The organism is Formosa undariae (assembly GCF_042427615.1).
In the GTDB taxonomy this organism is placed as follows: Bacteria; Bacteroidota; Bacteroidia; order Flavobacteriales; family Flavobacteriaceae; genus Formosa; species Formosa undariae.
Map to the genome: position 1 here is coordinate 346,029 of NZ_JBHMEZ010000011.1, position 57,671 is coordinate 403,699.

Here is a 57,671-nt window from a genome sequence, read left to right on the forward strand (position 1 = left end):
TCGCATCAAAATATAAGATCTCAAATTCGTGAGCAATTAGATTTTGCATCCATTTTATATCATAAAGGATTATATAAACAGAGTTTAAAGATTCTTGATAAGTCGAAAGAACTGGCCATTCAAAATGAAGAAAAAAATCTAGCTTTTGAAATTGTTGAATTCGAAAAATTAATCGAATCTCAATACATTACAAGAAGTATTGGAGGCCGTGCAGACGAGCTTACTATTCAAGCAAAAGAACTAAGTGCATTAAACGTGGTGGCTAGTAAATTATCTAATTTATCACTGCAGTTATATGGTCTTTATCTAAAAACAGGTTCTGTCAGAAATAAACAGGAGGGCGAATTGGTTGCCACTTATTTCTATAAAAGATTACCAAAATATGATATTAAAGATTTAGGGTTTCGAGAAAAGTTATGGTTGTATAATGCCTATTTGTGGTATAGTTTTTTAACTCAAGATTTTAAGAATTGTTATAAATACGCTTCTAAGTGGGTGGATTTGTTTTATGAAAATCCAACGATGATTAACTTAAACCCTGTCTTTTTTTTAAAAGGGAAAAACTATCTTTTGGAAGCCTTATTTTTTATTAGAAGTAGAAATAAGTATGAAGATGCATTGTTACGTTTAGAAAAAACACTGAATGATAAAACCTTTTTAAAGGATGAAAATGTTGAAGCTTTGGCGTTTTTATATTTAAACATACATAAAGTGAATTTGCATTTTATTGATGGTTCTTTCGAAGATGGTTTAGAATTAATTCCTAAAATTGAATTGGGCTTAAAGAAATATTCTAATAGAATAGACGAGCATCACGCGATGATTTTCTATTACAAATTTGCAAGTTTATATTTCGGAGCTGGAGAAAATAAAAAATGCATCGTCTATTTAGATAAAATTATTTCGAATAAAAGTTTATCGATGCGAGAGGATTTATTATGCTTCTCAAGAGTGTTAAATTTGGTCGCGCATTACGAGGCGGGCTTAGATTATCATATTGATGCCTTATTAAAAAGCACGTATAAATTCTTAATTAAGATGAATGACTTGCACGAAGTGCAAAAAGAAATGATAAAGTTTATAAAAGGCCTTCAAGATGTTTATCCGCAGGATATTAAAAAGGCATTTATTAAGTTAAGAGATACGCTAAAAACGTATGAAGATCATCCGTTCGAAAAGCGTGCATTTTTGTATTTAGATATTATTTCTTGGTTAGAAAGCAAGATTGAAAATAGACCTGTAGGGCAAATTATAAAAGATAAATATTTGGCTAAAAATAAAGGTCTGAAAAGATAATTTCATAAAAATGTTCTAAATAATTTGGAAAATCAACTTTTCTAACTGAATATTGTGCACTCACAAAGTTCAATAACTTATTGAAATGTTATCAAGAAAGGTGGAGGGATTAGACCCGCTGAAACCTTAGCAACCCTTTAACTTATAAAGAAGGTGCTAAATTCTACTTAAAAACCGATTCATTTATCGGTGATTTGGATAGATAACTAAACGAAATTACTTTCAGGGTAATTTGTATTAATTTCTTTTTAACATTTTTCTATTAAGTACGCCTCGTAAAAGGGTGCATTTGACTTTTAGTTTTAATTTATTAACTCAAAAAGAAAGAAAAATGAGTACACAAAAATTCGCAACAAAAGCGTTGCATGCAGGACACGATGTTACAAAAAATGGCGGAACACGAGCAGTGCCAATTTATCAAACGTCATCGTATGTTTTTAACAATTCAGATCACGCAGCAAATGTATTTGCATTAACAGAACCTGGTTACATTTACACGAGATTAAACAATCCTACAAACGATATTTTAGAACAGCGTTTGGCAGCGATTGAAGGTGGATTAGCAGCAGTGGTTACTGCTTCAGGAACTGCAGCCATTTCAACAACTTTACTTACACTTTTAAGAACTGGCGATCATATTGTGGCGTCTAGTAGTTTGTATGGTGGGACGTATAATTTATTAGCAGTTACATTGCCAAGACACGGCATTACAACCACTTTTGTAGATCCTTCAGATGCTGAAAACTTTCAAGCTGCAGTTCAAGATAATACAAGAGCGGTGTTTATTGAATCTTTAGGGAATCCGAAATTAGATGTTTTAGATATCGAAGCCATTGCTAAAGTCTCTAAAGCAAACGATATTCCATTAATTGTAGATAATACGGTGGCTTCACCAGCATTATTAAATCCAATTCAATACGGTGCAAATCTTGTCATTCATTCTCTTACAAAATACATTAACGGAAACGGAACGAGTTTAGGTGGTGTTATCGTAGATGCTGGAACATTTAATTGGGCAAACGGAAAGTTTCCTGAATTTACAGAGCCTTCTGCAGGATATCACGGATTAATTTATAGTGAAGTTTTAAAAGAAGCCGCATTTATAGCCAAGGTTAGAATTGAAGGGTTACGTGATTATGGTAGTGCTTTAAGTCCGTTTAATGCTTTTCAAATCATTCAAGGTTTAGAAACCTTAGAATTACGTATTAAAAAGCATAGTGAAAACGCACTGGCATTAGCAAAATGGTTAGAAACGCAGGAGGAAGTTGCTTGGGTAAATTATCCTGGATTAGAAAGTAGTGCTTATAAAACTCTAGCCGATAAATACCTTCCTAAAGGACAAAGTGGAATGGTTACTTTTGGACATAAAGGCGGTTTTGCTGCTGCAAAAATAATTGCCGATAATACACAGATATTTTCTCTTTTAGCAAATATAGGAGATACTAAATCTTTAATTATTCACCCATCAAGTACAACGCATCAACAGTTAGACGAAGCGGCTCAAGCGGCTTCAGGAGTAACGAAAGATTTAGTGCGTTTGTCTGTTGGTATAGAGGATTTAGAAGATTTAAAATCTGACTTAACACAAGCCTTCGAAGCTGTTAAAAACGCCTAACAGTTTCTTCCCATTTAAGCCCTTTTAATTACTAGCTTTTATATATTGCGACATGAAAAATTTACAATTTATTTCTTTAGATTCTTATAAAACCATTAGTGGTGTAGAGTTGCCAATTAAACTTTCTTACGAAGTGTTTGGACAACCGTTGCACGAAGCACCAATTGTTTTAGTAAATCACGCCTTAACAGGTAACAGTAATGTTGCTGGTGAAGGCGGTTGGTGGACCGATCTTATAGGTGATAATAAAATTATAGATACTAAGAAATTTACTGTTATATCTTTTAATATTCCAGGGAATGGATATGACGGATTTGTAATAGAAAATTATAAAGATTTCGTAGCTCGCGATATGGCAAATATCTTTTTAAAAGGGCTTAAAATATTAAAAATTGAGTCTGTTTTTGCTATGATTGGTGGCTCTCTAGGAGGAGGGATTGCGTGGGAAATGGCTGTTATTCATCCAAATTTAGCAGAACATTTAATTTTAGTTGCAACCGATTGGAAATCGACCGATTGGCTAATCGCTAATTGTCAAATTCAAGAACAATTTTTAACTAATTCTAATAATCCTGTTCACGATGCGCGTATGCACGCGATGTTATGCTACAGAACGCCAAAATCGTTTAAAGAACGTTTTCATAGAAGTAAAAATGAAGATTTAGAAATTTTTAATGTCGAGAGTTGGTTGCTGCATCATGGAAATAAATTACAGGAACGTTTTCAACTTTCAGCATATCGCTTAATGAACCAATTATTACGTACGATTGATGTGACAAAAGGGCGATCTGAAGATGCAAATATATTAGATGTTATCAAATCTAATATTGCGATTGTTGGAGTAGATTCTGATTTGTTTTTTACTGCTGAAGAAAATCGCGAAACACAAAAGAAATTAGCGCTTACGCATCCAAATGTCACGTATAATGAAATTCATTCTGACCATGGTCATGATGCCTTTTTAATCGAATTTGAACAACTAGAAACTATAGTTGAGGGTATCTTTAAGCCGGAATTGAAGAACAAACGCATGAAAGTTCTGAAGTTTGGAGGGAAATCTCTAGCGAACGGAGAAGGATTGGAAACTGTTCTTAATATTATTGAAAATAAAGTTAAGAACGACGAAAAGATAGCAGTTGTGCTTTCTGCGAGAGGATTTTCAACAGACCAGTTAGAAATCATTTTAGACAAAGCGAAAAACGACGAGTCTTACAAAAAAGATTTGGAAGCGTTTAAAGCATATCAAATAGAACCTTATCCGGGAATTGATTTTTCAGAAGAATTTTCAGTGCTAGATAAAGTGTTTGGAGGTGTAAAATTATTAGGAGATTATAGTAAGAAAATTAAAGATGAAGTTTTAGCACAAGGTGAATTATTGTCGGTTAAATTGGTGGCAGAATTACTTAAGGTCCGTGGTGTAAAAGCCCATGCTACAGATTCTAGATTACTTATTAAAACAGACGATAGTTTTGGTAATGCACAACCAAATACTAAAGTGTCTAAAGAAAATGTTTTAAAACATTTTAAAAAATATAATGGAGATACGGTAAATATAGTAACAGGATTTATCGCTTCTAATAAAGATAATAAAACGACGACTTTAGGTCGAAACGGGAGTAATTATTCAGCAGCACTTTTAGCTAATTTCTTAGATGCGGAAGAATTACAAAATTATACACACGTAAACGGTATTTATACAGCGAATCCAGATCTGGTTCCAGATGCTAAAAAGATTGAAGAATTATCGTTCGCAGAAGCAAACGAATTAGCCAATTTTGGAGCAACGGTTTTACATGCCAAAACGATTATTCCGTTATTAGAAAAGAACATTTCACTTCGTATTCTAAATACATTTAATAGTGGTGATCAAGGAACTTTAATTACTGCAAAAACAGCTTCTAAAGGGATTCGTTCATTATCTGTTTTAGATAATGTGGCTTTAATTAATTTAGAAGGTCGTGGACTATTAGGAAAAGTTGGAGTCGATGCCCGTGTTTTTAAAACCTTAAGTGCAAACGATATTAGCGTGAGTATCATCTCGCAAGGATCTTCGGAACGTGGTTTAGGATTGGTTGTCGATGCCAATAAAGCATCGCAAGCGGTGATTGCTTTGGAGCGCGAATTCGAAACCGATTTCTATATGCAAGATGTAAATAGAATTGGAATTATAGACGATGTTGCTGTAATTTCAATTGTAGGTCAGGATTTAAGCACATTCCATAAACCGTTTAACGCATTAATAAAAAATCAGATTGTTCCGTTACTTTTCAATAATACAATAACAGGTGAAAATGTAAGTTTGGTGGTTAGAAAAACTCAACTTCATAAAGCCTTAAATGTCATTCATGGAGAGATTTTCGGAATTTCTAAAAAAATAAACTTGGCCATTTTTGGTCATGGATTAGTTGGCGGAACTTTAATCGATCAGATTATTGCTTCAGCTAGCGATATTGAAAAACGTAAAGGCATTAAGTTGAATATTTTTGCAATTGCGAATTCAAGACAAGCACTGTTCAACAAAAAAGGAATCGATTCTAATTGGAGAGATACACTTCAAGAAAAAGGAAAGGATTATACGTTCGAGAGTTTAGTAGAGTATACTAAAAAACATCATTTAGAAAATTTAATTGCTATAGATAACACGGCAAGTGCAGCGTTTGTCTCAAATTATATTCCGTTGGTAGAACAGGGGTTTGACCTTGTTTCATCCAACAAAATAGCGAATACCATAGATTTTAAATTCTATAGTGAATTACGTCAAGTGCTTGCTAAAAATCAGAAAAATTATCTTTACGAAACGAATGTTGGTGCAGGTTTACCGTTGATTGATACGATAAAACTCTTGCATTTATCTGGAGAAAACATCACTAAAATTAGAGGTGTGTTTTCAGGCTCGTTAAGTTATTTGTTCAATAATTATTCACTTAAAAACGAACCGTTTTCTAAAGTGTTACAAGAGGCGGTAGATAAAGGGTTTACAGAGCCTGATCCAAGAGAAGACTTATGTGGGAACGATGTTGCTAGAAAATTATTAATTTTGGCAAGAGAGCTCGATTTACATAATGAAATTTCGGATGTAGATATTCAGAATTTAATTCCTGAAGATTTAAGAGCTGTAGATGCAGCAACGTTTTTAAAGTCGTTTACAGAAATGGACGATTTATATCAAAGCATGAAAGATGAACAAAAACCTGGTCATGTTTTACGATATATAGGTGATTTACATGGTGATTTAGCCGATGAAAAAGGCGCTAAGTTAGAAGTGAAATTAGTATCGGTGCCAGAAAGTTCACCTTTAGGATCTTTAAAAGGATCTGATTCAATATTCGAAATTTACACGGAGTCTTATGGCGATCAGCCTGTAGTAATTCAGGGGGCAGGAGCAGGTGCTGCAGTTACCGCTCGTGGTGTATTTGGAGACATTTTAAGATTAACAGAAAAAAACACGTATTAGTATTATGAAAGATAATCATTTCGAAACAGAAGCTATTAGAACACAAACAGAACGTTCTCAGTTCTTGGAACATTCAACACCATTATATTTAAGTTCAAGTTTTGTTTTTGAAGATGCCGAAGATATGCGTGCATCCTTTACAGAAGAAAAAGAACGTAATATTTACAGTCGTTTTACAAATCCGAATACATCAGAGTTTATTGATAAAGTATGTAAAATGGAAGGTGCCGAAAGCGGTTACGCTTTTGCAACGGGTATGTCTGCTGTGTTTTCAACATTTGCAGGGCTTTTAAGTAGTGGTGATCATATCGTGTCTGCAAGTTCTGTTTTTGGATCTACACATGCGTTGTTTACTAAATTTCTTCCGAAGTGGAATATTGAAACATCTTACTTTAATATTAATGATGTTGATGCTATTGAAAGCTTAATTCAGCCAAACACAAAAATTTTATATGCAGAGAGTCCAACGAATCCTGCTGTAGATATTATAGATTTAGAAATATTAGGAAAGATTGCTAAAAAGCATAACATCTTATTGGTGATCGATAATTGTTTCGCTACACCATATTTACAAAACCCAATTAAATTTGGAGCAGATATTGTAATTCATTCAGCAACAAAATTAATGGATGGTCAAGGTCGTGTTTTAGGAGGAGTTGCTGTTGGTCGCGCCGATTTAATTCGAGAGATCTATTTGTTCTCTAGAAATACAGGTCCGGCATTGTCTCCGTTTAATGCTTGGGTATTATCTAAAAGTTTAGAAACTTTAGCAGTTCGTGTCGATAAACATTGTGAAAATGCTTTAAAAGTTGCTGAATTTTTAGAAGGACATGAAAATGTGTCTTTAGTAAAATACCCGTTTTTAAAATCACATCCACAATACGAGATTGCTAAAAAGCAAATGAAGCTTGGTGGTAATATTATCGCGTTCGAGGTTAAAGGCGGTGTTGAAGGCGGTCGTGCGTTTTTAAATAAAATAAAATTATTATCGCTATCTGCTAATTTAGGGGATACCAGAACTATTGTTACACATCCAGCGTCTACAACGCATAGTAAGTTAAGTACAGAAGATAGATTGGAAACTGGAATTACAGACGGATTGGTGAGAATTTCTGTTGGTTTAGAGCATACAGAGGATATTATTAGTGATTTAAATCAGGCTTTAAATTAATTTTTAAAAACAGTATATTTGCCTCATGCTTTCAAAGAAAACCAAATACGGCTTAAAAGCCCTCCTATTTTTAGCGCGTCAAGAAAAAAATACGCCAGTACAGATTAGTATGATTTCTAAGAGTGAGAATATTTCACAAAAATTCTTAGAAAGTATACTGTTAACGTTACGAAAAATAGGAGTTTTGGGGTCTAAGAAAGGAAAAAACGGAGGATACTATCTGTTAAAAGATCCTCAAGACATTAAGATGTCTTTAGTTATGAGAACTCTTGAAGGTCCTATCGCTATGGTGCCTTGCGTGAGTCTTAATTTCTATGAAAAATGTGACGATTGCCCGGATGAAACCCTTTGTGGGGTTCATACCTTAATGGCAGAAGTGCGCGATAAAACACTTGATATCTTCAATAATAAGTCGTTAGCCGATTTAGTTTAACATTATTTTTTAAAAATTAGTTTGCATATGTTGGGAACAACATTTACATTTGTCAAATAACCTACTAACCCGATAGGGGAATAGAGGTAATGAAGAAAAAGATGATATTATGTTGGACAGTACTATAGATATAGCGTATTGGAATAAAGAATTAAAAGATAAAACCCCGCAAGAAATTGTTAAATGGGCTTTAGCTTTAACTGAAAATAAGATAGTAACAACAAGCTTTGGAGTATATTCTGCTGTGTTGTTAAGTACCATTTCAAAACAAGATAACAATATAAAAGTGATTTGGTGTGATACCTTATTTAACACGCCAGAAACTTACGAACACGCTAGTTCATTAATAAATACATTCAATTTAAATGTTGAAAAATATGAGCCTTTGTTGAGTAAATTGGCAGTAGAAACAACAATAGGAATCCCGGACGTAACCAGCCCAAAACATGCCGAATTTACAGAAGTTGTAAAGCTAGAGCCTTTTCGAAGAGCTCTAGCCGAACAAGAGCCAGAACTTTGGTTTACAAATATTCGTGTTAGACAAACAGAGTACAGAAAGTCTAAAGATATTTTAAGTTGGAGTAAAGATGGCGTTTTAAAAGTTAGCCCATTTTATTATTGGTCCGACGAAGATTTAGATGCATATATCGCAGAACAAGACCTTCCAAAGAATCAATTTTATTTTGACCCAACCAAAGCCTTACAGAATAGAGAGTGTGGAATCCACTTTCAATAAACTAAAAGACAATCATGCAAAGTTTTAGATCAGAAATAGAAAACCCAGTTGTAGAGAAGGATATAATCGAATTAGAGAAAAAAATTCGATTATTCAATGAAGGAAGTCTAACAGATGAGAGTTTTAGAAGTTTACGTTTAGCGCGTGGTATTTACGGTCAGCGTCAACCAGGCGTGCAAATGATTCGTATTAAATTGCCATATGGTAAAGTAACATCGAATCAATTGTTAAGAATCTCTGATGTTTCAGATCGTTTTTCTACAGGAAGATTGCATATAACTACGCGTCAGGATATCCAAATTCACTACGTAAGTATTGATGATACTCCAGAATTATGGTCGCAATTAGAACAAGACGATATTACGTTGCGTGAAGCCTGTGGTAACACTGTAAGAAATGTAACAGCTAGTGAAACTGCTGGGATTGATGTAGACGAACCTTTTGATGTAACACCATACGCACATGCTGTGTTTCAGTTCTGTTTACGTAATCCGATTTGTCAAGAAATGGGACGTAAATTTAAAATGTCGTTTTCATCATCAGATGCCGATACTGCGTTAAGTTATATTCACGATTTAGGATTTATTCCAAAGATTAAAGATGGTGAACGTGGATTTAAAGTTATGCTAGGAGGAGGTTTAGGATCTCAGCCAAGAAGTGCAGATTTAATTTACGAATTCTTACCGACATACAAAGTCATTCCTTTAATAGAAAGTGTATTGCGTATTTTCGATCGTCATGGTGAACGTGCTAGACGTATGAAAGCACGTATGAAATTCTTAATAAAAGAATACGGTGTAGAGAAATTTATCGAATTAGTTGAAGCTGAACAAAAAGCGTTATCTAATCAAGAAGTACATATTGAAGCAAATGATGAAGCTGTTAAAATTGCTGATATTGCTGTGCCTCAAGTAACAATTGAAGACGAGGATGCATACAACAGTTGGAGAGCTTTAAATGTTATCCCTCAGAAACAAGATGGATTATTTGCAATCGGACTTAAAATTAAATTAGGTGATTTCTATACGGATAAAGCTAGAAAATTAGCTGCTTTAATAAAAGATTATGCAGCAGATGAATTACGTTTTTCATTAAGACAAAACATTTTAATTCGTCACGTAAAAGCAGAATTATTACCGTTTTTCTACCAAGAATTAAAAGCATTAGATTTTGTAAGTACAGGATACAATGCGACTACAGATATTACAGCTTGCCCAGGTACAGATACATGTAATTTAGGTATTGCAAGTAGTACTGGGATGGCAGATGAATTAGAGAAAGTATTATATTCAGAATATCCGCAATACATCAATAATCAAGATATCGCTATTAAAATTAGTGGTTGTATGAATGCTTGTGGACAACATAATATGGCACACATTGGTTTTCAAGGGATGTCTATTCGTACCAAAGAAAAACTAGTTGCTCCTGCAGTTCAAGTTTTATTAGGTGGAGGTGTTTTAGGAAATGGAGAAGGACGTTTTTCAGATAAAGTAATCAAATTACCATCTAAAAGAGGACCGCAAGCTTTACGTTTAATTTTAGACGATTTTGAAGCACATGGTAATCCTGATGAATCGTTTTTAGAATATTACGATCGTCGCGACGGACAGAAATATTTTTATAATTTCTTAGTGACATTATCAGATACCGAAAACTTACAACCAAGCGATTTTATCGACTGGGGAACAAGTGAAGAATATAAGCAGGAAGTTGGTGTCGGAGAATGTGCTGGGGTTATTATCGATTTAGTTGCTACATTATTGTTAGAAGCTAAAGAGAAATTAGAAAAATCTGAAGCCGTTTTCGAATCTACAGATCAATGGGCAGATGCTATTTATTTAGCGTATACAGCAAATGTAAATGCAGCTAAAGCCTTATTGCTTTCGGAAGATGTTAAAACCAATTCTCAAGCAAATATTATTAGCTTATTCGACAATACTTTTATAGAAACCAATAAAATTACATTAGATACTAAAAGTAGTTTTTCAGATTTCGTTTACGAGATTAACAAAAACGAACCAAGTAAAGAATTTGCAACCACATATATTAACCAAACCAAAGCTTTTTTTAACACCATCGACGTTTTTAGATCACGCGAATTAGTCCATGCAAACAACTAACAACATACCAAAATTAACGGTAGTAGGTGCCGGTCCAGGAGATCCAGATTTAATATCGATTAAAGCGGTAAAAGCAATTGAATCTGCAGATGTAATCTTGTACGACGCACTTATAAATGTTGACTTACTAAAATATGCTTCAGCCACTAAGGAAGTTATTTTTGTTGGGAAACGTAAAGGGTGTTACGCATATCAACAAGAACAAATTAATGAGCTTATTGTACAACGTGCAAAAAGTTTTGGGCATGTGGTTCGTTTAAAAGGCGGAGATCCATTTGTTTTTGGAAGAGGTGCAGAAGAAATCGAATATGCAAAATCAAAAAACCTTAAAGTAGACGTAATTCCAGGGATGTCGTCTGCCCTAGCAGTACCAACAAACCAAGGAATTCCTTTAACAAAGCGCGGGGTTTCCGAAAGCTTTTGGGTAATTACAGGAACAACTAAAAAGCACGAAATTTCTAGTGATATCGCTTTGGCAGCAAAATCGTCTGCTACGGTTGTTATTTTAATGGGAATGAGTAAGCTCGCGGAAATTGTAGCATTGTTTTCAAACGAAAATAAACAAGATCTCCCAATAGCTATTATTCAAAACGGAACCTATGCCAACGAAAACATCGGAATTGGGACTATAAGCTCAATTCAAGAGGTTGTTGTTCAACAGGGATTAAGTTCTCCTGCTATAATTGTTATTGGCGAAGTGGTTCGTGAACGTGCTAGTTTAGATAGAGTTAAAGCCGAATTGCACGAGTTAAAATCGGTATTTTAGAAAAATTAAAAAAATCATATTTTCAGTAAAAAATATTTAAAATGATACAAACAGATATATTAATAATAGGAGCAGGACCAACAGGATTATTCACTGTGTTTGAAGCAGGATTATTAAAGTTAAAATGTCATTTAATTGATGCTTTACCACAAGCTGGTGGGCAATGTTCAGAACTTTATCCTAAAAAACCGATATACGATATTCCTGGATTTCCAGAAATTTTAGCCGGAGATTTAACAGGGAATTTATTAGAACAAGGAAAACAGTTCGAACCTGGATTTACTTTGGGTGAACGTGCTGAAACTATTGAAAAACAAGAAGACGGATCGTTTATTGTTACAACAAATAAAGGCACACAACATCAAGCTCCGATTGTAGCTATTGCTGGTGGTTTAGGCTCTTTCGAACCTAGAAAACCACTGATTGAAAATATTGAAAACTACGAAGATCACGGTGTAGATTACTTTATCAAAGATCCTGAAAAGTATAGAAATAAACGCGTTGTGATTTCTGGAGGAGGAGATTCAGCATTAGACTGGAGTATCTTTTTAGCAGATATCGCTTCAGAAGTGACACTTATTCACCGAAGAAATGAATTCCGTGGGGCTTTAGATTCAGTAGAAAAAGTTCAAGAATTAAAACTTCTTGGAAAGATTAATCTAGTAACACCTTCAGAAGTTGTTGGCGTTGTTGGAGAAAATCATATCGAAGGCGTAACGGTTAAAAAAGGTGAAGAGGAATTTCAAATAGATACAGATTTCTTTATTCCGTTATTTGGATTATCTCCAAAATTAGGACCAATTGGTGGTTGGGGATTAGATATCGAAAAGAATGCGATTAAAGTAAACACTGTAGATTATCAGACTAATATTCCTGGAATTTTCGCTATTGGAGATGTAAATACTTACGAAGGGAAATTAAAATTAATCCTTTGTGGTTTTCATGAAGCAACTTTAATGTGTCAATCGGCTTATAAAATCATTAATCCTGGTAAAAAGTATGTGCTTAAATACACAACGGTAAGTGGTATTGATGGATTTGATGGAACTCGTAAAGAAGCGCCAAAAGCCGTTGTTCAAGCTATTGTCTAAATTCTGATTTTAAAATTAGTCATTTTGTAAAATAGACTGTAAATTAGTTGAATTAATTCCGACTATTATTTATAATAATAAGGCGTTTTTTTATGATAGAAGATACAAAATTGCAAAATAAACTAGTTTCAAAAATATATAACGTAAGGCTAAAAGACTCCATTGCAACATTTACAAAAAACTTGTTTTATGTAATGTTCGACGATGAGCCAGTAACAGAATTACAGCATTTAGAAAATTTGTTCATAGAAATGAGCAAAAAACTAGAGATTGATAATGCTTTTCAAGTTTGGGAAACGTTCAAATATAATTTACCAAGTATTAGACGCCGTTTAGATTTAGACGCGATTGCGATCGAACAACACGATCCTGCAGCCAAAAGTTTAGAAGAAGTGTACTTGGCTTATCCTGGTTTTTATGCGATTGCTATTTATCGATTAAGTCACGAGTTATCCAACCTTAATGTGCCTGTTATTCCAAGAATGATGAGCGAATATGCTCACGGCATTACGGGTACAGATATTCATCCAGGTGCAGAAATTGGAGATTCATTTTTTATAGATCACGCGACAGGAATTGTAATTGGAGAAACTTCGGTTATTAAAAATAACGTGAAGATTTATCAAGGAGTAACCTTGGGAGGTGTTCAAGTTAAAAAGAGCTTGTCTGCTACAAAACGTCATCCAACGATAGAAGATAATGTTATTATTTATGCCAACGCAACCATTTTAGGAGGCGATGTCGTTATAGGAGCAGATACTATTATTGGAGCGAATGTTTGCGTTACGGTTTCAGTGCCTCAAGGTTCAATTTTAACGTATCAAAAAGAATTTAACATTAGATCGCGTAAGCATGATTAAAACGGAAAGTATTTTAGATTATATAGGAAATACACCTTTAGTCGAGGCTACGCATTTACATAATAATCCTAATGTTAAGTTATTACTGAAATTAGAAGGTAATAACCCAGGTGGAAGCGTAAAAGATAGAGCCGCTTTTAATATGATTAACGAAGCTTTAAAACGTGGTGATATTAAAAAGGGAGATACTTTAGTTGAAGCTACTAGTGGAAATACCGGAATTGCATTAGCATTTATAGCACCTTTATTAGGTGTTAATATGGTGCTTGTAATGCCTGAAAATTCTACTGAAGAACGTATTAAATCTATGCGTGCTTATGGAGCAGAATTAATATTAACCTCTAAGGATGTTGGTATTGAAGGTGCTCGTGATTTAGCTATAGAATTGCGTGATAAAAAAGGTTATTTTATGCTTAATCAGTTTTCAAATCCTGATAATTGGAAAGCACACTATAAAACGACTGGACCGGAAATTTGGGATGCAACGCAGGGCGAAATAACCCATTTTGTATCTGCAATGGGTACAACAGGAACTATTATGGGGATGTCTACCTTTTTAAAGGAGAAAAATAAGAATATTACCATAGTGGGAGCTCAGCCTAAAGACGGTGCTAAAATACCTGGTATTCGTAAATGGCCAGAAGCGTATTTGCCAGAGATTTTCGATAAAACTAAAGTCGACCAAGTGGTTGAGGTTAGTGAAGAAGATGCTAAAACCATGACTCAAAGATTAGCCAAAGAAGAAGGCGTTTTTGCGGGTATGAGTAGTGGTGGTTCTGTTGCAAGCGCCTTAAAAATTATAGAAACTTTAGATTCTGGAGTTGTAGTCGCTATAATTTGCGATCGTGGAGATCGTTATTTATCGTCTACTTTGTTCGAGAATTAGCATAATATTTGCTGCAAAAATGCGGATAATAAAGATATATTACTTTTATTTGTAGCTTAGTTCATAAACATAATAATTCGTTATCACGAAAGGCAGAGGGGATAGACCCGGTGAAGCCTTAGCAACCCTTTACCACACTAAAGAAGGTGCTACATTCTACTCAATGAAACCATTTTCAAAGGGGCAGATAACCCAAGAGAAAACCCTTTCTTTCCTGATGACATACTGATATAAAACATCAAAAATGTCAAATATTTATCAAGCCATACAAGAACGTATTTTAGTGCTAGATGGTGCTATGGGTACTATGTTGCAACGTTATAATTTTTCTGAAGAAGATTTTAGAGGTGAACGCTTCAAAGATTACCCGTCTTCTTTAAAAGGAAATAACGATTTATTGTCGTTAACCCAACCAAAAGCTATTGCAGATATTCATCGTAAATATTTCGAAGCTGGAGCAGATATTGTTGAAACCAATACCTTTTCTGGGACTACAATCGCTATGGCAGATTACGACATGGAAGATTTAGTTTACGAACTTAATTTCGAATCGGCTAGAATTGCAAAACAAGTAGCTGAAGAAATGACGAAAGAGAATCCTGATAAACCAAGATTCGTTGCTGGGAGTATAGGTCCAACAAACCGTACAGCGAGTTTATCTCCAGATGTAGATCGTCCGGAATATCGTGCAGTAACTTTCGAAGAGTTGCGAAAAGCCTATCACCAACAAACCGAAGCTTTGTTAGATGGTGGAGTAGATATGCTTTTGGTTGAAACCATTTTCGATACATTAAATGCAAAAGCAGCTTTATTTGCGATAGATCAAGTACAAGAAGAACGCGGAATTAAAATTCCGATCATGGTTTCTGGAACGATTACAGATGCTTCAGGACGAACATTATCTGGTCAAACTGTAGAAGCGTTTTTGTTATCTATTTCTCATATTCCATTATTAAGTGTTGGATTTAATTGCGCTTTAGGAGCCGACCAATTACAGCCTTATCTACAACGTTTATCTAACGAAACAGATTTTTATACATCTGCGCATCCTAATGCAGGACTGCCAAATGCCTTTGGTGAATACGACCAATCTGCTGAGCAAATGCAAGAACTTATAGAGAGTTATTTAAAAGCAAATATTATTAATATTATTGGTGGTTGTTGTGGTACTACGCCGGAGCATATTAAATTAATTGCAGATGTAGCTACAAAGTATAAACCTAGACAGGCCGTTTTAAACGCTTAGTTGAGAATTGAAAAGAAAAAACAGCATGTCAAAAAGTAACAAACCTAAATATTTAAGCCTTTCTGGATTAGAGCCATTAATCGTGACTCCAGAAAGTAATTTTATAAATGTAGGAGAACGAACCAATGTTACCGGTTCTAGAAAATTCTTACGATTAATTAAAGAAGAGAAGTTCGATGAAGCTTTAGATGTTGCCCGCGATCAAGTTGAAGGTGGTGCGCAAATCATCGATGTGAACATGGACGAAGGCATGTTAGATGGCGCAGAAGCCATGGTGAAATTCTTGAATTTAATTGCATCAGAACCAGATATTGCCCGTGTGCCTATCATGATCGATAGTTCTAAATGGGACATTATTGAAGCTGGTCTTCAAGTGGTTCAAGGGAAATCGATAGTAAATTCTATCAGTTTAAAAGAAGGAGAAGAAGCGTTTATTCATCATGCTAAATTGGTGAAACGTTATGGTGCAGCCATGGTTGTTATGGCGTTCGATGAAGATGGACAAGCCGATACGTATCAGCGTAGAATCGATATCTGTAAGCGTTCTTACGATATTTTGGTCGATAAAGTCAAGTTTCCACCACAAGATATTATTTTCGATCCGAACATTTTTCCAGTGGCAACAGGAATGGATGAACATCGCTTAAATGCGTTAGATTTCTTCAATGCGACCAAATGGATTCGTGAGAATTTACCATACGCCAATGTTTCTGGAGGTGTGAGTAATGTCTCGTTTTCTTTTAGAGGAAACACTGTGGTTCGTGAAGCGATAAATTCAGCATTCTTATATCATGCGATTAAACACGGATTGAATATCGGAATTGTAAATCCGACGATGTTGGAGATTTACGACGAAATTCCGAAAGATTTATTAAAACACGTTGAAGATGTATTATTTAACCGAGGTGATGATGCAACAGAACGTTTATTAGATTTTGCTGAAACCGTAAAAGGAGATAAAAAAGTAGATGAAGCCAAAGTTTTAGAATGGCGTAGTCACGAATTACAAGATAGAATTACGCATGCTTTAGTAAAAGGTATCGATGCTTTTATTATTGAAGATGTAGAGCAGGCACGACAAGAATCGGCTAAACCTATTCATGTTATCGAAGGTCATTTAATGATTGGGATGAATGTTGTTGGAGATTTATTCGGGAGCGGAAAAATGTTTTTACCTCAAGTAGTGAAGTCGGCACGTGTCATGAAAAAAGCCGTAGCCTATTTACAGCCTTATATTGAAGCAGAAAAAGACGGAAAACAAGAATTCGCTGGTAAGATTTTAATGGCGACTGTAAAAGGAGATGTTCACGATATTGGTAAAAATATTGTAAGCGTTGTACTAGGGTGTAATAATTACGAGATTGTAGATCTTGGCGTTATGGTGCCGCCAGAAAAAATTATAGAAAGAGCAAAAGCTGAAAATGTAGATGCTATTGGGTTAAGCGGATTAATAACACCGTCTCTAGACGAAATGGTGTATCTGTCTAAAGAAATGGAGCGTCAGAAGTTTACAATTCCGTTACTTATTGGAGGAGCAACAACGTCTCGAGCTCACTCTGCAGTAAAAATTGCACCAAATTATACAAATGCTGTTGTGCATGTAAACGATGCGTCGAGAGCGGTTACTGTTGTTGGTAACTTGTTGGGGGAAAATAATAAAGTATATAAAGAACAGATTCGTGAGGAGTACGAAAAATTCCGTGAACAGTTTTTAAAACGCGGAAAAAAGAAAAACTTCGTTACGATTGAAGATGCGAGAAAGCGCAAATTTAAAATCGATTGGAATACATCTGAAATTGTAAAACCAAATCAGTTAGGAATTCAAGTGATTCAAGATTTAGACCTTAAAAAGTTAGAGGAATTTATCGATTGGAGTCCATTTTTTAGAAGTTGGGATTTACATGGAAGATATCCAGATATTTTAACCGATGAGGTTGTAGGAGAACAGGCGACAGAATTGTTTGCCGATGCAAAAGAGTTATTAAAACGTGTGTTCGATGAGAAATTGTTGGGAGCAAAAGCCATTTACGGATTGTTTCCTGCAAACACGATTAATGATGATGATATTGAGATTTACGGGGAAGATGGAAAACCAAAAGTTACATTTTTGACTTTACGTCAGCAATTAGATAAACGTGCGGGTGTTCCTAATTTTGCCTTATCAGATTTTATTGCACCTAAAGATTCTGGAATTCAGGATTACATGGGATGTTTTTGTGTTAGTACAGGTTTCGGAACCGCAGAATTGGCAAAAGAATTCGAAGCGAATCACGACGATTATAATTCGATTATGATAAAAGCCATAGCCGATCGTTTAGCAGAAGCTTTTGCAGAATACCTTCATAAGGATGTGAGAATTAATACTTGGGGTTACGATTCTGATGAAACACTTTCAAACGAAGATTTAATAAAAGAAACCTATAAAGGAGTTCGTCCTGCTCCAGGATATCCTGCTTGTCCAGATCACTTAGAGAAGAAAACCATTTGGAAACTTTTAAAAGTGAAGGAAGAGATTGGAGTAGAAATTACAGATAGTTTAGCGATGTGGCCAGCGGCAAGTGTTAGCGGCTATTACTTTGCTAATAAAGAAGCGAAATATTTTGGTTTAGGTAAAATCACGAACGATCAGTTGGTAGATTATGCTAAGCGTCGTGGAATTAGTAACGAAGAAGCAGAGAAGTGGTTAAGTCCAAATCTTGCCGATTAAATTTATATAATTATGAGTAAGAAATTCATAGAATTACATTTGGGAGGCCATATTATTGTTCATGGTTTCGATGCTGATAATAAAGAAATTACAGAACGCGTAGAGGCTGAAGATTTCACTAAGAAAACAGTTGCGATTTCGCGTATTAAATCGGTTAGTGAAAATTTTATATTAACAGATTACATGGATGGTCGACTTATTTATTGGGAATATAAGGAAGACTACGAAACGATTAAAAAGGCATTGACTAAATAATGAAAGTTACAGATCACATAAAACAAGCCAACGGAAAAACATTATTCTCTTTTGAAGTTATTCCGCCTCAAAAAGGTAAAAATATTCAAGATTTATATAATAATATAGATCCGCTAATGGAGTTTAAACCACCATTTATTGATGTTACAACATCTCGAGAAGAGTATGTTTACGTCGATAAAGGTAACGGACTTTTAGATAAGCGTATCACGCGTATGCGTCCTGGAACAGTTGGAATTTGTGCGTCTATTATGCACAAATATAAGGTAGATGCTATTCCGCATTTACTTTGCGGTGGATTTACAAAAGAAGAAACCGAGTATGTTTTGGTCGATTGTCATTATTTAGGATTAGATAATGTGGTGGCTTTACGTGGAGATGCGCGTAAAGACGAGTCTTATTTTAAGGCTACTCTAGGTGGAAATCATTTTGCGAGCGAATTGGTAGAACAAATTTCTAACTTAAATCAAGGAAAATACCTTCACGACGATATTAAAGTAGAACATAATTACGATTTCTGTATTGGTGTGGCTGGATATCCAGAAAAGCACATGGAAGCGCCGTCTTTAAATACGGACTTAAAGCGTTTAAAAGCTAAGGTTGATGCTGGTGCCGATTATGTGGTGACACAAATGTTTTTCGACAATCAGAAATATTTCAATTTTGTAGAAAAAGCGAGAGCAATAGGAATTACTATTCCTATTATTCCAGGAATCAAACCATTGGCAGTACAGCGTCATTTACAGATTTTACCTCAAGTCTTTAAAATCGATTTACCAGAAGATTTAATCGATGCTGTAGAAGGATGTAAAGACAACAAAGCTGTAAGGCAAGTAGGAATTGAGTTTGCTATTCAACAATCTAAAGAGCTAAAAGCCGCAGGAGTTCCATTTTTGCATTACTATTCTATGGGGAAAAGCGATAATATAAAAGCCATTGCTTCTGCATTGTTTTAATAATTCGGTTACTTTTTACCCTTATATAGTTTTATGAAGCAACTGCTACTTTTATTGTGTTTTGCGATTTCATCTTTAGTGTTTTCTCAGGAGACAACAAATTCATCTTACGTAGATGTCAATTATTTTAGGGGCAATATTGCGCTCCATAATAATAGTATTTTACATCTCATTCAAGGGCATCCAGAAGGTGTCATTGTGGGTTGGAATAAAAAGACATTTGGAAATGAGGCTTGGGAAGAAAGTTATAATTATCCAGATTATGGTGTGTCTTTCTCGTATCAGAATTTAAAAAATGAAACCTTAGGCGATAACTATGCATTATACGCACATTATAATTTCTATTTTTTAAAACGGAATTTAATGTTGCGTATTGGTCAGGGATTGGCTTATAATACCAATCCATACGACAAATACGATAATTATAAGAATACAGCTTTCGGTTCTACGATTTTAAGTGGTACATATTTAATGTTGAACTACAAGCGTGAACGTGTTTTCGACCGTTTTGGGATTCAAGCAGGCCTATCACTTCTTCATTATTCTAATGCTAATTTTGTGGCGCCCAATGCGAGTATAAATACAGTGGCATTTAATGTTGGTGTTACTTATAGTTTGGAAGACGAAGATCCTGAGTTTATTCATTCTGAAGTTAAAGAAAAATTCACACAGCCTATAAAATATAATTTTGCTTTCCGTAGCGGTGTTAATGAGAGTGATATTATCGGGATGGGACAATCTGCTTTTTATGTGATTTCTGCTTATGCCGATAAGCGTTTATCTAAAAAGAGTGCGGTGCAATTTGGAACAGACGTGTTCTTTTCAAATTTTTTAAAAGATTTAATAGAATACAACTCGGTTGCGTTTCCTGAGCGTAATATAGATCCAGATACCGATTATAAACGTGTAGGTTTATTTGTGGGGCACGAGCTATTTATTAATAAAATGTCTGTAGAAACACAAGTGGGATACTATGTGTATTATCCGTTCGATTTTGAAGGACAAACGTATTTAAGGGTTGGATTAAAGCGTTATTTTGGAGAAAAATGGTTCGGAGCTGTTACCTTGAAAACGCATGGAGCAAAAGCAGAATGTGTAGAGTTTGGAGTAGGAATACGATTGTAAAAAGATGAAAAATATATTAGCCTTATTAATTGTACTCTGTGTTTGTTCTTGCGATAGCGAAAGTGCTAACGATTGCTTTCAAACAACAGGAACAAGTATTTCAAGAACGATAGACATTGATGCGTTTGACAAAATTCTTGTCAATAGAAATATAGAATTAACCCTAATACAAGGTCCAGAATTAAAGGCAGTTATTGAAACAGGCGAAAATTTAATAAACGATGTTGAGGTTAAAGTTGTTAATGGTGAATTACAACTAACGGATAATAATACCTGTAATTTGTTTAGAGATTACGATCCTACTAAAATAACAATTACCGCACCTACTTTTTATCAGATTAGAAGCTCTACCCAGTTTGACATAAAATCTGAAGGTTTTTTAACACTTGAAAAATTAATTTTACTATCGGAAGATTACAATAATCCAGAAGGTTTCACTGTTGGAGATTTTAGATTGCAATTGGATGTTGAGGAATTAGAAGTGGTGTCTAATAATATATCGGTGTTCTATATTTCTGGAACAACTAATAAATTATCTGTTGGCTTTTATGCTGGAGGTGGTCGTTTTGAAGGTGCCAATTTAATAGCAAATTCGGTAACTATTTTTCATAGAGGAAGTAACGATATGATTGTTAATCCGCAAGAATCCTTAACCGGAGAACTTGTAAGTACGGGAGATTTAATCTCTAAAAACAGACCTGAAACTATAGGGGTTGACGCAAAGTTTAAAGGACAATTATATTTCGAAGACTAATTAATCTTGTGTCATCGTTCTGAATAACTCTTCTAAACTCTCATTTTTCTGAGTCAGTTGGAAAATTTTCAATTCATTGTCGTGTGCAAAATCGAATACTTTCGGACGCATATCTTCAGCCGTCGAGAATGTAATTTCATATACAAAACCATACGTGTTCTTAACCGCTGTTACATGAGGTAATCTCAATAAAAAAGCATCTTCTACTCGAAAATCAAATTCAACTAAAACTATTTGAGCTTTTCCAGCTTGTAGATCCTCTAATTTTTTGTCTGAAATAATCTGTCCCTTATTAATAATAATAACACGGTCGCACATCGCTTCAACTTCTTGCATAATATGAGTTGAAAGAAAAACCGTTTTTGTTTTCCCTATGTTTCTAATCAATTCGCGAATGGAAACCAATTGATTCGGATCTAAACCTGTAGTAGGTTCATCTAAAATTAGAACTTCAGGATCGTGTAATAAGGCATTGGCTAAACCTACACGTTGGCGATATCCTTTAGAAAGCTGACCGATTTTTTTATGTGCTTCGGGTGTTAGGCCTGTAAGTTCAATAACTTCGGCGATACGTTGTTTCGATACTTTGTATATCTCCGCATTAAAAGCTAAATACTCTTTTATATACATATCTAAATACAACGGATTGTGTTCGGGAAGGTATCCCACACTTTGTTGCACTTTAGTAGCGTTTCCATGAACATTAAAGCCATTCACTTCAGCTTCACCTGACGATGCATCAATAAATGTGGTTAAAATTTTCATCATTGTAGACTTTCCTGCACCATTTGGTCCTAAAAACCCAACAATTTCTGGCTTCCCTACAGAAAACGAAATATTATCTAGCACTTTTTGAGTACCATACACTTTACTAAGTTCTTCTACCTTTATTGACATTTTACTATACTTTGCTCAAAAGTAAACATTATATAATTTATTTTACGAATAACCTTAATTTCTTTAAAACTACAGAGATAAATCAAAATAAATAATTGATTTGTTTTGTAATGTAAAATTATTATCTAATTTAGTGGCCACAAAAGCAATATATGCAAAATACAAGTTTCACATATTTTAATTTTTTCTATTTCTTTTTTAGCAAAAGGAACGAGGCATTGTATGTGTAATTTATAAGTATAAATTTTAATATAAAGTCTCGATGAAAATCGAGACTTTTTTTATATATGGTAAAAACAGTTTCAATTCAAGGTATAAAGGGGTCATTCCATCATATCGTTGCTAAAACGTATTTTGATAGCGATGTAGAAATTGATGAATGCATGTCTTTCGACACTGTAGTCGATAATCTTATTAGTAAAAAAAGTGATGTGGCGGTTATGGCTTTGGAGAATACCATTGCGGGGTCAATTTTACCAAATTACGCATTAATAGATAAGTTTAATCTTCATATTATTGGGGAGCACTATTTGGATATTCAGCATAATTTAATGGCTTATCCTGGTCAGAAAATAGAAGATATCAAGGAAGTGTATTCACATCCAATGGCTTTGTTGCAGTGTAAAATTTACTTTAAAGATTATCCGCATATTAAGCTTGTAGAAGATAAAGATACTGCCGAAACTGCCGAACGTATAAAAACAAAACAACTAAAAGGAGTTGCTGCAATTGCGAGTAAAACTGCAGCAGAAATTTTTGGATTGGAAATTTTAGCTGAAAGTATTCAGACTATAAAAGAAAATGAAACACGATTTGTGATTGTAAAAACACAGAATTCTGTTTTAGACGAAAGTGAAATTACTAAGGCATCTATCCGATTTGTGGTAGAGCACAAACGTGGTAGTTTAGCAAGTGTTTTAAATGTATTGAGTGATTGTAGAATGAGTTTAACAAAAATACAGTCATTACCAAAGATTGAAACCCCTTGGAAATATGCTTTTTTTGTAGATGTAACCTTTCTAAAATATAGCAATTTCGAGAAAGCAAAATCCATATTAGATATTATGGTGAAAGAATTTAAAGTACTTGGCGAATATAAAAACGCAAAATTATGATAACTGTAGCAAACAGGTTACAAACGGTTGAGGAATACTACTTTTCTAAGAAATTAAGAGAAGTAAATGCCTTAAAAGCAAGTGGGAAACCGATAATAAATCTAGGGATAGGAAGCCCTGATTTAATGCCACCACAACGTGTAATAGATGCTATTACCGAAAGTTTTAAACACCCAAATGTACACCAATATCAGAGTTATCAAGGTTTGCCAGAATTACGTGAAGCCATGGGCGGATTTTACAAAGCACAATTTGGTGTGGATGTAGATCCTGCTTCAGAAATTTTGCCTTTAATGGGAAGTAAAGAAGGTATTCTTCATATTTCTATGGCATTTTTAAATCCAGGTGATGACGTTTTAATTCCGAATCCAGGGTATCCAACATATGCATCGGTTACTAAATTAGTTGAAGCGAAAGCGGTGACTTACGATTTAGATGAAACCAATGGTTGGTTACCAGATTTAGATGCTTTAGAGCAAACAGATTTAAGTAAAGTGAAATTAATGTGGGTAAATTATCCGCATATGCCAACGGGTGCAAACGCTACAGAATCCTTATATGAAGATTTGGTTGCTTTTGCGAAACGCAATCATATTTTAATTGTAAATGATAATCCGTATAGTTTTGTTTTAAATAACAATCCGAGAAGTATTTTAAGTGTTCCAGGAGCAAAAGATGTGTGTGTAGAACTTAATTCTTTAAGTAAAACATTTAACATGGCAGGTTGGCGCGTTGGAATGGTTTTAGGAAATGCAGAACATTTAGGCGCTATTTTAAAAGTTAAAAGTAATATGGATTCAGGAATGTTTTACGGCATTCAAAAAGGAGCCATTGAAGCTTTAAAAAGTACAGACGAATGGTTTAAAAACCTGAATGTTGCTTATGAAAAACGACGTAAACTAGTTTGGGAACTTGCAGATTTATTAGGTTGTACTTACGATGAAAGTACTTCTGGGTTATTTGTATGGTCTAAATTACCAGAAGGTGTAGATGCAGAGTCATTTATAGATAAAATCTTATACGATAATTCAATTTTCATTACTCCAGGGATTATTTTTGGAAGTCAGGGTAAAGGCTATATTCGTTTTTCGTTATGTGCATCAGAAGATCAATTAAAGGAAGCAATTAGCCGAATTAGAATTCAAAATTAAATACTTATGAATAATATTGTAGTAATAGGTATTGGTCTAATTGGCGGGAGTATGGTAAAAGACCTTAAAAAGGTACATCCTGCAACTAAAATTATAGGTGTCGATACAAATGCAGATCATGTTAATCAAGCATTAGTAAGTGGTTTAATTGATGAAAAAGGAACTTTAGATTCTGTTAAAAATGCAGACCTTGTTATTTTATCTATTCCTGTAGATGCTTCGGTAGCTTTACTTCCTGAGATTTTAGATTTAGTGTCCGACGATACCTTGGTTATAGATGTTGGGTCTACCAAATTAGATGTTTGTCATAAAGTAGAGCATCATATAAATAGAAGAAATTATTTATCATGTCACCCTATAGCTGGAACAGAATTTTCAGGACCTCAAGCAGCGATTAATGGTTTGTTTAAAGACAAAACAAACATTATTTGCGAAGTCGAAAAAACGGCATTTAAATTACAAGAAAGTGCTTTACGAGTGTTTTCAGACTTAGGCATGCGAATTCGATATATGAATCCTGAATCTCATGATAAACATATTGCATACGTCTCACATTTATCGCATATTAGCTCCTTTATGTTAGGGAAAACGGTAATCGATAAAGAACGAAACGAACGTGATATTTTCGATATGGCTGGCAGTGGATTTGCTTCGACAGTCCGTTTGGCAAAAAGTTCACCAAATATGTGGACGCCTATTTTCAAACAGAATAAAACTAATGTTATTGAGACATTAGATGAATATATAAACAACCTTAATCAATTTAAAATTTTATTAGAGAAAGATGACTTTGAGGCTATTTTTAACGAGATGAAAAATACAAATCGCATTAAAGATATTCTAAAAGGAATTGCTTAAAAAGTAGTAACATTATGGAAAACAAGAAAGAATTAAGAACCTGGTTAGACGATTTAAAATTAGATCACCCATTAGTAATCGCAGGTCCTTGTAGCGCAGAAACAGAAGAGCAAGTATTAAAAATTGCAAACGAGTTAAAAGATACAGATGTAAGCTATTTTAGAGCAGGAATTTGGAAGCCAAGAACGAGACCAGGAATGTTCGAAGGAGTTGGTGCTTTAGGTTTAAAATGGTTACAACGTGTTAAGGCTGAAACAGGAATGAAAATTGCTACAGAAGTAGCAAATGCAGCACACGTAAAATTAGCTTTAGAACACGATGTAGATTTATTATGGATTGGAGCGCGTTCTACAGTTAGCCCATTTATCGTTCAAGAAATTGCAGATGCATTAGAAGGAACAGATAAAATTGTATTGATAAAAAATCCAGTAAATCCAGATTTAGCTTTATGGTTAGGAGCTGTAGAGCGTTTAGCTACTGCAAATATTAAAAACTTAGGAGTTATTCATAGAGGGTTTTCAACTTACGAAAAAACGAAATATAGAAATAACCCAGAATGGCAATTAGCAATCGAATTACAATCTAAATTTCCAGATTTACCAATAATTAACGATCCGTCGCATATTACAGGTAAACGTGATATGATTTTTGATGTATGTCAAACAGCTTTAGATTTAAACTTTGATGGTTTAATGATCGAAACGCATTACGATCCAGACAACGCTTGGAGTGATGCTGCACAGCAAGTAACACCTTCTGTTCTAGTTCAGATTATGAAAGATCTTAAAATTAGAAAAGAAACGGATTCTGAAGCAGATTATTTAACTGCTTTAAGTAATTTAAGAGCTAAAATCGATATTATCGATAATCAAGTTATCGATCTTTTAGGTAAGCGTATGGTTGTTGCAGATGGTATAGGGACACTAAAACGTCAGAAAAACGTATCTGTTTTACAGAGTAAGCGTTGGAATGAAATTTTAGGAGCTATGGTAATGGAAGGTCAAGATCATGGTTTAAGTGAAGAATTTATCTTAAAAATGTTTAAGGCCATTCACCAAGAATCTATTAATCACCAAGAAAAAATAATCAATAAATAAGATTTTATTTATTGTATAAAACAAAGCCCCGTTCAATAATTACTGAACGGGGCTTTATTGTTTTATAAAGTGTTTTTGTTATTGTATTGAGAAATCAAAAACAGATTGATTCGCTCTACCTGTAGGTACATTACCTTGGTAAATAAAGCAATATTCACCTGGACTTAATGGCTCAGGAGTAGCTACCTTAAATTTGTTGTTACCCATTTCTTCTATAGTAAAATCAATGGCGTCTTTGGCGCTAATACCTTTAGTGCTAGAAAGAGAACTGCTTTTTCCTATAACCATTTCTCTTAAGTTTTTTCTTTCGTTAACATCTAGTTTTACCAATACAAATTCGTTTGGAGAAGTCGCTGTTTTAAACCACCAATCAGACATTCCAGTTTGCATATTATCTATCTCATTTGAACTGAAAATAAATACAAATTTTTGTTTTCCTGATTTGATGATGTTATTCGATTGTGTTCTTAGTAATTGTGCTTTTTGCTTCGAATTTATAAAACCTGAAACTAATTTTTGAGCTGTAGCATTCGAATTTGAACTAGAAAAAACAGAAGGTAGAATTCTATCTAAATCATCTGTAGCACTTAAAAAGTAAATTCCGGTTTGAGATTTTGTGTCGCTTTTCGATTTTTTCATAACTACAGATAAAATATCTGTTGAAACTCCAGCATTCTTTAATTCTGTTAGCGCACTAATTGAAGCGTCGAAATCTACATTCGAAGAGTTAATTTTGTCGATAATCATAGTATCGTCAAAGCCAAGTTCTTGCATTTGGATTATCGTTTCGTTTGTGATTGTTTCCTGAGCAAAAGAATTGAAAGTAGATAGCAGGAATACCGCGATTAGAGTAATAATTTTTTTCATTTAATGATTTTTTTGTAAATAGGGGGTGAAGATAAATATTCTCTCATTTAAATTTTAAATTTATTTCATTTACTTTTGGCAAATATGACAGGAACAGTATATAAGTCGACAGGAAGTTGGTACACCGTAAAAACACCAAACGGTGACACTTACGACTGCCGTATAAAGGGGAAATTTAGACTTAAAGGTATAAAAAGTACCAATCCAATATCAGTTGGAGATTTAGTCGATTTTGAGGTTGAAACTCTAGATAATGTCACTACTGGAGTCATTCACCATATTCACGACCGTATGAACTATATTGTTCGTAAATCTGTGAATCTATCTAAGCAAACACATATTATAGCGTCTAATATCGACCAGGTATTTTTATTAATTACAATTAATAATCCGCCAACACTTACCAGTTTTATAGATAGGTTTTTAGTCACTGCCGAAGCTTACGCTATTAAAACCGTTTTACTTTTTAATAAGATTGATGTTTACGACGAAAAAACGATTCTAGAAGTACGCTATTTAGCATCTGTGTATCGCGCGATTGGTTATGAATGTATTGGTATCTCGGCAGAAACAGGTAAGAATTTAGATAAGGTAAAAGCACTAATGCTTGGGAAAGTAAGCATGTTTGCAGGGCATTCCGGAGTAGGAAAGTCTACATTGGTAAATGCTTTAGAACCCTCTTTAGATTTAAAAACAAAAGCGATTTCTTCACAACATATGCAAGGGCAACATACTACGACATTTGCAGAAATGTTCGATTTAAGTTTCGATGCTCGAATTATAGATACACCGGGAATTAAAGGTTTTGGTGTTGTAGATATGGAGAAGGTGGAAATAGGAGATTATTTTCCTGAATTTTTCGCTTTAAAACAAGATTGTAAGTTTAATAATTGTCTTCATATCGAAGAACCCAAATGTGCTGTAAAAGATGCGTTAGACCGAGACGAAATTTCATTCTCGCGCTACAGAAGTTATGTGCAAATTATAGAAGGTGAAGACGAACATTATCGTACCGATATTTGGGATAAAGATCAAGAAGGGTTTTAATGAAAGTAGTCATTCAACGCGTATCCAAAGCTAGCGTAACTATAGCAGGTGATAAAGTAGCGAACATAGCACACGGACTTTTAGTTTTAATAGGTATTGTAGCCGACGATACTCAAGATGATATTTCTTGGCTTTCGAAAAAAATAGCAAATCTTCGAATTTTTGAAGACGAAGCAGGCGTGATGAATACATCCTTAATCGATAGTGGAGGAGATGCCATTGTTGTAAGTCAGTTTACACTTCACGCCGCTACAAAAAAAGGAAATAGACCAAGTTATATTAAAGCTGCAAAACCGGATGTCGCTATCCCAATGTATGAATCTTTTGTGAGTCAGTTAGAGAAGGATTTAGATCGTAAAGTCCAAACAGGGAGGTTTGGTGCAGATATGAAAGTTGAGCTATTAAATGATGGTCCTGTCACTATAATTATGGATAGTAAGAATAAAGAATAAAAGTTAAGCATTTTGTTTCTTTTAACATAAAATAATGTTAAATTTAATAAGTCAACTTAACCTACTTATGTCTTTAAAATCCCTTTTGGGTGTATTTATTTTATGCCTAACAACGAACGTATTTGCCCAAACAAATTTCAGTTCAAATAATCTAGAAAAAGCGACTCTAGCTAAAAATGCCAATGTATTAGTTAAGACCAACGATGTAGAAATACATATACTTAGCTATAATAAAATGGTGATTAAAACACATCGCACCGTCACGATTTATAACGAATCTGGAGATAGTAAAGCATATACCCACGAGGCGTACGACGGATCTACAAAAATAAAAACATTAGAAGCTACAATTTATAATGCTTTTGGCGAAAAGGTAAAACGTTATAAAGAAAAGGATTTCCAAGATGCCGCTCGGGCAGATGGCATTTCGATATACAACGACGATCGCATAAAATATATAGAACATCAATCGGTTTCTTATCCTTATACTGTAGATTATATTTCGGAAGTTGAACATTCTATGACCGCATTTCTTCCTTCGTGGTCACCTTTAGAAACTTTTTATACTAGCGTTTTACAAACATCGTATCAGATAATTAACGATACCGATGTGCCTTTGGCTTTAAAAGAAGAACATTTCGAAGGGTATAATATTATCAAGAAAAGTGATTATCATTTTGTAGCAAAAGATTTAAAAGCAATTACCCCTGAAGCGTATAGTCCGGATTTTTATATGTTTGCTCCGCGTTTAAAAGTAGCCATGCAAACTTTCGATATGAAAGGTGTTCAGGGTATAAATACCAATTGGCAAGATTTTGGTGCTTGGGTTTATGAAAGTCTACTTTCCGATACGCAGGAACTTCCAGAAAGTGTTATAGCAACTATAAAATCATTAACAACAGAGGCGTCTACGAACGAAGAAAAAGCCAGAATTGTATATGATTATCTTCAGAAAAAAGCCCGATATATTAGTGTTCAAGTAGGTATTGGTGGTTGGAAACCCATGTTGGCGAAAGATGTAGACCGATTAAGTTATGGCGATTGTAAAGCCCTTTCAAATTATACGCATGCCTTATTAAATGTTGTAGGCGTCCCTCTTATTATGCTTTAATATATGGTGGAGAAGATATTAAAAACATAGATAAAGATTTTTCGAGCACGCAGGGGAATCATGCGGTATTAACTATTCCTTCCGAAGCGGGTTATGTTTGGCTTGAATGTACGAGTCAGAAAACACCGTTTGGGTATATTGCTAATTTTACAGACGATAGAGATGCCTTAATTATAACTCCAGAAGGCGGTAAAATTGTGCATACTAAAATTTATAATACCGAGGAAAATCTATTAAATACTTCAGCTAAAATTCAATTAAATGCAGATGGCAGTTTTAATGCCGATGTTGTAGTTAAGTCTTACGGCACGCAATATCGCGGTGCTCTTGGCTTAGAGGAAGCTACAGAGAAAAATCAGAAATTACGGTTTAAAGACAATTGGGATTATATTAATGATTTAGATATTACGTCTGTCGCTTATACGAATAACAAGCGCGATATTGAATTTACCGAGAACGTTTCGGTTTCAGCTAGAAATTATGCTTCAAAAACGGGAAAAAGACTATTACTAAAACCTAATGTGTTTAATAAATTGGCTCATGTGCCGCCAAGGTATACGAACCGAACCATGCCTGTACAGATAGATCGTGGTTTTATAGATACAGATACATATCAAATTAATCTAGAAAACGGATTGGAAGTTGAAGCCTTGCAAAAGGATGTGGCGCTAGAAACAAAATTTGGGTCGTATTATTCATCAATAAAAGAGGAGGAAGACGGTTCACTAACATACACTCGAAAATTAACCTATAACAAAGGTATTTACCCTAAAGAGGATTACCATGCTTATAGGGATTTTTGGATTGCTATTTCTAAACTCGATAATGCCAAAATTGCGCTATTAATTAATATTTAAACCCAATGAAACTACTCGTTAACCTACTATTTATTTTAAGCCTCCAAGTTTGTTTTTCCCAAGATTACAGATTTGGAAAAGTCTCAGAAGAAGAACTAAAAGAAACTATTAATGCTAAAGATCCAGAAGCGCATGCCACTATTTTGTACTTAAATGAAGTTGTTAAATTTAATTATGATAAAGAAAAAGGATTTGTTGTGGTTACCGAAGTTCAGAAACGAATTAAAATCTACGATAAAGAAGGTGTAGATTGGGCCACACAAAGTGTGCCTTTTTACGATCCAGATAATAATTCTAAAGGCGAACAAGTAAGCGGATTAAAAGGATACACGTACACCTTAGTGAATGGTAAAATTGAAGATGATAAATTAGGTAGGGATAATATATTCGAAGAAGCAACCAATAAATATTGGAAGCAAATTAAATTTACGATGCCTAATATTTCAGACGGGTGTATAGTCGAGTTTCAGTACAGAAAAGAGTCTCCGTATTTAAGTATAGACGATCAGGTATATCAATACGATATTCCTGTTAAAAAACTAGAATCGAAAGTTAGTATTCCTGAATACTTTTATTTTAACCAGTATTTAAATCCCAAGGCTACTTATGTGCCAATAATAAAGCAAAATAGGGTTAATAGAATAGAAAACGTAACCAGTAAAAGCAGAGTTACAGAAGGGGCTGGTTTTACACAAGTTACAAAATCATCTTTCGATACCTCTCAATGGGAATTTAATGAAACCGTCTATGAGGCTAATTTAACTGATATTCCTGCTTTAAAAACTGAAGTTTTTGTAGATAATATAGATGTGTATCGCTGTAAAGTTGATTGGGAATATGCCATGTATAAAGGACCAAGTGGAGATATTAAAAAATATTCTACAGATTGGGAAAGTGTAACCAAAACCATTTACGATCATGAAGATTTTGGTGGGCGATTATCAAAATCTGGATATTTTGAAGACGATATCGATGCGCTTTTAGTTAACGTGAAAAATCAGACCGAGCGCATTAACCTCATTTATAATTTTGTAAAATCTAAAGTAGCTTGGAATGAGTACTATGGAGATTATGCCGAAAAGGGTGTTAAAAAAGCGTATAAAGATGGCATGGGAAATGTAGCGGATATAAACTTAATGCTTACAGCGATGTTACGCTATGCTGGAGTTTCTGCAAATCCAGTTTTAGTGAGTACTAAAAGTAATGGAATCCCTTTATTTCCTACACGTAATGGTTTTAATTATGTGATTTCTGCTGTAGAATTAAACGATAAACTGGTGTTGTTAGATGCAACCTACAAATATGCAATGCCCAACGTATTGCCGTCTCGCGCTATAAACTGGCAGGGACGTATTGTTCGAGAACAAGGAAGTTCGGCTTGGGTAAGTTTAATGAATCAACTTATGGCAGAAGAGCGTTGTACTTTACAAGTTAATCTTAAAACAGATCTAAGTGCAGAGGGCCGTGTTATGGTTAGAATAACCAATGCCAATGTAATGAACTTTAGAAGTGCGTACGAAAGCATGGGGGACGACGAGCGTCTTAGAGATTTAGAATCGGATAAAGGTGAAATAGAAATCTCTAATTATAAGATTAAAGACGAAGATGATTTTAATAAATCTATGATTCAATATTCTTACGAGTACAATTTACAGAATGCGGCAGAACAAATAGGCGATCAGATTTACGTATCACCAATGTTGTTTTTTAAAGAAACTGAGAATGTATTTAAACAAGAAGAACGTCTATTTCCTATCGAATTTAAACATCCTAGACAGTACAGTTATAACATCGCTTTTATGATACCTGAAGGTTATAAATTAGAAAGTTTACCAGAAAGTGCCAGGTTCCAATTTAATGGTGGACAAGGCGATTTTAGCTATTTGTCTACTAGTAGGGGGAATACGATTGTATTTAAAGTAGATTACAGTTTTAATAATACGTTTGTTCTAACTAATGATTATGAGCAGTTTAAATCTTTTTTTGAGACGATGGTTAATAAAGAAACAGAAAAAATGGTTTTCACTAAAATTAGTTCTGGAGGAACAGAATAAGTCTTACTTTTTTAAAGGATAAAAATAAATAAAATAGTAGTTTTACGCAGGAAAGTAAACAAGTCGTCAAGTCTTTATGTTTTTAAAAGCCTAAATACTTGACGATTTTATATAAAGTCATACAAATGAATATTGAAGATGCACAATTAGCCGTAGATTCTTGGATTAAAGAACATGGTGTTCGTTATTTTAACGAGCTTACTAATATGGCACAACTTACCGAAGAAGTAGGGGAAGTAGCCAGAATTATAGCAAGACGTTATGGCGAACAAAGTGAAAAAGAAAGTGATAAAAATAAAGATCTTGGCGAAGAATTAGCCGATGTTGTTTTTGTAGTGTTATGTTTGGCAAATCAAACAGGCATTAACCTACAAGAAGCGTTCGATAAGAAACTAGATTTAAAAACGAATCGCGATCACGATAGGCATCACAATAATAAAAAATTAAAATAGTATATAATGAATATCAGTTTAGAGCAGTCTGAAATTATACAAGAACCATTACAGGTTACCATTACAGGTTCGAAAAGTGAATCGAATCGCTTACTCGTTTTACAGGCTTTATTTCCAAATATTTCTTTAGAAAACATCTCGAATTCAGACGACTCAGATGTCATGCAAATGGCATTACAGTCTACAGAAGATGTAATCGATATTCATCATGCTGGTACAACCATGCGTTTTCTTACGGCTTACTTTTCTAGTAAAGAAGGGAAATCTGTTACATTAACCGGATCGAAACGTATGAAAGAGCGTCCGATTAAAATTTTAGTCGATGCGTTGCGCGATTTGGGTGCAGATATCTCTTATGTTGAAAACGATGGCTATCCACCAATAAAAATCACGGGAAAAAAAATTACTCAAAACGAAGTAACACTTAAAGCAAACGTGAGTAGTCAATATATTTCTGCATTAATGTTAATTGGATCGTCTTTAGAAAATGGTTTAAAACTAACGTTAGACGGTGCAATTACGTCTGTACCTTATATAAAAATGACATTGAATTTACTACATCAATTAGGAATTGATGCGGAATTCGAAGGACAAATTATCACGGTTCAACCAAAAACAAATGCGGTAGACAACCAAACGTTGATTGTAGAAAGCGACTGGTCTTCAGCATCATATTTCTATAGTATTGTTGCTTTAAGCCCTGTTGGATCTATAATTACATTGTCAGCATATAAAGAGACGTCACTACAAGGCGATTCTGTTTTAGCTTCAATTTACAATCAATTTGGAGTAGAAACAACGTTTAAAGACAACACGATTACACTTCAAAAAGTTAAAGTAGTTTCAAAAGATACGGTAATTACACTCGATTTAGTCAATGCTCCGGATATTGCCCAAACTATTGTTGTATCCTGTTTCGGATTAGGAATTTCTTGTGATTTATCCGGATTACACACGTTGAAAATTAAAGAAACAGATCGCCTAGAAGCTTTAAAAACGGAGATTGAAAAATTAGGAGGTAAGGTTTACGTTACCGATAAAACACTTGTTTTAGAACCTTCTGGAATTATAAATGAAAATATAGCGATCGACACATATAGTGATCATAGAATGGCAATGGCATTTGCTCCGTTGGCACTTTGTACAAAATTACGTGTAAATGATGCTGAAGTCGTTTCAAAATCCTTTCCAGAATTCTGGAGTGATTTAGAAAAAATAGGCTTCAAAATTATAAAAAACTAAATTTTTTCAAAAAAAAGCCAATTTTGAGAACTATTTTGCAATTAAATCAATAATAAATAGCGATTTACTTGACAAGGCCTATTTTCAGATTGTATATTTGCCGTTCCTTATAACGATATTATGAAATTAGAATTATTCTAATAGGCATAATGTTTAAAAATAAAATATCAGAACATGAAATTATCACATTTTAATTTTACTCTACCAGACGAATTATTAGCAGAAGACCCTTGTGAAAATAGAGATGAGTCACGCTTAATGGTTTTGGATAGAAAAAATCAAACTATTGAACACAAACAGTTTAAAGACATCATTAATTATTTTAATGAAGACGATGTGATGATTCTTAATGATACGAAGGTATTTCCTGCTCGTTTATTTGGAAACAAAGAAAAAACAGGAGCGCGTATCGAGGTGTTTTTATTAAGAGAATTAAACGAAGAACAACGCCTTTGGGATGTTTTAGTTGATCCAGCACGTAAAATTAGAATCGGAAACAAATTATATTTTGGAGACGATGATACTTTAGTCGCAGAAGTTATCGACAATACAACATCTAGAGGACGTACATTACGTTTCTTATACGATGGCTCTTATACCGAGTTTAGAAACAAACTTAAAGTATTAGGAGAAACACCACTTCCTAAATATATTCAGCGTGAGGTAAAGCCAGAAGATGAAGAGCGCTACCAAACCATTTATGCTAAAAATGAAGGTGCTGTTGCTGCTCCAACAGCAGGTTTACACTTCTCTAAGCACTTACTTAAGCGTTTGGAAATTAAAGGAGTTAAATTTGCAGATGTCACTTTACACGTTGGATTAGGAACCTTTAATCCCGTAGAAGTAGAAGATTTATCGAAACATAAAATGGATAGCGAAGAAGCTATTATTGAAGAAAAAGCGGTAAATATTATCAATACAGGAATCAAAGAAAAGCGTCGTGTATGTGCTGTAGGTACAACATCTATGCGTGCTGTAGAAAGTTCTGTATCGTCTCATGGTACATTAAATGAATTTAATGGTTGGACAAATAAATTTATTTTCCCTCCTTACGAATTTAGTATCGCGAATTGTATGATTACAAACTTCCATACGCCAAAATCTACACTTTTAATGATGGTGTCTGCCTTTGCAGGTCACGATTTTATTAAACGTGCTTACGACGAAGCGATAAAAGAAGGATATAAATTTTATAGTTATGGTGATGCGATGTTAATCATCTAAATTATCGAAAATAAAAATTTTTAAAAGCCTTGTTCGTCAAGGCTTTTTTTATAGCATTAAAGTCTACATAGACCAAATATGCTAATTTCAATTTAATTACTTTTGCAGTATTATGGCAAACAAGAAAAAGGACGTTCGGGCATTAACAAAAGATCAACTTAGAAATTTTTTCGAATCTCAAGGTGATAAAGCATTTCGTGGAAATCAGGTTTATGAATGGTTGTGGAGCAAAGGCGCACACGATTTTGATGATATGACGAATGTGTCGAAAGAGACCCGACAAATGTTAGAAGATAATTTTGTAATTAACCACATAAAAGTGGATACCATGCAACGTAGTAATGATGGTACGGTTAAAAATGCTGTACAATTACACGATGGTTTGGTGGTCGAGTCTGTTTTAATTCCAGCAAAAAACAGAACAACGGCTTGTGTATCTAGTCAGGTGGGATGTAGTTTAGATTGTTTGTTTTGCGCGACTTCGCGTTTAAAACGTATGCGTAATTTAAATCCAGACGAAATTTACGATCAGGTGGTTGCCATAGACAATCAGAGTAGATTGTATCAAGATAGACCGTTAAGTAATATTGTGTTTATGGGTATGGGTGAACCACTTATGAATTACAATAATGTTATTAAGGCCATAGATAAAATTACAGATGTTGAAGGTTTAGGAATGTCTCCAAGACGTATTACAGTGTCTACTTCAGGAGTTCCTAAGATAATTAAAAAAATGGCAGACGACGAGGTTAAGTTTAAACTTGCGGTGTCTCTGCATTCTGCAATCGATGAGGTTAGAACGTCAATCATGCCGTTTAACGAAACCTTTCCTTTAGCAGATTTACGTGCTGCTTTAGAATATTGGTACAGTAAGACCAAAAGCAGAATTACTTACGAATATGTCATTTGGAAGGGTATTAACGACAAAAGAAAAGATGTCGATGCGCTTGTTCAGTTTTGTAAATTCGCTCCGAGTAAAGTCAATTTAATTGAATATAACCCAATCGACGACGGACAATTCCAACAAGCACCAGACGATGCTATAAATATGTATGTCAAAGTTCTTGAAGCAAACAACATCACGGTTACCATTAGACGTTCTAGAGGTAAAGATATCGATGCTGCTTGCGGGCAATTGGCAAATAAAAGCTAATTATAGCCCCATATTAAAAACATTAATGCACATTTTAAATCCTAGTTTATAACATTCATTTTTATTAGGTTTGTATAGATTACTAATCCCTAAGATTTCTAGTTGAAAATTGTAGAGCAAATAAAGCAACCTATCGCTTACGAAATGGAACTTTTCGAACAAAAGTTCTTACTTTCTATGTCTTCGAAAGTCGCTTTGCTAAATAGAATTACCCATTATATTGTAAATAGAAAAGGGAAACAAATGCGACCTATGTTCGTGTTTTTAGTCTCTAAAATGGTGTCTAACGGCGAAGTTAGCGAACGTACCTATCGTGGTGCTTCGGTAATCGAACTTATACATACAGCCACTTTAGTGCACGACGATGTGGTAGATGATAGTAATAGACGTCGCGGATTCTTCTCTGTAAATGCACTCTGGAAAAATAAGATTGCCGTTCTAGTTGGCGATTACCTGTTATCTAAAGGATTATTATTATCTATTGATAATAACGATTTCGATTTGCTTAAAATTATTTCTATTGCTGTTCGTGAAATGAGCGAAGGGGAATTGCTCCAAATAGAGAAAGCACGACGTTTAGATATTACAGAAGATATCTATTATGAAATTATCCGTCAGAAAACAGCAACTTTAATCGCTGCGTGTTGCAGTTTGGGAGCAGCTTCGGTTAAACCGGAATCTACTCATGTAGAAATCATGCGTAAATTTGGAGAGCTTATCGGAATGGCATTTCAGATTAAAGATGATTTATTCGACTACGGCCAAGAGAAAATTGGTAAACCTACCGGAATCGATATTAAAGAGCAAAAAATGACACTTCCTTTAATTCATGTGCTCAATAAAGTCTCTAAAAAAGATAGTAAATGGTTAATTAATTCTATTAAGAACCATAACAAAGATGCTAAACGCGTAAAAGAAGTGATTGCTTTTGTAAAGGAACAAGGTGGACTAGATTATGCCGTAACCAAAATGAAAGCATTTCAGGAAGAAGCTTTAAAATTGTTAGAACCTTACCCAGAATCGGCCTACAAAACATCATTAGTTTTAATGGTGAATTATGTGATCGAAAGAAAAAAATAAAATCTTCAGGCAACCTTTTACTTTGTTTTTGCGTCTTTATAAATAGAAGACCAAATGAAACCGCTTTTGAAAGTCATTCAGTTGCATAAAAACCAAAATCAGCTTATAAAAAAGGCTATCCAAAATCAGCGCGAAGCACAGCAAGCGTTGTATGATTGGCATGCGCCTAAAATGCTAAGTGTTTGCAGGTATTACATTAAAGATGTACACCATGCCGAAGAAGTGATGCTGAATGGTTTCTATAAAGTGTTTACACAATTGCATACATTTCAAGACAAAGGTTCTTTTGAGGGGTGGATTCGAAGAATTATGGTTCGTGAGTCTATTTCATTTTTAAGACAAAAAAAGCAAATTGTTTTTGCTGAAGTTGAAAATGAAACGGGAGATTTTTCCTCACTATCTAGCGATGAAAATTTTGCGGTTGAAGACATTCAAATGCTTATAGATCATTTGCCCGAAGGCTATAAAATGGTATTTGTAATGTATGCTATAGAAGGCTATAAACATCATGAAATTGCCGATATGCTTAAAATTTCTGAAGGGACTTCTAAATCGCAATTGTATAAAGCAAGGCAGTTGCTTCAACAGCAGGTAAATGCATTAAATTCCGATAGTTATGGTGTCAAATAATTTCGAAAATAAAATAAAAGAGTCTCTAGAGGAACGCCGTTTGCAACCGTCTTCCAATGCATGGGGTAAACTACAATCACAATTAGATACTCAAGAGCATACACGTTCTTTTAAACCGTATTGGTTTATGGGAATTGCCGCGAGTTTTATAGGTGTATTATTACTTAGTACTTGGATGTTTCGATCGTATGCTGATACCGATTTACAAGTTGTAGAGGTAGAAAATCCTATTGAAAAAATAGAAGTCGTTATAGATTCTTCTGTTTCAAGTTTAGATAATATTATCGTTTCGACTCCAAAAGATGAGGGTATTATAACTTCAAAAGAAATTGGAACCTCTAAAGTTGTTTTTTCAAATAAAAACAGAAAAAAAACTCATACTATAGTTGAAACTGCAAATGAAAAAGAAGCTTCTACACCGTCTAAAAATTTAAATTCTACACCTGAAGATACATTGTCCAATGCTGCTTTAGCACAGCAAAAAGATAGTGGTAGTAACGATTATATCGAAGACTTATTACAACAAGCGGAACAGCAAATTGGTTCTGAAAACGCATTAAAAGAGAGTCAGCGCACAGTCGATTCGAAAGCGCTTTTAGAAAGTGTAGAAAACGATATCGAGCATAGTTTTAGAGATAAAGTTTTCGAGGCCGTAAAATCAGGCTTTGTAAAGGTTAAAACCGCTGTTGTAGAACGCAACGATTAACAAATTTCATCAAAATCAATCATCATTAATCAAAAAACGAATCGTATGAACACCATTACTAAATTAACAATTACACTCATCTTAATTTTAGTCTCACAACTTAGTGTCGCTCAGGACACAGAAGTGAAAGATTCTCTAAATATGGAGCGTATCCAAATTTTAAAAACTCAAAAAGAAACGATTAGAAGTGAAGAAAAGGAGCTGTTAAGACAAGAGGTCGAGGCTATTAACGAGAAAGTGGATGCCGATTATATTACTATGGAAGAAGGCGAAATCTTAAAGAAAGAAGTTGCTAAAAAACGCGCTTTGAACATAGAAAACCGTGTCGCTATAATCGATAATAAAATGGATTTACTGGAACGTAATACAGAGTCTTATACTTTTGGCGACAGCGGTGAGATTATTATTAGAATTGGCAAAGATTACGATAGCGATAGGTCTAGCGAACAAACATCTATTTATATCGGCCCTAAAAGTAAAAGTAAGCGGGTACCCATATTTGATAAGCGTACCACAAGCGATTTGGTGTTCGCTATCGGGTTTAATAATGCGCTAATTGAAGGAGAAAGTTTAAACGATTCGCCTTATAAACTTGGTGGTTCTGGATTTGTAGAATTAGGTTGGGCATGGAAAACACGCGTGTTCGAAAACTCTAATGCCGTGCGATTAAAATACGGTGCATCACTACAATGGAATAAATTAGATATAAAAAACAATATGTATTTCCGCGAAGATGGCGATCAGGTTGTTTTCGAGGAATTCCCTTTTGAAGTGCGAAAATCAAAATTTAGAACAACAAATTTAGTGTTTCCCGTGCATTTTGAATTTGGACCATCTAAGAAAATTGAAAAGGAAGATTATTTTAGATATTCTACCCACAAAAAATTTAAATTCGGAATTGGAGGTTATGGAGGATTTAATATTTCATCACTTCAAAAGGTTAAATATAAAGAAGATGGAAATAATCAGAAAAAGAAATACAAAGATTACGATGCAGTAAATAGTTTTGTATATGGTGTTAGTAGTTACGTCTCTCTTGGGAGTGTTGGCTTGTATGTTAAATACGATTTATCTCCCATATTTAAACACCAAGAATTTGAACAAAATAATATATCTGTAGGTTTACGTTTCGATATGGATTAGAGTAAATAAAAAAGGCTTCAAAATTAATTGAAGCCTTTTTTATTTATGAGCTATTATTAGGTAGTCCTATTAGTGAGTAGCCTTTTTAAAGGCATTTTCGCCACCTACTATTGGTATGTTTAATGTTGTTTCGTTTAAGTCTATTGTTAATTCTGTCCCTGCTTTTGGTAGAATTGTATATTGATTATCACTAGAAAAAATCATAAGACCAATTTGTTGTCCTTTTTTAATCACTTGATCATCTGGTTGAAGATCGAATGTTAGGTTATAAAATTCTCCCGGAACTAAAGGCTCACTAGTTCTAATCGATTTAGAGTTTTGAGGATCTGCCCAACCACGAGTAATTATATTATCTGTAATAGGAGCTTTCTTGTCTGCATTCCAAGGTAAAGAAACCAACCAAACAGATAAGTTTGCAGCAGGTTTACTACTTGCTAATTTTATACTTATTTGAGCTAGTCCAGAGATATGAACATCTTTCTTGAATTTTGGAGTAACATATAATAATCTATGTGCAGATGCTGGTAATGTAGCTAAAGAATCACCAGAAAAACTAGCGTCATCTATTAATGTCTCTTGAACATTTTTCCCTGGATTTTTTGTGCTTAATTCTCCTGCTTTATTACCTCCAGCTTTTAAATGTAAAGTCACCATTTTAGCTTCTGGATTTGGGTAATCTGCATAAGCGGTAGGCTTACTTTTATCATCATATTCTCTTACAATCCATGCTTTAGGATCGTTTTCTACACCATTATCAATATCGTATAAAAAGTGAGTAAACCAACGATTCATCATAGACACAGGAGGTGGTCCGCCGTGCCCGTTTTGGTGATAGTAAAGTTGTGCAGGAAGACCTTTTGCTTTAACAGCTTGGTAAATACGGTTACTATGTTCTGGCATAACATTCCAATCGTTAAAACCATGAGACATTAAAAGTGCCGCTTTCATTGGTCCTAAATCATGTATATAATCTCTACCAGCCCAGAAATCATTATAATCTCCAGTCTTTCTATCCATACCATTCATCATTTCGGTATCACGAATCGTTTTGTTTCCATATGCTTTTGAAGCATCATCTCCTGCACTATGGATGTAATCATACAATACATCGATATCTTCACCTAAATAACCACCTGGAGAACGCACTAAACCATTCGATCTATAGTAGTGGTAATACGATGTGTTAGGAGCTACAGGAATAATGGCTTTTAAACCTTCTACACCAGTTGTTGCTGCGGCTAAAGGAATTGTCCCGTTGTAAGACGTACCTGTCATTCCTACTTTTCCTGTAGACCAAAATGCTTCAACGGTTTCGTTACCATCAGGAGTTGTATATCCTTTTGCACGACCGTTTAACCAATCTATAACTGCTTTTGGAGCTAGAGATTCGTTATCGCCACCAACAGTTGGAGATCCTTGCGATAATCCTGTTCCAGGAGAAGAAGAGTGCACTACAATATAACCACGTGGTACCCATATTTTTACTTGAGAATTTGAAATTATAGGGCGTTGTCCTTTGCGAATGACATTTGAATGTACACGAGGTTTTTCGTCTGCACCAATTTCATGATTTACATCCCAAAATAAACCAGGGACATCTGTTGCAACACCAGCGTAATATGGACTAGATTCATAAACTATTGGAAGTTTTAAACCTTCAGTATCTGTTTGTTTCTGACGTGTAACATCTACATGCATACGGTCTGGTTTCCCATCTCCGTCGGTGTCAAATTCTGTTTCTACCCACAGATCATGGCGAATCCATTCTTTTGGATTATTAAATGCTTCTACAATTTGAGCTTCACCATCTTTAAAAACTGGAGCGGCTTTTTCTTGTGCAGAAACGGCGCTAACAGCAGTTAAAATAAATGAAATTAAAAGAAAATTAAGATAATGATTTTTCATTCTTAGATTTTAGTAAAATTAGGCGACTAAGTTAATCATTTGATACAATTCAAGATGTGAAATTTTTACCAAAATACTATACTATTATACTATTGCGTGTTATGGTGTTAGTGTTTAAATTTTAAAATTTTGTATTTTTCTAGGAGAATTTGAGGGGCATTTATTTCGAAAAGAAGCTTAGTTCCTGATTCTAAGTGCGAAATAATATTTTAACGTTTATGACAAGAATAAGCAGAATTTCCTTAATTGTTTTAAATATCTTTGCACCTTAATTCTCATCATTTAAAACCCTATTTCCTTGATTTCAAAATCTTCCATAGACACTGTATTTGAAGCTTCACGATTAGAAGAAGTTATTGGCGATTTTGTTCAGCTTAAAAAAGCAGGAAGTAACTATAAAGGTTTGAGTCCGTTTAGTGATGAGCGCTCTCCGAGTTTTGTGGTCTCTCCTGTAAAGCAGATTTGGAAAGATTTTTCTAGCGGAAAAGGAGGGAATGTTGTGGCCTTTCTAATGGAGCACGAACATTTTACTTATCCCGAAGCTATTAAGTATTTAGCGAAAAAATACGGGATAGAAGTTGAAGAAACCGAGCAAACTAACGAAGAAAAGGAAAAGCAAGACGCGCGAGAAAGTTTGTATTTGGTAAGTGAATTTGCAAATACCTATTTTCAGAAAATAATGCATAAAACGGATGCTGGTCAGGCTATTGGTTTAAGTTATTTTAAAGAACGTGGTTTTACGCCTGAAACGATTAAATCTTTTGGTTTAGGATATGCGTTAGATGAATGGCAGGCCTTTTCTGATGAAGCTTTAAAAAAAGGGTATAAGTTAGAATTTTTAGAAAAAACAGGACTTACTATAGTTAAAGGAGAGAAATATTTTGACCGATTTAAAGGGCGTGTTTTATTTCCTATTCAGAGTATGAGTGGGCGTGTCTTAGGATTTGGAGGCCGTATTTTAACTAATGATAAGAAGGCTGCTAAGTATATGAACTCTCCTGAAAGTGAGATTTATTATAAAAGTAAGGTCTTGTATGGTATTTATCATGCGAAACAGAGTATTGCGAAGGAAGATAATTGTTTTTTAGTTGAAGGGTATACCGATGTGATTCAGTTTCATCAAACGGGAATTACCAATGTGGTATCGTCTTCAGGAACGGCTTTAACGCCAGAGCAGATTCGATTAATAAATAGACTAACAAAAAATATTACAGTATTATTTGATGGTGATGCTGCGGGAATGCGTGCATCTGTTCGAGGGATAGATTTAATACTAGAACAAGGTATGAATGTGCGTGTATGTACGTTTCCGCAAGGCGAAGATCCGGACAGTTTTGCGAAACAAAATACAGAACAAGAACTACGTGCTTATTTAGAAGAAAATGCCAAAGATTTTATTCAGTTTAAAGCTGGGTTATTGGTGCAAGATGCTAAAAACGATCCGATAAAGAAGGCGGATACCATTCGCGATATTATTCAGAGTATTTCTAAAATTCCAGATCGTATTAAGCAAGAAGTATATTTGCAAGAATGCGCTAGAATTATGGATATTAGCGAGTCTGTATTGTTTAGCTCGTTAGCACAAATAAGTAGTAAGAGTAGTAATAAGCCTTCTAGTGGTAGCAGTAGCAGTGGTAACAGTTATGGTCAAGATGGTCCACCTCCTGATTTTTTTGAAGTTATAAGAAATGAAGAGCAACCTAATAAAAAGGTGGATGTTCAATATCTTTTAGAACGAAAAATTATTGAAATTTTACTGCTTTATGGGAATAGAGTGGAAGATTTTGAAGATTTAATTTTAAAAGAAAATGATAAAGGCGATTTAGAATTAGAACCTGTAGTGCAACAAGCTAAAGTTTTCGAGAAAATCTTCTTGGATCTCCAAGAAGATGAAATGCAGTTTGGAAATGAGACCTTTAAAACCTTGTATTATACTATTATTGAAAAATTAAATCTTAACCCAGACTTTGTCTTAGAACAATTTGTAAATACGGTAGATCAGCAATTATCTCAAGAAATCACTAGTATACTAATGGAAGACGAGAGACATACGTTGCATGATTGGGAGCGTAATAATATATTTCCAAAATCGAAAACAGAAGGTGTAGCACAATTGGTAAGCGAAACTATTTTAAGTTTACGTTGCTTTTTAATAGACCAGAAAGTATTAGAATTTCAGCAATCGACTTTAGAACATAAGAGTGATACTAACCGAAATATTCTCGAGGAAGTAAAAGATTATTATGGTCTTAAAATGTTATTATCTAGAAAACTAACACGGGTGTTATGATTCTAGTAGCTTGGCTTGATTTAATAAATCGACTAAGTTAGAGGCGTTTAGTTTTTTCATTAAACGCGCTTTATAGGTGCTCACAGTTTTTTCGTTTATGTCTAATTCTTGAGCAATTTCCTTGTTTTTCTTTCCTACAGACAAGAGTTTTAAAACTTCTACTTCGCGGGTAGATAATTTTTTATAGACGGATCCTGTTCTGTTTATACGTTCTCCAAAAGCCAAACGGTGCGTTAAATCGTTACTCAAATAAATACCACCTTGATTAATTTTTAAAATGGCTTCACGAAGCGTTAAGATATTGGCTGTTTTAGAAATGTATCCAGAAGCGCCAGCTTTAATAGAACTCATAGCATAAACTTCTTCAGGATGAGTGCTGAAAATTAAGACTTTTACGTTAGGATATTCCTTTTTTAAACGCCTCAAAGCAGTGATTCCATTTAGTTTGGGCAAGTCGATTTCGGAGACTAATATGTCTACGGTGTTGTTTTTTAGAAAACTAAAAATGGATTCACCATCGTCTACGCCACCTTCAACTTGAATAACGGGAGATGTTAAAAATAATAATTCTAACCCTTTACGAATAATAGGGTGATGATCGGCTACCAGCAGTTTAATCATAATTTAGATGTTTTAAATATAATATAAGACTGTTGGGGCAGCAGATTCAATTTAGAACCCAGTCATTGTAAATATAGAGAAAAACTATTTATTTAAGGAATTATTTTATTTTAAATTATTTGGGATCAAACATATAGGGATTGGATCCATTTTATGTTTGTTGCTTGTATTGTACCTTTTATATATTGTGAATACTTCTTTTTCTCGTCCTGAAAATGCATTGGCAGTTTTACCTTTGTCCGCCATTTCCATAGCCCATTCTAATTCTGGATATGAGGCTCCAATTTGATCTTCGTCACTTCTAGCATCTCCAAATAAACCGTCGCTTGGAGCAGCTTCAATGATAGAGCTCGGTACATTTAAAGCTTTCGCAAGGGTGTAGACTTCAGATTTCATTAAATCGGCTATCGGACTTAAATCTACGCCACCATCTCCGTATTTTGTGTAAAATCCTACACCAAAATCTTCAACTTTGTTTCCTGTTCCAGCAACTAAAAGACCTTGTAATCCAGCGTAATAGTATAACGTAGACATGCGTAAACGTGCTCTTGTATTAGCAAGAGCCATGGCAACTGTGGCATCTTCGCCTTCCAAAGATACTTCGGTCTTAAATCCTTCGAAAACAGGAGTTAAGTCTACTCGGGTATCTTTTACATTGTCAAATCTATCGCTAAGTTGTTTTATATGTTCTACTGCTCTAGAAACATGGCTTGGTGCTTGGTGAATAGGCATTTCTACACACAATACTTCTAAACCTGTAAGGGCACATAATGTAGAGGCCACGGCAGAATCAATCCCACCGGAAATTCCGATAACAAAACCATTTACTTTTGCATTTACGGCATATTCTTTTAACCAATTTACGATGTGATCTACAATTTTTTCTGTTTGCATTTTTCGAGGATTTAATACAAAGAATCTTACCTTTGCCTAACAAAAATAAACGAAACGTTTAAGTTATAAAAATTAACGGCATCTAGTTTTATATGAAATATCTAAGTTTTTTCCTTTTAGTAATAATCACAGTAGTTTCTTGTAAAAATGATAGTAAAGTAATCGATGAAATTTCGAATATTGAAATGCCGGTGACAATAGAGCGTTTCGATGTGGAATTTGCTAAGGCAACTCCCGCCGATTTGAACGGATTAAAGACCAATTATCCATTTATGTTTTCAAAATCGTATCCAGATGCTTTTTGGATGGATAAAATTCAAGATACATTACAGCAAGAATTATCTGAAGCTGTGATTAAAACCTATCCCTCTGTAGAAGATTTGGAAGCCGAAATTTCATCACTATTTCAACATTTAAAATTTTATTATCCAGAATTTAAGGCTCCACGTGTTATTAGTACCACGTCGTATGTAGATTATCGCAATAAAGTAATTGTTACAGATTCTATAGATTTAATTGCTCTAGATACCTATTTAGGGCCGGAGCATGAATTTTATTTGGGGGTTCAGGAATATATTAAAAGAGGGTTTCGTAAAGAGCAGATTGTAGTCGATTTAGCCGATGCGTATGCAAATCACTATATATTGCCAATTAAAAATAAGACACTTTTAGATGAAATGATTTCAGCAGGAAAACGTCTATATTTTAAAGATCTTATGATTCCGTTTAAAACGGATGCCGAAAAAATAGAATATTCAGCAGAGAATTTACAATGGGCAGAAGCTAACGAATCCTATATATGGCAGTATTTTGTAGAGCGTGAATTGCTGTTTAGTACAGATTCTAAGTTACCAGGACGTTTTATAAATCCCGCACCATTCTCTAAATTTTATTTGGCCGACATCGATAACGAATCGCCAGGTAAAATAGGAGTGTATTTAGGATGGCAAATTGTAAGAGCATATATGAGTAATAATACTGAGGTATCTTTTAAGGACATGCTAAATATGAGTTCCGAAGATATCTTTAATCATTCAAAATTTAAACCTAGAAAATAATGGCAGTTAATAAATCAACGATCCAATTAACAGTAGAATTAGATGAAAACCGTGTTCCAGAAAAATTAAATTGGACAGCAGAAGATGGTGGTATTAAAAATGAAGAGGCTAAAGCGATGATGCTTTCGGTTTGGGATAGTAAGGCTCAAGAATCGTTGCGTATAGATCTTTGGACAAAAGATATGCCTGTAGACGAAATGAAAGTGTTTTTCCATCAAACTTTAGTAGCAATGAGTGATACGTTTAACCGGGCAACTCAAGATGAAAAAATGACTGCAACAATGAAAGATTTTTGTGAATATTTCGCCGAAAAATTAGAAATAGATAAAAAATAATCGAGTAAGTTCGAGATATAAAAAAGCGAAGATTTAATTAAATCTTCGCTTTTTTCGTTTCTAAAATCAATATGGAATCCGCTAGGCTCTCTAAAGCTTAAACGCATGAAAGATTTTTACACCCGTGTTTTAAGTGTGATTATTAATTTTATAATTCTCAAGTTTTCTGTTCAGCAAGTAAACACTAAATTTACATTTCAAATTTGATTAGCAAAACGCGATATTATGTTTAAATATATTATTTCACTCTTCTTTTTTATAACCTGTGATCATTCAAAACCGCAACTTGAAATGCCTACAAGTTATCGCTTAGATAAGCCCTCGAGCGAATGGGAAATGCCGAAAAAACTAGTCGAAATTTCGGGAATTTCGGTGTTGAATTTTCCAAATATATTGAGTGTTAATGATGAAGAAGGGAAGTTGTATGAATATAATCTAGAGACTAAAGAAGTAGAAGATCACTATAAGTTTGGAAAAGATGGGGATTATGAAGATTTAGCCATTAATGGAAATACAGTCTATGTGCTTAAATCTAACGGTACTATTTATGAAATTAATGATTTTAAAAAGAACCCCAAAGTAGAAAAATATAAAACTTTTTTGTCTGAAAAGTACGATACTGAAGGTCTTTATTTTGATAAAGGAAACTACCGTTTATTAGTGGCTTGTAAAGAAGAAATTGAAATTGATGGCGTTGATAAAAATGTGATTTACGAGTTCGATTTAAAAACGAACACTTTAAATGAATCTCCTGCTTACACTATCTCTAAAGATAATTTTAAATTTAATACTAAGAAACATGATTTTGCGCCGAGTGGTTTAGCAATTCACCCCCAAACGAACACATTATATATTATTTCTTCGGTTGGTAAACTCATGGTTGAAATGAATCAGGAAGGTGAAATCTTAAGTAAATACACCTTAGACTATCCTCATTTTATTCAACCAGAAGGTATCTTTTTTACTGATAATGGCGACTTGTATATTTCTAATGAGGGCAAGAAAAAAAGAGGTAATATTTTAAAATTCGATTATATAGACTAAAAGAGTTAAGTTCAATTTTTCTTCCGACTAATCTAGAAATAGGTATTCGTGTATTTTAGATTTTGGTATGACGAACATTTCGTGTTCAATTACCTAAAAACAATGCACCAATCTCGAATATATGGATGAATCGAAATCAATGAAAAATTTTAAAAGTTTGCTAACGCTTTCTGAAACGTTGTTGTTAACGGTTAAACTGAAAAAGGATAGCAGTGAAATTGAGCAAGAATTAAGTGCTTTTTCTTTAACAGAATTGTATTCTCAATTATCTATAGATCGAGAAAAGAATACCTTTTGGATAAATATTTATAATGCCTATTTTCAAATTTTAGCAAGTCGCGATCATACGCAAGGCAAGCAGATCTTTAAGTCTAAAGCTATAATTATTGCACAAACATATTTTAGTTTAGATGAGATAGAGCATGGTGTTTTAAGAAAATACCGATGGAAAAAGAGTTTAGGGTATTTGCCTAATCTTTTTGCTTCATCATTAATTAGAAAATTAGCTGTACATGCGGTTGATTATCGTATTCATTTTGCTTTAAACTGTGGGGCGAAAAGTTGTCCGCCCATAGCTTTTTACACCTTAGATAAACTAGACCAGCAACTTGATGATGCGATGTATTCTTTTCTGTCTTCGGAAACAACAATTAATAGCGTGACAAAAACCATACAAACCTCTAAACTTTTATTTTGGTATCAAGGTGACTTTGGCGGATTAAAAGGTGTGCGTAATATGTTGAAAACTGTTTTGAACATAGAAAATAGTTCCTATGCTCTTAAATATAAATATTACAGTTGGGAGCCTCAGCTAGAGAATTATATTTAATAAATAACTAACTATTTTGTGGCACTCAAGGTCTCTAGAATTTTTTCTTCAAAACCTAATAAAGCACGTCGTGCATATTTTACTTTCCGTTTAGATTTAAAATCATAAGATACTTCTAAGAATTTTTTGGAAGGTGTATCTGGCTGAATTACTAAGGCATCATTCTTTTTGTACGTTTCTTGTATTGGGATATCTTCATAATACGTGAAATATTCAGGATGCGTTACCATACCTAATGTAGAACAATCGAATGGGATAAAACCACGAATACCAAACAGCTCTTCATTTACTTCCATCCAAGGCTGCACAATATCAAATAACCATTTATCGGCTTCATTGGTTAAATCTAAACTTGCTAAATCTACATTGCCAATAAAAGTATAAGAACTTGGTTCGTATCCTGCAAATTCTAAAGGAATTTCAGTGTTTAGAAGCGTCGTCATAGATTGGGTGTCAAACTCGTAATTATAGTCAAAAAGATTAAGTTTTCCGTGTCCTGGATTAAACAATAAATCTGGAGTTCGTGCAGCACAAATCACTACGCGTTCTATTTGTGGAATAATATCGGGATGGTTTTTCACTAAAGTCGCAATATTTGTCATAGGCCCTAGTGCTAATATGGTCAGTTTTTCCTTTTTTAAGGCTTTATATAACGCTCTGGTGGCATCGTTTTCTGTGCCCAAATCATTAGCCAAATTAGAACCTTTATACACAGGGATGTCTTCGCCTGGATTATGCCAATTTAAAATTTTATTCAATACACCATAACCGTAGTCTACATAGGTAATATTACTAATACCTACAATCTCGATTTGTGGCTGTTTAAGCGCCATAATTAGTGTAATCCCATCATCTACCTCACGAGGGCGTTTGTCAGGCATACCTATCATAATATCCGTGTCAAACCAAACTTTGGTTTGCGCTGTAATACTAGTACTGATTAATAAAATAAATATAATTGCGTAAACTTTCATCTCTAGTTTGTTATTAATTGATAAGCGAATTCTAAATGTTTCTGTTTGTCTTTTAAATCCGATTTTAATGGTAATTGAGCCAATCCTATTAAGCGACGCATAATTTCAACGCCTATAAAACCATTTAAGATGGAGCTGTTTAGTTCATGATAATCGCTATATTCTTCTGCAATTTTATCTATTACGCTTTGTTCCTGATTCGATAAGTATAAATGTGCGATAAAAACGCCTAAATCGAATTCTCTTAAGCCATAGTAACAAAATTCAGGATCGATAATTTTAATACCATCTGCTGTTTGCAACCAGCTTCCAGGATAATAATCGCCATGTAGGAGATAGGTTCCTTTTGTCATGTAAAACGTCCCTAGCTGTTCTACTTTTTGTTTAAGAATAGCATCATTTTTATAAGGTGTTGCTAAAGCTTGGAGTCCTTCCTGAATGGTATCTAAATCAAATCCATTATCTTCTAAAAATGGATAATGAAAAATATGTTCGTAGTTTAATTTACGCATTTCCAAATTAGCCAATTCATCATTAGCTTCAGATTTAGAAAAACATTGGTGCAATATATTTAAATAACTAACCAGAACGGATATGTCTTCTTTGGAAATGTTTTTGTCCAGATTGTATAGCATATTAAAATCATTAGCTTGTCCTAGATCTTCCAAAAGCATAATGTTGTTTAGGGTGTCTAATCCTAAAATCTTGGGCATCTTATTTCGAATAGCCTGAACTTTACTGATTTTTGTATAGAAGTCTGCTTCGGTAAGCACGCGATTTTCAGGCGCTTTAATTTGAGGATATTTTTCGACGTACCCACGAGATTGTTTTATAATAAAAGATCCTGTGTTTGTCGTCACTCGCAAAACACAATTCATGTTTCCTTCGCCAGCTTTAGTCAAAGATATTAAGGTTGCATCCTTAGAGATCCAATCATTCTTTTTTAAGTAATGTGCCAATTTATCCGGCTCACTAGCATGTAATATAAACATAGTTAACTTTTGTTTTAATATTCAATTCCAAATAGAAGCGGGTTTTATATTTAGAAATTTATAATCTACAAGGTAGACGTTACATTTATTTGTTCCTAACACTATAAAAATCTAAAGGGTTGTCTTCCAATTTTAATAATTTGATGAATCTTTTAATGTTGAAATCATTTAGGATTAGTGTTTTAGTAGTCCTATCAAAGTATATTCGTTAGTAAAGGCCATAATTTTCGTCTTTTAAATAAAGCTCTTTTATGAAACATTTCTTTATATTTTTACTTTTTATACCCGTCATCACTTTTTCTAAAGATAATGAAATAGGTATCGTTTACAACGATTTTACAAGCTGTACGAATGGTGATTTTGAAGCTGTATTAGCCGTAGATCATGCACAATGGACGGCGTTATTGTCTAAATATGTTACCAAAGAAGGTAAGGTGGATTATGAAGGTTTTAAAACCGAAGAGAAAGCACTTCATGATTATTTAGATGTTTTAAAAGCAAATGCGCCTTCAGAATTTTGGTCTAAAAAAGAAACTTTAGCCTATTGGATTAATGCTTATAATGCATTTACGGTTCAATTAATTTTAGATAATTCTAGTGTTAAAAGTATAACGGACATTCAAGATCCTTGGGATAAAACATTTATAATTATTGAAAATAAAACTTATAGTTTAGGCTATATTGAGCATAATATACTTCGGAAAGGAGATGAACCACGAATTCATTTCGCTATTAATTGTGCATCTTACTCTTGTCCGATTTTATTAAATGAAGCGTATACTGCAGATCGTTTAGACGCACAATTAGAGGTGGCATCGTATCGCTTTGTTAATGATGATACAAAAAATACAATAACAAAAGGTGCGATTGAAATTTCTAAGATTTTTGAATGGTTTGCCGAAGATTTTGAAGAGGAAGGCATCGTTAGTTTTCTAAATACTTACAGTACGGTTAAAATAAATGCTGATGCCCAGATGACATATAAGGCATATAATTGGAATTTAAACAACTAATGTAGTTCTCAATTCTAGGTTGACCGACTTTTCAAATTTCGGGTCTAAAATTTCTTAACGTGAAACGTGATGCACTAAAATTTTCGTTTCGGAATATCTGTAAAAAAGTTCACATTTAAAGCAGTCTAGTTCGGGTATTTAAGAATTCACTTTGGTTTTTAATTACATTCGCGTTTTATTACATATTATAGATGATACCTACCATAAAAGAGATAAACAAAAAACTATACATACCTGCTAAATTAGCGCTCTCTAATTTTGAAATTGAAAAAGAAGGTTTGCTATATGAAGCATGTCGGTTTAATTTAAATGAAGCCCACATTTTATGTAGAACAGCCAAAATTACACCCAAAAAAGTGGGACAATTTGTAACGTTTTGGAATAGAAATTTCGAGGGTATTACACAGCCATTTTCTGAAAATGATGCTTTCGATTTTTATGTAATTAACGTGTCTAAAGGCGAGTTGTTCGGGCAGTTTGTAATTCCGAAAATGGTAGGAATGGCTAAAGGTTTGGTGTCGACTGAAGCTAAGGAAGGGAAACGTGGGTTTCGCGTGTATCCGCCTTGGGATATCGCTGTAAATCCTCAAGCCAAACGGACTCAAGCTTGGCAATTAGATTATTTTATATCCTTCGAAGATCCTATTGATACTAATTTGGTAAAAAAAAGGTACGCTTCTGAGTGATGGATTGCATAATGCTATATTCATTTTAACTTTTTTAAGTAGGACTTATGTCATATTCTAAGTTATAGATTCGGGGTAGTTTTGTGTTTACTTTTCTTTTTATGCAAATTACAGGCAAACGGTATTTAGATTATTCCTCATTTATAAAATCAACTTTTGGCGAACGCGTTCAAAAAATTTCATTAGATATTGGTTTTTCTTGCCCGAATAGGGACGGGTCCAAGGGCTATGGCGGTTGTACCTATTGTAATAACAATACATTCAATCCAGAGTATTGCGAACCAAATCTTAGTATCACTTCGCAGTTAGAAGAAGGTATGTCTAGATTTTCTAAACGCAATAAAACGCAGAAATATTTAGCATATTTTCAAGCGTATACCAATACATATTCCGATTTTAATTCTTTAAAAGCCATGTACGATGAAGCACTTCGTGTACCTGGAGTTATAGGTTTAGTTATTGGCACACGTCCTGACTGCATTTCCGATGTGGTTATAAATTATCTATCTCATTTGGCTAAAACATATTATGTCGCTCTGGAATTCGGAATTGAAAGCACGTTAAACAGAACGCTCAAAATTGTTAACCGTTGCCACACGTTCGAAGATACGATTTCTGTTTACGAAAGATGCAAAGATAAAGGCTTGCATCTGGGGGCTCATCTTATTATGGGCTTACCGGGAGAGTCTAGATTAGACTTATTACAGCATGCTAAAACAGTTTCGGAATTACCTATTGATACCTTAAAACTGCATCATTTACAAATTGTAAAAAGCACAGTTATGGCACATCAATATAAACACAATCCAGAATTTTTTGATTTGTTTACGCAAGAGGAGTATATTGAATTTATTGCTGAGTTTATTGGTTTGTTAAGGCCAAATCTTATTATTGAACGTTTTATTAGTCAATCGCCACAAGCGTTGCTTATTGCACCTAAATGGGATGGACTCAAGAACTTCGAGATTGTAGATAAAATAGATCAGAAACTGACAGCTCTTAATACTTGGCAAGGGCGATTTTATGAAGAAAAAGAGGTGACTGTTTTCTAATGCTATCCCCTTTAAACTTTAAATAAGTATATATAAAAAAGCGCTTAAAACTAAATTTAAGCGCTTTTGGTATTTTAAAAACTAACGAGTTATTCTTCGTCTTTAACTTCTACAATTTCGTACATGTCTTTACCATCTATTTGAACAGGTTGGTAGTATGTGTCTCCAAATTGAACGTATGTTTGGTCTCCAATTTTAGTTTCTTCACCGCCTTCTGGTAAGCTTGGTACAATAGTTCCTGCAGTTGCAGGTACTACAGTATAACCTTCATCACCTTTTTCGTAATATGCACCACCGTAGTAATAGTTGTTTGTCGTTTCATTAACTTCTACAGTTTGCGCTTCTTGAGGTAAAGTCTGTACTGTTGCTCCAACAGGAGCTTGTACTACAGTATATCCGCCATTCCCAGCTTGGTAATATACACCGTTATCATAATGGTATTGTTCGTTTTCAATACTAACAATTATAGCTGTAGTTGCTATTGTTGTTATAAAGAATCCCCATGGGTGCCACATTGGTCCCCAGTAAAACGGACGGTATGGGTGGTAGTAATATGGTCTGTGACAGTAATATCCACGACCTCCATAACGGTAAGGCGGACGGTTGTAACGTACATTACTATGTCGTACTCTAGTGTTTCTAGAATTGTTAATACGTACATTTTTACTGTTGTCTACGTTAATATTAACGTTCCTTTTGCTGTTATCGATATTAACTTTATTTCCAGATTTGTTTTTAATATTAGAGGTTTTTTTGTTTCCAATAGTATTCGTGTTTCTGTTGGTTGTCTTCGATTTAATTCCTGAATTTGAAGCTTTAGAAGGTAATTTAGATTTCGAAGCTGTCGTTTTTTTAGGAAGACTACGTGACGACGATTTATTAAATCCACCATTGATGCTAGAACGAGAACGTGAAGCAGATGTACTAGGTTTGCTTACTGATCTTGAAGGGGTAGCACGATGAGTTGCAGCACCGCCTCCTCTAGAAGCACCACCGCCGCGGTTAAAACGTTGTGCTTGTAAATCTATAGGGTTTAAGAATGCCAATAAAAGCACCACTAAACCTATTTTTATATGCGTATGTATATTTTGAATTTTCATGAGTTATATTTTTAAATTTTTAGTTGGCTTTAAGATTCAGCAATTAAAATGCTTATTAATCTTGCACTTGCAGGAGGCGTAAACTGGAAAATATCTGAATGTAATTCAGGGTTAAGTTGCCAATCGCTAAAAGTTCCTTTAAATTTTAAATCGTCTTTCTTCTTATATGTAATTTCAAATTGCTTAGGCAATGTATGTGCTTCTGCAGAGATCCAGATTTTTACACTTACATTGTCATTTTCAATTTTGATTAAATTACACTCTTCACCACCTAATAAATCTAAGCCTACGTAAGCAATAGAATTAAAGTTTTCTATAATATCATCTGTAAATGTTGGGTAGAAAAAATCTGCAGCAGGAAAATCCATTGAGAAATTATCATGCATAAAATCGATCATATCAATAATGTTATTCGGAGCATCTACAGTAACATAGTTGTTTTCTTTAAAAGAATAATATGTTATAACTTCACCATTATAATAATAAGCGCTGTGTTTATCTTTACTGTGTTGCTTCACTAGCATTTTATCGGGACCCACCATTTTAACATCACACTCATTGTATTTTGTTTCGGTTTTTTTGTCGGCGTCTAAAAATTCGTTGGCTGTGCTTAGGTGAAATGATACTGAACTTAGCTCTCCGATCGCTTCTCCCATTTGATCGAAAAGTATTATCGCATCAAGATCAATTTGCTTTTCTACGTTTTGCGCCATCATAGATAATGGCAAAACACTAAGAACAAATAATGTAAGGTATTTTTTCATTGTTTTCATTTTTATTGATTATATAGTTTGGTTTAAGTTTTATCGTCTAAAGCCACCAAATCCACCAGCAGGTCTAGACATTGGTCTAGAGTAAGAAGGTCTGTTAAAAGACCTCGTGTTAGAAGGTCTACTTATAGGTCGTGTAGATGAAGATCGGTCTATTTGTCTGCTATTAGAACGGTTGTAACGTGTGTTATTGTTAGGGTTTAAGTCATGTTTGTTTGACATTCCCGAGTTGCGATTTTTAAAAGAATTATTCGGAGATTTCTTTTGAAGATCGTTATGGCGTACAGATTTTTGTAAATGTTTTGCTCTATGGTTCCGTTTTACATGATCGCGATTGTAACGGTTATGATTATTTATGTGTACGTGAACGTTGTTGTGATAGATGTGAGGAGGAAAAGGTCTCCAAGGTCTAAAATATGGTGGGTAAAATCCCCAATACCAAGGCGACATCCATGGATTGTAATATGGTCCCCAGAACCATCCATAAATAGGAGGGATCGTGTTGTAAAATGGAGAAATGTAGTAATTAGAACCGTAAATATATTCATCTCCTGTGACTAGTACAGAGGTGTTTTTTTCTGATTTTTCAATATCTATAGTGGCTACATCCTGAAACTCATCTTTCGCTAAAACGGACTGAATAGTTACGACATGCGTTTGATTTTCTGAAACTTCAACCACACGTAAATAATCGACGTTTCCATCTTCATTTAGATCTAAATTTGAAATTCTAGCTTCAGGATCATTTAATTTTTTTTCGAAATCTTCTAGATCTTTAGATTCTCCAAAAGCGGAAGACACCGCTTCTAAATCTAAATTCATACTAATATCTGTGCTATTTGCCGAAACAGTAGTTGTCGTTGTTTCTTGAGCAGAAAGCTCGGAAACAAAAATGAAACATATAAAGGTAAAAAGGGCATTTTTTAAATTCATAAGTTTAAATATTCATATAATTTATTTCGGCTAAATATAATTCAAAAATTTAGCTTTTTAAGTAATATTTAACATTTCGGACAGGTCAATGTCCATTATTTGTCCATTCGCAAGTAGATTTAATGTTTAAAATTAATTAAATCTTAAGTAGTTTTGTGACTTCTTTTTATATTTTTAGATAATATAAACACGCAATGTTTTTAACGCTCTTGTAAATGAAATTAAATGCTTAATAGATTAGCAGACATAGTAGCTACCTTTAAATTAGTATTTACTCCTTTATTTTTAAGGTGTGTTTTAGGTGTTGTACTAGTGCTTTCAATGCAACAGGTCAATGCGCAAGAACACGATGAAACCCCTTCAGAAGGTAGTGAATTTACACAACAGTTATGGTTCGATTTTGATCCGTCATGGAGTATGGGAGATGGTCAAAAATTTGTTGGAAACATTGGCTATAGAACCATTATGCCAAAAAGTTGGCACCGTATAATTCTGAAAGGATCGTTCGAGAAAAACTTTGACAAACTAATATTTAAAAAGTTTAAACACAACGAGAAGTTGCTGT

Annotated in this window: 53 protein-coding genes and 2 riboswitches (2 of these 55 cut by a window edge); of the genes, 43 read left to right on the forward strand and 10 right to left on the reverse strand. The window is 34.1% G+C overall.

Going from position 1 to position 57,671, the window contains the following annotated elements; genetic code table 11:
* The 17 genes from ACFFVB_RS10090 to ACFFVB_RS10170 all read left to right on the forward strand — a co-directional run.
* A protein-coding gene (locus ACFFVB_RS10090) for a hypothetical protein (RefSeq protein WP_382382787.1) crosses the window boundary here: on the forward strand, positions 1 to 1,296 show its 3' portion. It extends 261 nt beyond the left edge of the window; only the last 1,296 of its 1,557 coding nucleotides appear in the window; its start codon lies off the left edge, out of view; it ends in the stop codon at positions 1,294 to 1,296.
* An 85-nt stretch (positions 1,297 to 1,381) separates the two neighbouring features.
* A riboswitch (SAM riboswitch) is annotated at positions 1,382 to 1,505 on the forward strand.
* A 122-nt stretch (positions 1,506 to 1,627) separates the two neighbouring features.
* Entirely contained in the window at positions 1,628 to 2,911 is a 1,284-nt protein-coding gene (locus ACFFVB_RS10095) for an O-acetylhomoserine aminocarboxypropyltransferase/cysteine synthase family protein (RefSeq protein ID WP_382382600.1), read from the forward strand.
* A 52-nt stretch (positions 2,912 to 2,963) separates the two neighbouring features.
* Positions 2,964 to 6,365, forward strand: a complete 3,402-nt coding sequence (thrA, locus tag ACFFVB_RS10100; protein ID WP_382382601.1) for a bifunctional aspartate kinase/homoserine dehydrogenase I — start codon at positions 2,964 to 2,966, stop codon at positions 6,363 to 6,365.
* Positions 6,366 to 6,369: 4 nt separating this feature from the next.
* Positions 6,370 to 7,536, forward strand: coding sequence for a trans-sulfuration enzyme family protein (locus ACFFVB_RS10105; protein WP_382382603.1), 1,167 nt, complete (start codon positions 6,370 to 6,372; stop codon positions 7,534 to 7,536).
* 25 nt (positions 7,537 to 7,561) lie between these two features.
* Positions 7,562 to 7,969, forward strand: coding sequence for an RrF2 family transcriptional regulator (locus ACFFVB_RS10110; protein WP_382382604.1), 408 nt, complete (start codon positions 7,562 to 7,564; stop codon positions 7,967 to 7,969).
* Positions 7,970 to 8,078: 109 nt separating this feature from the next.
* Positions 8,079 to 8,705 carry a phosphoadenosine phosphosulfate reductase domain-containing protein gene (locus ACFFVB_RS10115; protein ID WP_382382605.1) on the forward strand — a complete coding sequence of 209 codons (627 nt, stop codon included), beginning with the start codon at positions 8,079 to 8,081 and terminating at the stop codon, positions 8,703 to 8,705.
* Between the two features lie 14 nt (positions 8,706 to 8,719).
* Positions 8,720 to 10,828 carry a ferredoxin-like domain-containing protein gene (locus tag ACFFVB_RS10120; RefSeq protein ID WP_382382606.1) on the forward strand — a complete coding sequence of 703 codons (2,109 nt, stop codon included), beginning with the start codon at positions 8,720 to 8,722 and terminating at the stop codon, positions 10,826 to 10,828.
* Positions 10,815 to 11,594: a uroporphyrinogen-III C-methyltransferase gene (gene cobA / locus ACFFVB_RS10125; RefSeq protein ID WP_382382608.1), complete on the forward strand. Its 780-nt coding sequence runs from the start codon at positions 10,815 to 10,817 to the stop codon at positions 11,592 to 11,594. The genes ACFFVB_RS10120 and cobA overlap by 14 nt, the downstream gene beginning before the upstream one ends.
* 41 nt (positions 11,595 to 11,635) lie before the next feature.
* Entirely contained in the window at positions 11,636 to 12,685 is a 1,050-nt protein-coding gene (locus tag ACFFVB_RS10130) for an NAD(P)/FAD-dependent oxidoreductase (protein ID WP_382382609.1), read from the forward strand.
* A gap of 92 nt (positions 12,686 to 12,777) precedes the next feature.
* Positions 12,778 to 13,545: a serine O-acetyltransferase EpsC gene (epsC, locus tag ACFFVB_RS10135; protein WP_382382611.1), complete on the forward strand. Its 768-nt coding sequence runs from the start codon at positions 12,778 to 12,780 to the stop codon at positions 13,543 to 13,545.
* On the forward strand, positions 13,538 to 14,431 hold the full coding sequence (gene cysM / locus ACFFVB_RS10140) for a cysteine synthase CysM (RefSeq protein WP_382382613.1): 894 nt from the start codon (positions 13,538 to 13,540) through the stop codon (positions 14,429 to 14,431). Before epsC ends, cysM begins: the two co-directional genes overlap by 8 nt.
* A 77-nt stretch (positions 14,432 to 14,508) precedes the next feature.
* A riboswitch (SAM riboswitch) is annotated at positions 14,509 to 14,625 on the forward strand.
* 50 nt (positions 14,626 to 14,675) lie between these two features.
* Positions 14,676 to 15,677: a homocysteine S-methyltransferase family protein gene (locus tag ACFFVB_RS10145; RefSeq protein ID WP_382382614.1), complete on the forward strand. Its 1,002-nt coding sequence runs from the start codon at positions 14,676 to 14,678 to the stop codon at positions 15,675 to 15,677.
* 25 nt (positions 15,678 to 15,702) lie between these two features.
* Positions 15,703 to 18,384 carry a methionine synthase gene (gene metH / locus ACFFVB_RS10150; RefSeq protein WP_382382616.1) on the forward strand — a complete coding sequence of 894 codons (2,682 nt, stop codon included), beginning with the start codon at positions 15,703 to 15,705 and terminating at the stop codon, positions 18,382 to 18,384.
* 12 nt (positions 18,385 to 18,396) lie between these two features.
* Positions 18,397 to 18,639: a hypothetical protein gene (locus tag ACFFVB_RS10155; protein WP_382382618.1), complete on the forward strand. Its 243-nt coding sequence runs from the start codon at positions 18,397 to 18,399 to the stop codon at positions 18,637 to 18,639.
* Positions 18,639 to 19,595 carry a methylenetetrahydrofolate reductase [NAD(P)H] gene (gene metF, locus ACFFVB_RS10160; protein ID WP_382382619.1) on the forward strand — a complete coding sequence of 319 codons (957 nt, stop codon included), beginning with the start codon at positions 18,639 to 18,641 and terminating at the stop codon, positions 19,593 to 19,595. Before ACFFVB_RS10155 ends, metF begins: the two co-directional genes overlap by 1 nt.
* Positions 19,596 to 19,628: 33 nt before the next feature.
* Entirely contained in the window at positions 19,629 to 20,720 is a 1,092-nt protein-coding gene (locus ACFFVB_RS10165; RefSeq protein WP_382382620.1) for an acyloxyacyl hydrolase, read from the forward strand.
* Positions 20,721 to 20,724: 4 nt separating this feature from the next.
* Entirely contained in the window at positions 20,725 to 21,474 is a 750-nt protein-coding gene (locus ACFFVB_RS10170) for a head GIN domain-containing protein (protein WP_382382621.1), read from the forward strand.
* Here ACFFVB_RS10170 and gldA read toward each other — a convergent pair whose 3' ends face one another.
* Positions 21,475 to 22,371: a gliding motility-associated ABC transporter ATP-binding subunit GldA gene (gldA, locus tag ACFFVB_RS10175; protein WP_382382622.1), complete on the reverse strand. Its 897-nt coding sequence runs from the start codon at positions 22,369 to 22,371 to the stop codon at positions 21,475 to 21,477.
* A gap of 287 nt (positions 22,372 to 22,658) precedes the next feature.
* Here gldA and ACFFVB_RS10180 point away from each other — a divergent pair, with 287 nt between their 5' ends.
* The 4 genes from ACFFVB_RS10180 to ACFFVB_RS10195 are packed head-to-tail and all read left to right on the forward strand — an operon-like array spanning position 22,659 to position 26,592.
* On the forward strand, positions 22,659 to 23,486 hold the full coding sequence (locus ACFFVB_RS10180) for a prephenate dehydratase (protein WP_382382623.1): 828 nt from the start codon (positions 22,659 to 22,661) through the stop codon (positions 23,484 to 23,486).
* The gene (locus ACFFVB_RS10185; RefSeq protein ID WP_382382624.1) at positions 23,483 to 24,637 is read left to right on the forward strand and encodes a pyridoxal phosphate-dependent aminotransferase; all 1,155 of its coding nucleotides are present in this window, start codon (positions 23,483 to 23,485) and stop codon (positions 24,635 to 24,637) included. Before ACFFVB_RS10180 ends, ACFFVB_RS10185 begins: the two co-directional genes overlap by 4 nt.
* Before the next feature lie 6 nt (positions 24,638 to 24,643).
* Positions 24,644 to 25,495, forward strand: coding sequence for a prephenate dehydrogenase (locus ACFFVB_RS10190; RefSeq protein WP_382382625.1), 852 nt, complete (start codon positions 24,644 to 24,646; stop codon positions 25,493 to 25,495).
* A gap of 14 nt (positions 25,496 to 25,509) precedes the next feature.
* Positions 25,510 to 26,592: a chorismate mutase gene (locus ACFFVB_RS10195; RefSeq protein WP_382382626.1), complete on the forward strand. Its 1,083-nt coding sequence runs from the start codon at positions 25,510 to 25,512 to the stop codon at positions 26,590 to 26,592.
* Between the two features lie 78 nt (positions 26,593 to 26,670).
* On the opposite strand, the gene ACFFVB_RS10200 is transcribed toward ACFFVB_RS10195, so the two are convergent.
* Positions 26,671 to 27,459: a hypothetical protein gene (locus ACFFVB_RS10200; protein ID WP_382382627.1), complete on the reverse strand. Its 789-nt coding sequence runs from the start codon at positions 27,457 to 27,459 to the stop codon at positions 26,671 to 26,673.
* A gap of 84 nt (positions 27,460 to 27,543) precedes the next feature.
* On the opposite strand from ACFFVB_RS10200, the gene rsgA reads away from it, so the two are divergent.
* From rsgA to ACFFVB_RS10265, 13 genes are all read left to right on the forward strand, one after another.
* Positions 27,544 to 28,506: a ribosome small subunit-dependent GTPase A gene (rsgA, locus tag ACFFVB_RS10205; RefSeq protein WP_382382628.1), complete on the forward strand. Its 963-nt coding sequence runs from the start codon at positions 27,544 to 27,546 to the stop codon at positions 28,504 to 28,506.
* Complete coding sequence (gene dtd, locus ACFFVB_RS10210; protein WP_382382630.1) at positions 28,506 to 28,958, forward strand: D-aminoacyl-tRNA deacylase; 453 nt, start codon at positions 28,506 to 28,508, stop codon at positions 28,956 to 28,958. The genes rsgA and dtd overlap by 1 nt, the downstream gene beginning before the upstream one ends.
* A gap of 34 nt (positions 28,959 to 28,992) precedes the next feature.
* Entirely contained in the window at positions 28,993 to 30,069 is a 1,077-nt protein-coding gene (locus ACFFVB_RS10215; protein ID WP_382382631.1) for a DUF3857 domain-containing protein, read from the forward strand.
* 197 nt (positions 30,070 to 30,266) lie between these two features.
* Positions 30,267 to 30,926, forward strand: coding sequence for a DUF3858 domain-containing protein (locus ACFFVB_RS10220; RefSeq protein ID WP_382382633.1), 660 nt, complete (start codon positions 30,267 to 30,269; stop codon positions 30,924 to 30,926).
* 5 nt (positions 30,927 to 30,931) lie between these two features.
* Complete coding sequence (locus tag ACFFVB_RS10225; RefSeq protein WP_382382634.1) at positions 30,932 to 32,980, forward strand: DUF3858 domain-containing protein; 2,049 nt, start codon at positions 30,932 to 30,934, stop codon at positions 32,978 to 32,980.
* A gap of 125 nt (positions 32,981 to 33,105) precedes the next feature.
* The gene (locus tag ACFFVB_RS10230; RefSeq protein WP_382382636.1) at positions 33,106 to 33,432 is read left to right on the forward strand and encodes a nucleotide pyrophosphohydrolase; all 327 of its coding nucleotides are present in this window, start codon (positions 33,106 to 33,108) and stop codon (positions 33,430 to 33,432) included.
* A gap of 6 nt (positions 33,433 to 33,438) precedes the next feature.
* Positions 33,439 to 34,674, forward strand: coding sequence for a 3-phosphoshikimate 1-carboxyvinyltransferase (locus ACFFVB_RS10235; RefSeq protein ID WP_382382637.1), 1,236 nt, complete (start codon positions 33,439 to 33,441; stop codon positions 34,672 to 34,674).
* A 174-nt stretch (positions 34,675 to 34,848) separates the two neighbouring features.
* The gene (gene queA / locus ACFFVB_RS10240; RefSeq protein ID WP_382382638.1) at positions 34,849 to 35,898 is read left to right on the forward strand and encodes a tRNA preQ1(34) S-adenosylmethionine ribosyltransferase-isomerase QueA; all 1,050 of its coding nucleotides are present in this window, start codon (positions 34,849 to 34,851) and stop codon (positions 35,896 to 35,898) included.
* A gap of 112 nt (positions 35,899 to 36,010) precedes the next feature.
* Positions 36,011 to 37,051, forward strand: a complete 1,041-nt coding sequence (gene rlmN / locus ACFFVB_RS10245) for a dual-specificity RNA methyltransferase RlmN (RefSeq protein WP_382382639.1) — start codon at positions 36,011 to 36,013, stop codon at positions 37,049 to 37,051.
* Between the two features lie 102 nt (positions 37,052 to 37,153).
* Positions 37,154 to 38,131 (forward strand): polyprenyl synthetase family protein, encoded by a 978-nt coding sequence (locus ACFFVB_RS10250; protein ID WP_382382640.1) that lies wholly within the window; start codon positions 37,154 to 37,156, stop codon positions 38,129 to 38,131.
* Positions 38,132 to 38,185: 54 nt separating this feature from the next.
* The gene (locus tag ACFFVB_RS10255; RefSeq protein WP_382382641.1) at positions 38,186 to 38,761 is read left to right on the forward strand and encodes an RNA polymerase sigma factor; all 576 of its coding nucleotides are present in this window, start codon (positions 38,186 to 38,188) and stop codon (positions 38,759 to 38,761) included.
* Positions 38,748 to 39,467 (forward strand): hypothetical protein, encoded by a 720-nt coding sequence (locus ACFFVB_RS10260; RefSeq protein WP_382382642.1) that lies wholly within the window; start codon positions 38,748 to 38,750, stop codon positions 39,465 to 39,467. The genes ACFFVB_RS10255 and ACFFVB_RS10260 overlap by 14 nt, the downstream gene beginning before the upstream one ends.
* Positions 39,468 to 39,512: 45 nt before the next feature.
* Positions 39,513 to 40,610 carry a hypothetical protein gene (locus tag ACFFVB_RS10265; RefSeq protein ID WP_382382643.1) on the forward strand — a complete coding sequence of 366 codons (1,098 nt, stop codon included), beginning with the start codon at positions 39,513 to 39,515 and terminating at the stop codon, positions 40,608 to 40,610.
* Positions 40,611 to 40,679: 69 nt separating this feature from the next.
* On the opposite strand, the gene ACFFVB_RS10270 is transcribed toward ACFFVB_RS10265, so the two are convergent.
* Positions 40,680 to 42,515: a Xaa-Pro dipeptidyl-peptidase gene (locus ACFFVB_RS10270; protein ID WP_382382644.1), complete on the reverse strand. Its 1,836-nt coding sequence runs from the start codon at positions 42,513 to 42,515 to the stop codon at positions 40,680 to 40,682.
* 298 nt (positions 42,516 to 42,813) lie between these two features.
* Here ACFFVB_RS10270 and dnaG point away from each other — a divergent pair, with 298 nt between their 5' ends.
* Complete coding sequence (dnaG, locus tag ACFFVB_RS10275; protein ID WP_382382645.1) at positions 42,814 to 44,805, forward strand: DNA primase; 1,992 nt, start codon at positions 42,814 to 42,816, stop codon at positions 44,803 to 44,805.
* Here dnaG and ACFFVB_RS10280 read toward each other — a convergent pair.
* Both ACFFVB_RS10280 and nadE read right to left on the reverse strand, forming a co-directional pair.
* Complete coding sequence (locus ACFFVB_RS10280) at positions 44,800 to 45,426, reverse strand: response regulator (RefSeq protein WP_382382646.1); 627 nt, start codon at positions 45,424 to 45,426, stop codon at positions 44,800 to 44,802. The genes dnaG and ACFFVB_RS10280 overlap by 6 nt on opposite strands.
* 105 nt (positions 45,427 to 45,531) lie before the next feature.
* On the reverse strand, positions 45,532 to 46,320 hold the full coding sequence (gene nadE, locus ACFFVB_RS10285; RefSeq protein ID WP_382382648.1) for an NAD(+) synthase: 789 nt from the start codon (positions 46,318 to 46,320) through the stop codon (positions 45,532 to 45,534).
* A 92-nt stretch (positions 46,321 to 46,412) separates the two neighbouring features.
* On the opposite strand from nadE, the gene gldB reads away from it, so the two are divergent.
* From gldB to ACFFVB_RS10305, 4 genes are all read left to right on the forward strand, one after another.
* The gene (gldB, locus tag ACFFVB_RS10290) at positions 46,413 to 47,378 is read left to right on the forward strand and encodes a gliding motility lipoprotein GldB (RefSeq protein WP_382382649.1); all 966 of its coding nucleotides are present in this window, start codon (positions 46,413 to 46,415) and stop codon (positions 47,376 to 47,378) included.
* Positions 47,378 to 47,713, forward strand: a complete 336-nt coding sequence (gene gldC / locus ACFFVB_RS10295; protein ID WP_382382650.1) for a gliding motility protein GldC — start codon at positions 47,378 to 47,380, stop codon at positions 47,711 to 47,713. The genes gldB and gldC overlap by 1 nt, the downstream gene beginning before the upstream one ends.
* 225 nt (positions 47,714 to 47,938) lie before the next feature.
* The gene (locus tag ACFFVB_RS10300; protein WP_382382651.1) at positions 47,939 to 48,757 is read left to right on the forward strand and encodes an SdiA-regulated domain-containing protein; all 819 of its coding nucleotides are present in this window, start codon (positions 47,939 to 47,941) and stop codon (positions 48,755 to 48,757) included.
* A gap of 139 nt (positions 48,758 to 48,896) precedes the next feature.
* Positions 48,897 to 49,586, forward strand: a complete 690-nt coding sequence (locus ACFFVB_RS10305; RefSeq protein WP_382382652.1) for a DUF547 domain-containing protein — start codon at positions 48,897 to 48,899, stop codon at positions 49,584 to 49,586.
* Between the two features lie 11 nt (positions 49,587 to 49,597).
* Here ACFFVB_RS10305 and ACFFVB_RS10310 read toward each other — a convergent pair whose 3' ends face one another.
* Together ACFFVB_RS10310 and ACFFVB_RS10315 are read right to left on the reverse strand one after the other, a co-directional pair.
* Positions 49,598 to 50,560, reverse strand: a complete 963-nt coding sequence (locus ACFFVB_RS10310) for a nucleoside hydrolase (RefSeq protein WP_382382653.1) — start codon at positions 50,558 to 50,560, stop codon at positions 49,598 to 49,600.
* Positions 50,561 to 50,562: 2 nt separating this feature from the next.
* Positions 50,563 to 51,552 (reverse strand): phosphotransferase, encoded by a 990-nt coding sequence (locus tag ACFFVB_RS10315; protein ID WP_382382654.1) that lies wholly within the window; start codon positions 51,550 to 51,552, stop codon positions 50,563 to 50,565.
* 251 nt (positions 51,553 to 51,803) lie between these two features.
* Between ACFFVB_RS10315 and ACFFVB_RS10320 the strand changes: the two genes are divergently transcribed.
* The 3 genes from ACFFVB_RS10320 to mnmL all read left to right on the forward strand — a co-directional run bounded on the left by ACFFVB_RS10320 (position 51,804) and on the right by mnmL (position 54,303).
* Positions 51,804 to 52,565, forward strand: a complete 762-nt coding sequence (locus ACFFVB_RS10320; protein ID WP_382382655.1) for a DUF547 domain-containing protein — start codon at positions 51,804 to 51,806, stop codon at positions 52,563 to 52,565.
* A 191-nt stretch (positions 52,566 to 52,756) separates the two neighbouring features.
* Positions 52,757 to 53,251, forward strand: a complete 495-nt coding sequence (locus ACFFVB_RS10325) for a MepB family protein (RefSeq protein ID WP_382382656.1) — start codon at positions 52,757 to 52,759, stop codon at positions 53,249 to 53,251.
* A 101-nt stretch (positions 53,252 to 53,352) separates the two neighbouring features.
* Positions 53,353 to 54,303 carry a tRNA modification radical SAM protein MnmL/YtqA gene (mnmL, locus tag ACFFVB_RS10330; RefSeq protein ID WP_382382658.1) on the forward strand — a complete coding sequence of 317 codons (951 nt, stop codon included), beginning with the start codon at positions 53,353 to 53,355 and terminating at the stop codon, positions 54,301 to 54,303.
* Positions 54,304 to 54,392: 89 nt separating this feature from the next.
* Here the strand turns inward: mnmL and ACFFVB_RS10335 are convergent, their stop codons facing one another.
* Genes ACFFVB_RS10335 through ACFFVB_RS10345 form a run of 3 tightly spaced genes read right to left on the reverse strand, consistent with a single transcriptional unit; the run spans position 54,393 to position 57,106 of the window.
* Positions 54,393 to 55,403: a DUF6515 family protein gene (locus ACFFVB_RS10335; RefSeq protein WP_382382659.1), complete on the reverse strand. Its 1,011-nt coding sequence runs from the start codon at positions 55,401 to 55,403 to the stop codon at positions 54,393 to 54,395.
* Between the two features lie 29 nt (positions 55,404 to 55,432).
* Positions 55,433 to 56,167: a DUF2092 domain-containing protein gene (locus tag ACFFVB_RS10340; protein WP_382382660.1), complete on the reverse strand. Its 735-nt coding sequence runs from the start codon at positions 56,165 to 56,167 to the stop codon at positions 55,433 to 55,435.
* Between the two features lie 39 nt (positions 56,168 to 56,206).
* Complete coding sequence (locus tag ACFFVB_RS10345) at positions 56,207 to 57,106, reverse strand: hypothetical protein (RefSeq protein ID WP_382382661.1); 900 nt, start codon at positions 57,104 to 57,106, stop codon at positions 56,207 to 56,209.
* A gap of 225 nt (positions 57,107 to 57,331) precedes the next feature.
* On the opposite strand from ACFFVB_RS10345, the gene ACFFVB_RS10350 reads away from it, so the two are divergent.
* On the forward strand, positions 57,332 to 57,671 hold the 5' portion of the coding sequence (locus tag ACFFVB_RS10350; protein WP_382382662.1) for a DUF2490 domain-containing protein. The gene runs 479 nt beyond the window's last position; only the first 340 of its 819 coding nucleotides appear in the window; the start codon lies at positions 57,332 to 57,334; the stop codon falls past the right edge of the window.

What these genes read in the sequence shown, in the direction of transcription:
- ACFFVB_RS10165 (WP_382382620.1), top strand. Translation starts at nt 19,629, where the DNA reads ATGAAGCAACTGCTACTTTTATTGTGTTTTGCGATTTCATCTTTAGTG.
- ACFFVB_RS10115 (WP_382382605.1), top strand. Translation starts at nt 8,079, where the DNA reads ATGTTGGACAGTACTATAGATATAGCGTATTGGAATAAAGAATTAAAA.
- ACFFVB_RS10095 (WP_382382600.1), top strand. Translation starts at nt 1,628, where the DNA reads ATGAGTACACAAAAATTCGCAACAAAAGCGTTGCATGCAGGACACGAT.
- ACFFVB_RS10235 (WP_382382637.1), top strand. Translation starts at nt 33,439, where the DNA reads ATGAATATCAGTTTAGAGCAGTCTGAAATTATACAAGAACCATTACAG.
- mnmL (WP_382382658.1), top strand. Translation starts at nt 53,353, where the DNA reads ATGCAAATTACAGGCAAACGGTATTTAGATTATTCCTCATTTATAAAA.
- ACFFVB_RS10320 (WP_382382655.1), top strand. Translation starts at nt 51,804, where the DNA reads ATGAAACATTTCTTTATATTTTTACTTTTTATACCCGTCATCACTTTT.
- ACFFVB_RS10180 (WP_382382623.1), top strand. Translation starts at nt 22,659, where the DNA reads ATGGTAAAAACAGTTTCAATTCAAGGTATAAAGGGGTCATTCCATCAT.
- ACFFVB_RS10190 (WP_382382625.1), top strand. Translation starts at nt 24,644, where the DNA reads ATGAATAATATTGTAGTAATAGGTATTGGTCTAATTGGCGGGAGTATG.
- dtd (WP_382382630.1), top strand. Translation starts at nt 28,506, where the DNA reads ATGAAAGTAGTCATTCAACGCGTATCCAAAGCTAGCGTAACTATAGCA.
- ACFFVB_RS10315 (WP_382382654.1), bottom strand. Translation starts at nt 51,552, where the DNA reads ATGTTTATATTACATGCTAGTGAGCCGGATAAATTGGCACATTACTTA.
- ACFFVB_RS10270 (WP_382382644.1), bottom strand. Translation starts at nt 42,515, where the DNA reads ATGAAAAATCATTATCTTAATTTTCTTTTAATTTCATTTATTTTAACT.
- ACFFVB_RS10300 (WP_382382651.1), top strand. Translation starts at nt 47,939, where the DNA reads ATGTTTAAATATATTATTTCACTCTTCTTTTTTATAACCTGTGATCAT.
- ACFFVB_RS10335 (WP_382382659.1), bottom strand. Translation starts at nt 55,403, where the DNA reads ATGAAAATTCAAAATATACATACGCATATAAAAATAGGTTTAGTGGTG.
- rlmN (WP_382382639.1), top strand. Translation starts at nt 36,011, where the DNA reads ATGGCAAACAAGAAAAAGGACGTTCGGGCATTAACAAAAGATCAACTT.
- ACFFVB_RS10105 (WP_382382603.1), top strand. Translation starts at nt 6,370, where the DNA reads ATGAAAGATAATCATTTCGAAACAGAAGCTATTAGAACACAAACAGAA.
- cobA (WP_382382608.1), top strand. Translation starts at nt 10,815, where the DNA reads ATGCAAACAACTAACAACATACCAAAATTAACGGTAGTAGGTGCCGGT.
- metF (WP_382382619.1), top strand. Translation starts at nt 18,639, where the DNA reads ATGAAAGTTACAGATCACATAAAACAAGCCAACGGAAAAACATTATTC.
- gldC (WP_382382650.1), top strand. Translation starts at nt 47,378, where the DNA reads ATGGCAGTTAATAAATCAACGATCCAATTAACAGTAGAATTAGATGAA.
- metH (WP_382382616.1), top strand. Translation starts at nt 15,703, where the DNA reads ATGTCAAAAAGTAACAAACCTAAATATTTAAGCCTTTCTGGATTAGAG.
- ACFFVB_RS10120 (WP_382382606.1), top strand. Translation starts at nt 8,720, where the DNA reads ATGCAAAGTTTTAGATCAGAAATAGAAAACCCAGTTGTAGAGAAGGAT.
- cysM (WP_382382613.1), top strand. Translation starts at nt 13,538, where the DNA reads ATGATTAAAACGGAAAGTATTTTAGATTATATAGGAAATACACCTTTA.
- ACFFVB_RS10155 (WP_382382618.1), top strand. Translation starts at nt 18,397, where the DNA reads ATGAGTAAGAAATTCATAGAATTACATTTGGGAGGCCATATTATTGTT.
- ACFFVB_RS10265 (WP_382382643.1), top strand. Translation starts at nt 39,513, where the DNA reads ATGAACACCATTACTAAATTAACAATTACACTCATCTTAATTTTAGTC.
- ACFFVB_RS10185 (WP_382382624.1), top strand. Translation starts at nt 23,483, where the DNA reads ATGATAACTGTAGCAAACAGGTTACAAACGGTTGAGGAATACTACTTT.
- ACFFVB_RS10170 (WP_382382621.1), top strand. Translation starts at nt 20,725, where the DNA reads ATGAAAAATATATTAGCCTTATTAATTGTACTCTGTGTTTGTTCTTGC.
- ACFFVB_RS10215 (WP_382382631.1), top strand. Translation starts at nt 28,993, where the DNA reads ATGTTAAATTTAATAAGTCAACTTAACCTACTTATGTCTTTAAAATCC.
- ACFFVB_RS10260 (WP_382382642.1), top strand. Translation starts at nt 38,748, where the DNA reads ATGGTGTCAAATAATTTCGAAAATAAAATAAAAGAGTCTCTAGAGGAA.
- ACFFVB_RS10230 (WP_382382636.1), top strand. Translation starts at nt 33,106, where the DNA reads ATGAATATTGAAGATGCACAATTAGCCGTAGATTCTTGGATTAAAGAA.
- ACFFVB_RS10325 (WP_382382656.1), top strand. Translation starts at nt 52,757, where the DNA reads ATGATACCTACCATAAAAGAGATAAACAAAAAACTATACATACCTGCT.
- epsC (WP_382382611.1), top strand. Translation starts at nt 12,778, where the DNA reads ATGATAGAAGATACAAAATTGCAAAATAAACTAGTTTCAAAAATATAT.
- ACFFVB_RS10110 (WP_382382604.1), top strand. Translation starts at nt 7,562, where the DNA reads ATGCTTTCAAAGAAAACCAAATACGGCTTAAAAGCCCTCCTATTTTTA.
- gldB (WP_382382649.1), top strand. Translation starts at nt 46,413, where the DNA reads ATGAAATATCTAAGTTTTTTCCTTTTAGTAATAATCACAGTAGTTTCT.
- ACFFVB_RS10225 (WP_382382634.1), top strand. Translation starts at nt 30,932, where the DNA reads ATGAAACTACTCGTTAACCTACTATTTATTTTAAGCCTCCAAGTTTGT.
- rsgA (WP_382382628.1), top strand. Translation starts at nt 27,544, where the DNA reads ATGACAGGAACAGTATATAAGTCGACAGGAAGTTGGTACACCGTAAAA.
- ACFFVB_RS10200 (WP_382382627.1), bottom strand. Translation starts at nt 27,459, where the DNA reads ATGAAAAAAATTATTACTCTAATCGCGGTATTCCTGCTATCTACTTTC.
- ACFFVB_RS10345 (WP_382382661.1), bottom strand. Translation starts at nt 57,106, where the DNA reads ATGAATTTAAAAAATGCCCTTTTTACCTTTATATGTTTCATTTTTGTT.
- queA (WP_382382638.1), top strand. Translation starts at nt 34,849, where the DNA reads ATGAAATTATCACATTTTAATTTTACTCTACCAGACGAATTATTAGCA.
- ACFFVB_RS10195 (WP_382382626.1), top strand. Translation starts at nt 25,510, where the DNA reads ATGGAAAACAAGAAAGAATTAAGAACCTGGTTAGACGATTTAAAATTA.
- ACFFVB_RS10305 (WP_382382652.1), top strand. Translation starts at nt 48,897, where the DNA reads ATGAAAAATTTTAAAAGTTTGCTAACGCTTTCTGAAACGTTGTTGTTA.
- ACFFVB_RS10255 (WP_382382641.1), top strand. Translation starts at nt 38,186, where the DNA reads ATGAAACCGCTTTTGAAAGTCATTCAGTTGCATAAAAACCAAAATCAG.
- ACFFVB_RS10340 (WP_382382660.1), bottom strand. Translation starts at nt 56,167, where the DNA reads ATGAAAAAATACCTTACATTATTTGTTCTTAGTGTTTTGCCATTATCT.
- gldA (WP_382382622.1), bottom strand. Translation starts at nt 22,371, where the DNA reads ATGTCAATAAAGGTAGAAGAACTTAGTAAAGTGTATGGTACTCAAAAA.
- ACFFVB_RS10280 (WP_382382646.1), bottom strand. Translation starts at nt 45,426, where the DNA reads ATGATTAAACTGCTGGTAGCCGATCATCACCCTATTATTCGTAAAGGG.
- ACFFVB_RS10310 (WP_382382653.1), bottom strand. Translation starts at nt 50,560, where the DNA reads ATGAAAGTTTACGCAATTATATTTATTTTATTAATCAGTACTAGTATT.
- ACFFVB_RS10145 (WP_382382614.1), top strand. Translation starts at nt 14,676, where the DNA reads ATGTCAAATATTTATCAAGCCATACAAGAACGTATTTTAGTGCTAGAT.
- nadE (WP_382382648.1), bottom strand. Translation starts at nt 46,320, where the DNA reads ATGCAAACAGAAAAAATTGTAGATCACATCGTAAATTGGTTAAAAGAA.
- thrA (WP_382382601.1), top strand. Translation starts at nt 2,964, where the DNA reads ATGAAAAATTTACAATTTATTTCTTTAGATTCTTATAAAACCATTAGT.
- ACFFVB_RS10130 (WP_382382609.1), top strand. Translation starts at nt 11,636, where the DNA reads ATGATACAAACAGATATATTAATAATAGGAGCAGGACCAACAGGATTA.